The following is a 46,017-nucleotide window of genomic DNA, read 5'->3' as shown; positions in this document are numbered from 1 at the left end:
CCCGCGGAGCGGGTATCACATCGCTGCGCGATGTGCAAGCGAACACCCGCGCTGCGCGCGGGTGTTGCGCTCACGCTCCGCGTGAGCGGAGCCCGGGACGCTGCGCGTCCCGGGCTCAATTCGAGTGCTGCTCACTCGAATTGACACTCCGTTCGCTGCGCTTCCGGAGTTGTGAGGGCTTCGCCCTCACAAGGTCTTCCGCTTCGCTTCAGACCCTATGGCGGATCCGCTGCGCTCCTCCGCCTTGCGGTCCTTCCGGCTGTCGCCTCCAGTCCCTTGAGGCCCGCTATCGCGGGCCTAGCCGGCTGTAAGAAGTAAGGGCTCGTTCGTGTCGGGTCTCTTGGTGCGCGCATGCATCAGTTGATGCTGCATGTACCATTGGAGAAAACGTGGGACACCCTCTGCCCTCCCCAGGGCCTTCCATGATTTCGAGAGGAACGGTCCTCGGATTGGCCGGTCACAAAGAACTACCGGGTAGGCCTGGGCTGGGCAACGATTCCGTGCGCAGGTGACGCAATATCAGACGGCTGGGGCGGACGATCTGGTGGCCGGGGTGCACAGTGCGGGGTGGTGGAGCTGATCAGCATGACGCCGGCGCTCGGTGTTCGAGGGCTGGCGGGGACGGAGGTGTGGCGGCCGTGTGGGGCTCTGGTGGGCATCGCCGATCAGAACTGGTCACGGCGTGGCGGTCCGTTGGCTGTAGTCGCTTGAACTGGCTGTACATGTCGTGGATTTGAGGCGGTGTGAGCATGCTGGGCTGGTGCGCTCGGAGCGGTACACCGGGGGGTGGTGCTGCCGCAACTGCGTGCAGCGCCTGGAGCGGCGGGTGTGCATCGCACGGACCGGGAGCTCTCGGCTGGGGGCGTGGTGGTCTGCTTGCGCGGGCTGAGCACTGCTACCTGGGCGACATGCGTCGTTGGTGGTACGGCGACTGGCGCCTTGTAGGCGCGGTGGTCTGGGATGCTTCTTCGGTCGCGTATTCGCGCCCTTGGGCGGTATTTGAGAAAGCAACGGGATGAGGCGTCGGGGCGAGGGAATGTCTGCGATTCAGCTGAGGGAACATCAGGTCGATCAGAAGGCGCGTTTCCGTAGGTGGGTGGGATTTCCTGCAAGATCGGCTGTGCCTCCTCAGGGGGCGCGGGGAACGATCGTGTCCGCGACGGGGTCGGGGAAGACGATCACCGCGGCGGCGTCTGCGCTGGAGTGCTTCCCGGGTGGCCGGATTCTCGTGACCGTTCCGACGCTGGACCTGCTGGTGCAGACTGCGCAGGTGTGGCGGCTGGTGGGTCACCGTTCCCCGATGGTCGCGGTGTGCTCGCTGGAGAGCGATGCGGTGCTGAACGAGCTCGGGGTGCGTGCCACCACGAATCCGATCCAGCTCGCTCTGTGGGCCGGGCGCGGGCCGGTGGTGGTGTTCGCCACGTATGCCTCGCTGGTGGACCGTGAAGACGTCGATGATCCGGTGGGCCGGGGCCGGGTTCGCGGGCCGCTGGAGGCTGCTCTGGCGGGTGGGGAGCGGCTCTACGGGCAGCGGATGGATGGTTTCGACCTCGCTGTCGTGGATGAGGCCCACTCGACTTCAGGTGATCTTGGGAGGCCGTGGGCGGCGATCCACGACAACCATCGGATCCCGGCGGACTTCCGGCTCTACCTCACCGCCACTCCGCGCATCCTGGCCTCTCCCCGGCCGCAGATGGGCCAGGAGCTGGAGATCGCGTCCATGGGCCAGGACTCCGAGACCTACGGGCCGTGGCTTGCCGAACTCGGGCTGAGCGAGGCGGTCGAGCGGGGCATCCTCGCCGGGTTCGAGATCGACGTGCTGGAGATCCGCGACCCCTCACCGGTCCTCGGGGAGTCGGAGGAGGCGCAGCGGGGCCGGCGTCTGGCCCTGCTGCAGACCGCGCTTGTGGAGCACGCGGCGAGGTGGAACCTGCGTACGGTCATGACGTTTCATCAGCGGGTGGAGGAGGCCGGGGCGTTCGCTACGGGGTTGCCGGAGACGGCTGCGGGGTTGTACGTCGGTGAGGCCTCCGCCGGTGACCTGGCGGCTGCGGGCCGGCTGCCGGAGTCGTCGATCGGTGCGGAGTTCTACGAGCTGGAGGCCGGCCGCCACGTTCCGCCTGACCGGGTGTGGTCGGCCTGGCTGTGCGGTGACCACCTGGTGGCGGAGCGGCGTGAGGTGCTGCGGCAGTTCGCGGGCGGGGTCGATGCGGCCGGGCGGCGGGTGCACCGGGCGTTCCTGGCGAGCGTGCGGGTGCTCGGGGAGGGCGTCGACATCACCGGCGAGCGGGGTGTTGAGGCGGTCTGCTTCGCCGACACCCGGGGCTCGCAGGTGGAGATCGTCCAGAACATCGGCCGCGCGCTGCGCCTGAACCGGGACGGCAGTACGAAGGTTGCCAGGATCATCGTGCCGGTCTTCCTGGAGCCCGGCGAGGACCCGAACGACATGGTCGCCTCAGCCAGTTTCCGTCCCCTGGTGGCCGTGCTTCAGGGGCTGCGTTCGCATGATGAGCGTCTGGTGGAGCAACTCGCTTCCCGTGCCCTGTCCCGGGGGACGTACGAACGGCGGCTGCATGTGAAGCGTGACGAGGGCGGCCGGATCATCGGCGTCGACGACGGTGGTGGTGGCGACGACGAGGGGCGGGAGGAGCCCGGCGGCGGCGGGTCGGTGCTGCTGCACTTCTCCGGTCCGCGGGACGCGGCGACGGTTGCGGCGTTCCTGCGTACGCGGGTGTACCGGCCGGAGTCGCTGGTGTGGCTCGAGGGCTACCAGGCCCTGCTGCGGTGGCGGGCGGAGAAGGGGATCGCGGGCCTGTACGCGGTGCCCTACGACGTGGTGACCGCGGTCGGGGTGACGGAGGCGTTTCCGCTGGGCAGGTGGGTGCATCAGCAGAGGAAAGCGCTGCGGGCCGGTGAGTTGGAGGAGCGGCGTAAGGGGCTGCTGGACGCACCCGAGGCGGGCATGGTGTGGGAGCCGGGCGAAGAGGGGTGGGAGGCCAAACTCGCCGTACTGCGGTCCTACCGGCGGGCGACCGGACACCTCGCGCCCCGTCAGGACGCGGTGTGGGGCGAAGGCGAGCGTACGGGTGGGGGTGGGGGGATGGTGCCCATCGGGCAGCACATGGCCAACCTCCGCCGGAAGGGAGCCAAGAACGGGCTGGGCAAGGATCCGGAGCGGGCCGCGGTGCGCGCCGGGCAGCTGGCGGCGATCGACCCGGACTGGGACTGCCCCTGGCCGCTGGACTGGCAGCGGCACTACCGGGTGCTCGCCGATCTCGTCGACGCCGACGTCAGCCTGCCGGCCATCGAGCCCGGTGTGCGGTTCGAGGGGGACGACCTGGGCAGATGGCTGGAGCAGCAACGGCGGCCGAGTGTCTGGGCGCAGCTGTCCACCGAGCAGCAGGAGCGGCTGGCCGGGCTGGGTGCCGAGCCCGTTGATACGCCCTCTCCCCCACCCGCTCCGTCTCCGGCTCCTGCGGCCGGGCGTACGGCGAAGACCCCCGGGCCAGGGCCGGGCAGGGCGCAGCAGGCGTTCCGGCGCGGTCTGACCGCCCTCGCCCAGTGGGTGGAACGGGAGGGTAGCCGGCCCGTACCACGCGGGCACCGTGAGGAGATCGCGGTCGAGGGCGAGGCAGAGTCGGTCACGGTCCGGCTCGGGGTGTGGGTCTCGAACACGAAAACCCGCCGCGACAAACTCACCCCCGAGCAACGCCACGCACTACGAGAACTCGGCGCGGAATGGGCCTGACGGCCATACCGTGGGCGGATGTTGAGTGGGTAGGACAGAGCAATGCACGCGCGTGGCTTCGGGACGTCATGGCAGAAAGATGGCCGGGGTCCGGTGCTGTCCGGCTGCCCCAGGGCTGTGAGTGCCGACCGGGCAACGCCTACGCCCTTCTCTCCGGCAGCGCCTGGCGCCGTTGCCGCCCTTCCGTGCGAAGGGCGGGCTCGAGTGAGGACGGCAAGCGGGACTCAGCCCGCCTACCGGCACCGCCACCGCCACCGTGGTCGGAGCCTTTCCTCGACCTCTCCGACACGGTCATCACGGTTCGTGAGCCTACGCCCGTCGAGCGTGGGCAACGCGCCCGTCGCTGGGAGGCACACATCGCCCGGGACGCGCGCCCGCGACACGGGCCGCGAAACAACCTCCCGCCAGCCGACGGACTTACACCCGGGCTCCCGGGCCCTGGCGGAGACCTGGTGAGGGCCATGTTGCCCGGGACACGCAAGCGTTCGGGGCAACTTGCGTGAACAGCAGCGACGAAGCTGCCGGGAAAGCTGTCAGACCGTGGGTGTTCGATTCGCCTACTCGGCGGCGTGGCGGTATTCGGCGTTGATGCGCTGGGCTTCTTCATTCGAGGATGATGATGCGGCTGGCCGCCTCGATGGGGGTGCCCTGGTCGACGAGTTCCCGGGCGCGGGCGGCGATGCGCAGCTGGTAGCGGGAGTAGCGGCGGTGGCCGCCCTCGGATCGGAGCGGGGTGATGAGGCGGGCTTCACCGATGGCGCGGAGGAAGCCCTGGGTGGTGCCGAGCATCTCGGCGGCCCGGCCCATGGTGTAGGCGGGGTAGTCGTCGTCGTCGTCGAGACGGCCGTAGGAGTCGTCTGCTGTCATTCGCGCCTCTCTGTGGAACGCGTTGAGGGGCCCTGGTGCCGTATGGCACCAGGGCCCCGAAGGAACTGCTACACCATCTGCCGGCCCTGGGAATGCGCCGGCCTTCTATTTCCGCTGACCCGACCGAGATGCTGTCGGGTGTGCGGGGATCGCGGTTGCTTGACCGGAGACCACCTCACTATCGATGTCCTGATGGCGCGGAGCTCCTCCGTTCTTCCCTCGGTGATCAACTACTTCCAAACGGGTACTGCGTACTGCTGGTGATGCGAACTGCTCAGCGGCCGACGAAAGCGCCACTCTTCGGCAGCCAGCCCCGTCGCCCGTCCTGCGTCTACTCTGGCTCAGAACCCCACCGCCGAACTTCCCGGTACGCGCGCCCGCAGCCGACGCCTTCACCGAGGTGCTGCTCACTGACTTCGCTGCTGGGTACTGCGAAGTTCACCTACGTACTGCCATTGCGTGTACTGCGGTACTACTCACGGCGGCCCCTGATCACTGCGGGCCACCCGGTCCGGCCGTCAGTCCCGTCACCGCCCTGCAACCGCTCTAGCTCCGGAACTCCACCACCGCACCGTCCTGCGAACTACAACTGCGTACTGCTGCCGGCAGTTCGTCTCTGCCAGGCCCTGTTGTCTCTCTCGGCTACGAGAGAAACCATTACCACGCCACCACCCAATGTCTACTCCGGCCGACATAGATTTCCGGCCTTCGACGGTGAGGTATCGACCCTTGCCGGTTCAGAGGTGCCGGGCGCGGGGCATATGGGGCGGCGTAGGCATGACCGGGCATAGACGAGCCAGAGACCCGGGGGACCCTGATGGACACGATGTGCGTCGACGCCACGACCAGCCACTCCGCCACCACCGCGGCCGGCGCACGCGAGACCACAGTCCCGGCCGACGCGCGCAGTGAGGCGTTCCAGCGTCGATACGGCCGACGAGCGTGCCGCCAGCCCCGCGGCCGGTGCGCCTGGCTCCCGAAGGCCCACGGGAGTCAGGCAGCCCACGGGAGTCAGGCAGTGGGTGCGGTGAGCAGCGAGTCGCCTTCCGTGCGAGTGCCGCCTTGCTCGGGCGCGCTTGGTCCACGGGTGCCCCGAAGCTTGCGTTCTACGAGCGGGACCACGACATCGGAGTAGGAACGGCGACCGAGGCGAAGAGCGCTGGAGGCTGCAGGTCCCTGCATGAACGCCATCCGCCCCGGCCTCCCCATCACCTTCCCCCGAATCGGAGCCCTATCGGCCCACTTTGGGGATAACCGTGAAAATCGGCCCCTGGGGTTTCAGAAACGAACGCGGGGGCGGCCCCAGAGAAACTCTGGGGCCGCCCCATCCGCACGTCGAGTTGGTCTACCAACGGTACCAACGGCCCCGGCGGCCACCGGCCCCAGCGGAGCGCATCACGAACCCGAGCAGCCAGACCACCAGCACGATGACGGCAATCCACCACAGCGCCTTAACAGCGAATCCGGCGCCGAACAGCAGCAGAGCGAGAAGAAGAACGAGAAGCAGGGGAACCATAGTTATCAACCTCCGAGACATCGTGTGCCCGGGCGGAATCCCGTCATGCAGAAAATGTCTGTGCGTTTATATGTACAGAGCGCGGGAATCCGTGTTCGTTGCGCAGGGGGTGCTCACTGCGAACTTGGCGACGCCTGCGCATGGCGCGCGGCTGACGTCGTCAGCCTCTGTTCGGCTCGTCCGAACAAGCCCGCGCCAACTGACCCGGTAGACCACCTCCCGACGAGCGTGGACGGGAGGAACCCCGGCGCAGCTGACGCGTCGGGGCTCCCTGATCACAACCGTGAAGTCACTTCACGAGGGCCGCATCTGGCGTCAGCGACGGAGGAGGTAGCTCGTCAGCCGTGAGCGGGCTTTGTCTGGACTGAGCCCGAGCGCGGTCCCGATTGTCTCCGGCGACAGTTCGTCGGCCTCCGCGGCATAGGCGGCCTCGCGGCCGACGCGGCGGGTGAGCCGGTCCAGGGTCGCGACGGCTTTCAGTGCGGCGAGCGGTGCCTGGTCGGCGAGCGTGGTCAGCTGTGTCTCCAGCTGGTCCAGGAGTTCGGTGAGCGCGGTCGGCAGAGGGACGGTCTGCTGTTCGACGGTACGGATGTGCTCGGTCCAGTCCTCGTGCGCGGCGGAGGTGCCCAGATTCTCCAACCGGTCGTCTTCCAGCTGGGTCCAGTCGATCGGGCAGGTAGGGCCGCGCCAGCCGCACGCGCACGCGCCGCGCACGCCAGCGGCCTTGGGTCGGCGTAGCTGCCCGGTGTAGGCCCACCACTCACTGGTCCAGAGCACGGAGTCGGCCCCGCTGCAGAAGTCGAGGTAAACGGGTTTCGGTTCGCTGCAGTCCTCGAGGACTGCGCCCGCGGTGCCTTCGTGGGACTCGCCGAACGCCTCGGTCCTCCACCCCATCGGTTCTCCCATTGTTCTCGTCCCGAGGGCCAGGCGGCACTTTCGGTGCGTCGGACGTACCCGGCGTGGCCAGCCCGCGAACGGCTGGTGGGCAATGTGGACTGGGTTCCTGACCGGCCGCATCCCCACCCGACGCGAGCCTCGCGCACTTCGAGGTGGTCTTGGTATTGGTCCTGGTCGGCGCTGGGCACAGGACCGACAGTCCGGAGTAGTCGGGCAGACTGGGCCTCGCGTGCTGCAAATGACTCCGCCTAGGCGTCGGACACTCGCAGACGCAGAGCGCCGTCTCCGTCGCCTCAGGAACGGCGGTTGGCCTGCAGAGTTCGGCCGGGCAAGGCGATCCCGTCGGCTTCCGCGGTGTTTCCCGGCCGCAGTGTCCATGGCTTGGCCACGGTCTCAATCAGCCATTCGTTCACCAAGAGGCGGTACACGATGAAGGTGCGCAGGCAGTGGGGGACGTCCCAGCCCAGGCCGGTGCACAGCTGACGGTAGGAAGGACCGTGGCCGTGTTGGGCGCGGAAGTCGACGGTGAACCGCGCGGCCAGCGAACCGCGGTCTGGATGCTGGTCCTTCCATGCACCGTAGGTCTGTTTCACGTACCGCTGGGTTGGGAGGGGATATCGAGTCGTGGTGAAGGCTGCCGCGACCTGGTCGAGCGGTTCCGCTCATGGACGCCGCGGACGAGATCATCGGCCAGGGTGGCGATGCGTTCGTGGCTGTTCTGGAGTGTGGTGAAGTCCGTGTCCTGCTGTGCGGAGAGGCGGCGGGGGCTGTGCAGTGTCAACCGGACTGTTCTGGGCATTGCCGCGGGCACTGAGGTGGGCCGGGTGGGCATGCGGCGCGAGCGACGTGCGGTTCGGAGGCGGTCGGCCAGGACTGTGCTGGCCACCTGTGCGCGTTCGTAGGGTGACTTGGTCCGGTGCCTGGTGATGGTTCTCAGTGTGGCGGCGTCGGCTTCGGGCCCCGGGGGGTAGAGAGCGGTGAAGTCTGCGGTCCATGACTTGCCCAGGCGCGTGGTGTGTTGGGCAAGTGCGGTGTCCACGATCTGTTCGTCGAGGCCGGGTTGGTGACGATGGCCGCGGAGGGTCTGAGCGAGATGGCGGCGGGCTTCGGCCAGTAGGTGCCTGCGGCTGAAGCTGCCGCGCATCACGTAGACGGTGGCCACGACATCTATGGCTGCGAGGGCGACGTCGATGGCCGGTCGAACCCGGGACCGGATTGCCGCGGCAGCGGCTTGGGCCGTTTCTAGGAGGCCGTCGATGAGTCTGGCTCCGAACCGGCGGATGGCCGATGCTCGCCAATGCTGGCGCAGTGTGGTCAGCGGTAGGGGTGTCTTCTTCTGCGGGCGCGTCTCTTCTGCTGCTCTCCGTCTTAGCCTGTAGCGGGCGCGCTCCCCTGGCGGGTGCCCGTGCTTGGTCACGTAGTCGGCCGCGAGGTCCTTGTAGGCGTCTTGGATTCGTGTGCTGCGAGTGGCCTGCCACTCGATCAGTTCGTGTGGGATTCCGGCGATCTCCATGACAGGGCGGCGTCCGGCAGTCGCCTCGCGGGGTTCCCACGCAAGCCCGAGACGTTCGGAGATCTCTTCGGTCAGTAGCAGCGTGTAGAGGGTGCCAGCTGCCACCACACTCTCGAAGAGGTCCGTCGTGGCGAGGTTGCCCCACTGTCCGTCCGGGCGGCGGACCTTGACTGACACCAGGGCGTGATCGTGGAGGAGCGGTGAGCCGTCCCGGTTGTCGTAGTGCCGGAAGACGGCGACGGTCAGGCCATCGGTTGGCCCCCGGTGGCGGCCACCACTCCCCCACCGCACCTGGGCGACGGCTTCTTCCACCCACGCCAGTGTTCGCTCACGCGCGACGTCCTGACACTCCTCGAGGACGAGCCGGGTGTGGTCGTCGGCCAGGGCCCACAGCACATGCACCGTCGGCGGCGGCCGGAACACCAGATCCAGGGCGAGCAGCGGCTTGCGGATGTCGCCAATGGGACGGCCAAGCACGGTTGCCCGTCGCACCGCGACTGAGGATTCGTTGTGTGTGAGGAGGTCGCGCTCGATTCGATCGCTGTCCGGGTGCAGGCCCTGACCGAACAGCAACTCCGCTTGCCGCTCGGTCACCACCTCGTCCGGGACCACTCCCAGCGCCGCCAGGCCGCGGCCCGTCCACCTCCCAGGTGGGACACCGGCGTACGCCTGCGCGTTGTGCAGGGGTTCGTCGAGAGAGCGCAGGCCGTCGCCGACCATGACGCTGCGGAAGTAGTAGCGCCACCCTGCTCCTGGGGTGACTTTCGCGATGCTCAGCATCCGCTCAGGAGAAACCGTCGAAGGCTTGTGGCAAGGCACGGACAGGAGTGCCTCCCGCCTGGCGGGAGAGGTTCGCCCGATTCTTTCCGCGCATCCCCGGTGGCGGGCTGCCGCGCTACGAGGAGCGTGTAAATGCTGCGAGGCACCTGGCCATCCGTGGGTCGGGGGCCTGGTGAGTGCGGCAGGGGGCTGGTCTTGAGGCGTCGTGTGTCTCAGTCGGGGTCAGGGTGGAGTCTTCGGTGAGTGCCGGAGCGGCCGATGTCCAGGTCGAGGAACGAGGTCAGGGCGGTGCCGCTGTTCCAGAATCCGAGCAGGTTGACATCGATCAGGCAGAGTTCGTGGCGGGCGGCGAAGTCCCGTGCTGGCTTGGTGAAGACGCATGATGCGACGAAGACTGGGACGTCGGCGCCGTGCTCGGCACGTGCGGTGCCATTGAAGGTCTGGATGTCGCGGCTGCCGACGGTGCGGTGCTTGGCGAAACGCTTGCACTGGATGACGAAGCGTCGGCCGTCGGGCAGTCGTCCTGTCACGTCTGCGCCCAGGTCACCGGCTCCGCCGACGCGTTTCACTTCGGTGCAGGCGTCTCGGCGGCATAGTTCGGCGACGTACTCCTCGAAGGCGCGGTCGTCCATGGCCCAGACCGCGTCGAGCGAGCGGCGTGCTTGCAGCTGTGCCTCTTCGGCTAATCGTGCTTGCTCCGCCAGGGCTTCGCGTCGTCCTGCGCGTACCAGGCCGACGGTGACCGCCCCGATGGCGAGGGCGGCTAACAGAACCAGTACCACTGTTCCCACTTGCGTTTCCCTCCCGGTCCGGTGGTCTGCCGCTGTGTTGCTCCCCATCGAGCGGGGTGTCTACCCGGTTGGAGGTGGGGGCTGAGTGTGGATGCCGGCTGGTCACCTGGTGCGTGGGTGGATGGGTGGGCGGTGTGTGCTGGGGGTCAGCGGTGTGGGTGCACGCGGTGCCTTCGAGGTCGAATTACGGGGGTGTGCTTGCTGCGAGTGCTCGGGTGGGTGGTGGGCTTTCTTGGGGTGCGTGTGGTCCGAACGAGCTTGCTTGGCAGTCTGGTTGGGTCCAGGAGGGGGCAGAAGGGATGATTTTCGCTTTCCGTGGCGCCACGTCATGGGCCAGAACAGTGTCGACGCTAGTAAGGTTGCTCCATGAGTGAATTTGACGTAGGGGGTGACCGGGAGAAGGTAGTTTCCAAGCTCCCGCCCGGTCTCCGGCAGCAGTTGAAGGTGCGTGCCGCCGAGCACGGCGTCGACATCAAGGACGCGGTCGCCGCGGGCATCACGAAGTGGCTGGAGCTGAGCCAACCGCTCGGGGTGGTGGACACCTCCGGATCGGAGAATTGGGCCACGTATCTGCCTGAGGGCATGTACGCGAAGCTCAAGGAGGCGGCTACCGGCTTCAGCATCCCGTACGTTCAGGCGATGGCTCAGGCAGTGTCGTTGTGGCTGGAGCTCAATCCGTCGCCCCGGCATCTCTCACACGTCGGTGAGGTTCCACAGCGCAAGATTGTGGTCAACCAGAAGGGCGGCGTGGGGAAGACAGCCGTGAGTGCCGGCCTGGCCCAGGCGCTCGCCGAAGACGGGCTGCGCGTGCTGGTCGTGGACTACGACCCGCAGGGGCACTTGACGGTGCAGTTGGGCATCCCCACGATCCCTGTCGGGTCGGACAGCCTCCTCAAGCACATGGTGGGCGAGGCAACAGACCGGAAGGTCGAGGACCTGCTCGTCCCGGTGGAGGGTGAGCGGTTCGGGGGGCGGCTCATGGTGCTCCCTGCGTGTTCCGATGCGTTCCTACTGGACGTTCGGCTGGCCAGTCTTCGTGCGTCCGAACGGGCTTTGGAGCGCGCTCTGAAGCCTCTTGAGGACCGCTTCGACGTTTTCGTCATCGATGGGCCGCCTAGCCTTGGGCTGGGAGTTGATGCGGCTCTCTACTTCAGTCGCCGCCGGCCTAATGAGCGTCCTGGTGTGTCCGGCGTGATCATTCCGGTAGAAGCTGAAGACTCCTCTGCGGATGCGTTCTCGATGCTCACATCGCAGATTGCTTCGTTGCAGGACGACTTCGGGGCCACCGTGGAGTACCTCGGGCTGGTAGTCAACAAGTACGACCCCCGGCGAGGCTATGTCGCCACTTCATCACTGGAACACTGGCAGGCGTTGGGAGATCCCCCTGTCATCGGCGTTGTGCCGGACCGGAAGGAGCAGCGCGAGTCGGTGCGAGTCAAGCGGCCGCTGCTGGAGTACGCGCCCCACTGCGAGCAAGCACAGATCCTGCGTGATATCGCCAGGGAGGTTTCATGAGGGCTTCGGAGCGTCTGGGCAAGGCCTCTTCCTTCGGGCAGCTCAGCGAACGGCGCCAGCTGATCAACCAGGTCACTGGGCGGACTTCTGCTGCGTCGGCGTCTTCGGTGCCCGTCCAGGACCTGGCTCACAATCCCTTCAACCCGCGTGAGGAGCTCAGCGGCCTTGATGAGACGGCCGCCTCCCTGGCCGAGAAGGGTCAGCTCACCGCGCTCACTGTCGTCACCTCTGATGCGTTCCTGGCCGCTCATCCGGACCAAGCAGGACCCATCGGGGAGGCGTCCTGGGTCGTTCTCGACGGCAACAGGCGACTGGCAGCAGCTGTTCAAGCGGGCCTGGAATCGTTGCGCGTTGATGTCAATGACGCCCTGGCTCCCGACGCTGCAACGCTGCTGGAGAACGCGCTCGTAGCGAACCTCCACCGGGTGGACGTGCCACCGCTGGACGAGGCCAAAGCCATTCGTGATCTGGTGAAGATCCACGGCTCGCAGAACACTGTGGCCAAGCGCCTCAGCAAGTCCGGGGCGTGGGTTTCGCAACGACTGGCGTTGCTCGAGCTTGCTCCTGATCTCCAGGACAAACTGGAGGCTGGAGAGCTGAAGGTCGAGGCGGCCAGGCGTATCGGTCGTATGCCGAAGGAAGAACAGCCAGCGGCAGTCGAAGAAGCTGTTCAGACCCCGAAGCCTCCGCGGCAGCGCTCCACTCGCTCGGCCGCGGGAGAGAGGGAGACCGCAGCCTCCGCAGAACCTGTAGCGGAGTTGTCCGAGCAGCAGGCCACTCCCCCGCCTGTTAACGCCGTTAATCCTGCACCGACTCCCGGCCATGGGGTGGAGCTGCACGGCAGCACCCCCGAAACGATTGTCGAGGCCCTGGCTACCCAGCTCTCACGAGACGACCTCAAGGCTGTCGTCCGACTCTTGCTGGACCACCTCGACGACGGTGGCAAGGGGGACGTCTCCGAGTCCAAGGGCACCCGCTCGTCGGCCAGGGCGGCAAGCTAGGCGTTAACGCCGTTAATGCTTGAGCGTATGGTCCGGGATCACGCAGAGCCGAGAAGGGCCGGACTTCACCAGTGAAGTCCGGCCCTTGAACATAGTCCAACTCAGTCGCGAATCAGTCAGCCGCCGTCATACAGCCGACCACGCTGACGAGGCGAGCGTGAGGCCGCTTCTATGTCAGGCGCTTGCTGGTGTGCGTGGGGGAGTGGGGTGTCTATCAGGCTTGCTGGCTGTATCGGTCTCCGTGACCAGTCGGCAACCTGAGAGGTCCATCTGTGTGGTGGATGACGTTGACCTCTAGGTTGAGCCAGGGCAGGGCCTCCGGTAGGCGTCGAGGTGCTCGAGCGAGGGTGGCGGGCCTGCGGGAGTTGTGGGATGAGTGCGACTCGCGAGCTGGAATGGCGCAGTGGACGGAGCGCTCAACCGGGTGTCCAGTCTCAACGAAGTCGGTCGTCTGCACGTCGCCGACCTTCGTGGACTGGCTTGGGTTAAGAACCAACGAGGTGGCTCGGGGTGGACGGCTGCTCACAGGCCGTGTCGGGCTCAGCCTCCTGGGCGACGGACAGGCTCCCCGTATGGGCGTCCGCTTAGACATCGTGAGGGAAGCAAGTCAGCAACTCATTCACACCTTCGGCCGTTGTTACCTCAGCTGTCCTCGATGCCAAAGCCCCTTGGCCATGGTGTGGTCGAGCGGATGCTGACGTGTGATGCCAACACGGTGCTCGTGGTCCGGACGTCCGAGACGATCGTCGGAACCCTGACTCTGGTGCTGCTGCTGTGCCGTCTGGGTTGCTAGCCCGCATCAAAGACGTGGTCGTTGACGGTGCGACGCGAGGCCAGGGGGTGCCTGCCTGCTTACCAAGGAGGCATTGCGGATTGCCCGGGAGGCGGACGCACGGACGGTAGATCTCACTTCCCGCCGGGTCCTGCCGTACCGACTCTGCGAGCGTCTCGACTTTCCAGCCAGGCAGTTGACTGTCTATAGCTTCTCGCTTGACGGGTGAAGGACCGACACTTGCGGGCGTTTGGCCGCGATCAAGGCTCAGTGCGATCGCTACTCACCAGCGCGACTGGGTTGCTGCGGCTGAAGTCCGGACGACTCGGGGACTCGACTGAGTGAGCGAGACCAGGACGATGCCCGGCGCGAAGGGAAGTGACGTCATGGCCCACCTGTTAACGCCCTTAATACCCGGCTTCCGCCCATCGGGTGGAGCTGAGGGCAGTACCTCTTGAGTCATAGGGTCCTGGCTGGCTGCTCTCCCACGCCAGACCTCGAGGTTGTCGTCCGCCTCATTGTTCGGGGGTCAAGAAGCACGGGACGGGGACGTCGCCCCGAGGTCACCGCTCTTCGAGGAGCGCGGGGAGCCCGCCCGTTAACGCCGCAAAATCGTGGCTCAGTGATCGGTCGGCCAGGCGCTGTCTAGGCGGCGCCGGTTTCGGCGGGCATTGGGGGAGGAGTCTCGGGGACGCACGTCGGCCCGTGTGCGGACATCGAACTCCTTTTCGCGCCCTGTAGGACGGGGCCCTCCTCTCCGCGGCACATCTTCGGGAGATGCGGAAGCTGAACGAAGCCGGATACTGACTGGGCGTGATGGGCGGCGGAGATGTCTGCCCGGCCGCGCCCGGCGACCGTGTGTGGGGGAACATGGGCAACGGCTTCGGTTACCGCTCCCAGTCCTGGAGCTCACCGGACGGCCGTCGCCAGGTCACCTTCGGCTGGACCATGACGGTCCCGGGTGTCGTCGGGCCGCCCGAGGTGGAGAAAGCCGTTCAGGAATTCCTGGTGGCCGCCCTCGGCGCCACATGTGAGGCAGAGCGGGAACGCTGACTGCCCTGCGCGTGGGGCGTCGGATGTCCGTCGAGGACTCCGATACGGCAGGGGGGCCGCCCCAGTGGCCTCCTGCCGGGTGACGTGCCGTTAGGGCGCCGGCTGGCTCAGTGTTCACTGCCCGGAGAACAGTGCCGCAGCGGCTGCAAGTGCCCTCTTTGTTTCCGCGGCGTGCTCGAGCGGGAGGTCTCCGGGGGTCAGCTTTCGGAGGGCGCGGACTGTTGCTCCGAGGTATCGGTCGAGACTCAGTTGCTGCGTAGGTGTCTCGCAGTCTTCGAGTACGGCTTCGATCTGGTCCAGCCAGTAGTCGGCCTCGTCAGCGCTGGCGAGGTTGTTGCGTTGGGCGAGGAGTGATCGAGCGATGGCTTGCACGAGGTGGTGGCGACGTTGTGCGGCTTCGATCCGGCGTCGCTCTTGGGCTGCAGCTTCCGCGAGTCGTCGTTGTGCTTCGTTGGCGGCTGCTGGGGTTCTCCGGATGGTGGTGTCGGTGATCGTGACGGTCTGGAGACGCTTGGCCTTGTTGTAGGCGGCCGTTCCGGTGTTGACCGCAAGTGGTGCAGCTAGAGCGGCCCATTCCACGCCGGATTCCCGGGCATCGTTCACGGCATTGAGCTGATGCAGGTCGGTCTGCTCGCGGAGGTACTCCCATAGTTTGGCGCGTGTGCATGCGGCGTGAGCCCGGTCCTTGTCTTTGAGCTTGTTCGCGTGAGTTTCGGCGTAGCGGAGGGCTCCGTAGAGTTCGTCGTCACCGGGCATGCGTTCTACGTCGGGGTCTTCTGCTTGTTCGTGCAGTTCTCGGAGTTCGCTGATGAAGGCTGGTGCGTCGAGTTTCCCGATTCGTGTACGCGCTCTGACGAGGGGTTTTTTGGGGTCGAAGCGTGGTCGACTCTTCCTCTGCGCCATGATCGTCTTCCTGGGATTCGGTCGATTCACATTGTGTGAATCTCGATCATGCCGCGTTGAGCGGTCTTACGTGAGCTGTTGGCCCGGGGTGTGGCCCTGGGGTCTGGCCAGTGTCGCCGAGGGTCGAGGTCACGCTGGCATCTGACGGGCACGTGGCTCCTGCTCGGGTCGGAAATTGTCCGTTGGTGCAACGCATTCGGTCCCAGACTGCCTCTCATTGAACTCCTCGCCCTGTCTTGGCGCAGATCGGCTCAGAGGCGTTGCTCATGGCCCCTGCTCTGCTGGGGACTCTTGCCATCCGTGCTGGCGCTCCCACGCCGGTGAAGGCGGGGCGAGGAGCTCCGTTCCAGTCCCGCGTCTACGTGGTCGACGTTTGATCCTTATCAGCGGTCTGGGCCAGCGAACGGTCGGGGATTGGACCAACGGTCGTCTGCAATGGCTGGCCTGTGTCCTGATCGCCTTGGGAAGGGTGCTGACGACCGCGGTCATCGCGGGTGTCGCGCGCGCCCTGTGGAAGAACTAGTTGGCGTCGGGCGGACCTCGCTCGCCCCCCGCTGCCCAAGAGCGTCTGGTTCCCGGGCCGGGGGAGTGGTGAAGCTGTTGGGGTGTGCCTGAGGGACTCCTCTGCGGGGGTTCGTGATTGACGAACCGAGGGGCCTGTGTCCTAAGCAGGCCAGTGGAGAGTGCTGCAAGCAGCAGCGATGTTCATGCTGAGCGGTGTGGACGGATGCCGAGGCGTTCATAGATCGCCATGGCATCGTCGAAGCTGGCGTCAGCGGCGGCTTGTTGACCGTTGAGCCGCAGGATGTGTGCTGCGCTTTCACGAGCTTCGGCTTCGTGCAGGGGGCTGCTGGCTTGGCGGGCATGCATTATCGCCTGTTGGTGAGTCGCCAGGGCTTCGGTGTGTCGGCCAGATTCGGTCAGCACTGCTCCCAGGCTGTTCAGTGCTTCTGCTTGGCCGTCAGCGTCGCCGAATTCCTCGAACAGTGTCCGTGCCTGTTGGAGGAGTTCGGTGGCCGATGGCTGGTCTCCGGCGAGGTGCCTGGCTTGGCCCAAGGCCATCAGGGCATTGGCTTCGCCGTGCCTGAAGCTCATGGCGCGGTACAGGTCCAGCGCCTCCTGTGCAAGGTTGGCCGCTGTGTGGGGCTCCTGAGTCTTGCGGTGCACTAGGGCAAGCGCTTGCAGTGCTTCGGCCTGGCCGTGAGAATCGTTGATTGTCCGATACAGATCAAGCGATTGCTGAGCCAATGTGGCAGCCGGACCGAGATCTCCTGCCGCGCTGCGGACGCGGCTCAGAGAGTTCAGGGCGCTCGCCTGGCCATGTCGATCACCCAGTTCCTGGTGCAACATCAACGCCTGCTCTGCTGCTTCAGTTGCTGCCCGGTAGTCGCCCGCCATACGTCGTGTAACGCACAGACCTGAGAGAACGTGAGCTTCGCCTCGGCGATCCCCAACGGCCCGGTAGAGCGTCAACGCCTGTTCAGCCAAGTCAGACGCCGCCTCGGGGTCCTGGCTCACCACACGGTGGATCCAGCTGACCGCCGGGCCCTGGCTTCACCGTGGCGGTCCCCCAGCACGCGGTACTGGCCCAGGGCCTGTTGCGCGATGCTGGCCGCTGCAGCGTAGTCACCAGTCAGCCGCCGGGCTTGGCCAAGGTTGTGCAGGGCATCGGCGACACCTGATTCGTCTGCCAAAGCACGGTAGAGCCCGAGAGCTTGTTCCACCGCGCCTGCTGCTGCGGCGTAGTCGCCGGTCGCGCAGTGTGCACCGAAGAGTCGTTGCAGCGCATGGGCTTCCTCGGACTGGTCGCGGATGGACCGCGCAGCGGCGACTGCCGCGGCGTGCAGGGAGGTTGCTCTTCGATCTCCCTCCTGGCGAAGGAAGACCCGGAGGGCTGCAGAGAATTGGAGGGCCTGCTCAGGGCGTCCGTGATTGGCGGTGTGCTGGTCGTATGCGAGGAGGTTGGTCTTCTCGGTACGCAACCAGGCGAGGGCATCCTGGGCGCTGTTGATTTCGGGTGTCGATGTGGTGAGGGCCGTAGTTACGGCGGGCTGTGTGCCGGAGTTGCGGAGCTGTCGGTCGGCTGCTTCGGCGGTGTGGAGATAGTGGTCGAGGATGCGTTGGAGGGACTGGTCCTGGGCGTCGGCTGGACTCTGGGCGATGGTGCGGGCGTATGCGCGCACGAGGTCGTGGAAGCGGTAGCGCCCGGGGCTGAGCTCGTCGAGCAGATGGTCCATGTACAGCGCCTCGAGCTGACGCCGTGCGCGTGTGATGGGTATGTCGTCCAGAGCGGCGGCCGCGTGTGCGTCGATGTCGGCGCCGGCGTGCAGGCCGAGGTGTCGGAAGAATCGCTGGCGATCGGCGGGCAGTTCGCGATACGACAGGTCGAAGGCTGCTGCCACGGCACGGCTGCCGATAGCCAGCTCACCGAGTCGGTCCCGGGCTTGTACGAAGTCCCTGGTGAACTCCGACACGGGCCAGGTGAGGTGATGGGAAAGGCGAGCAGCGAGAAGGGAGATGGCAAGTGGCAGGTAGCCGCAGGTTCGGACTGCCTCAGTCACCTCTTGGTTCTCGAGTTCGGTGGGTGCGCGTTTCGCCAGGCGCTTGAACAGCTGTGTGGCTTCCTGGGGTGGCAGGGTGTTGAGCGTGATGGGTTCGGTGCCCTCCAGGGCGATGATCCTGTGCCTGCTGGTGACCAGGACGAGGGAACTGCCTGAGGCTGGAAGTAGGGGCTCCACTTGGGTGTGTTCGGCTGCGTCATCGAGGACGAGCAGGGTGCGTTTCCCGAGCAGGCGGTTGCGCCATAGGCCGCTGCGTGCGTCAAGGGTGTCAGGGATGTGCTGTGATGGGACTCCGATGCCGGGGAGCAGGTCTGCCAGGATCTGAGCAGGGTCTGCACGGCGCTGTCCGGGCGTGTGGGCGTGGAGTGGCACGAAGATCTGCCCGTCGCTGTATCGGTTGGCCAGCAGATGGGCTGCATGGATGGCGAGCGCGGTCTTGCCTACGCCTGGCATGCCGTTGATGACGAGGATTGGCACTGCTGAGTCCGCGCAATGCTCGGCTGCTTGGACGATCCGTTCCAGGTCGCTGTTGCGGCCGGTGAATGACGCGGTATCCCGGGGCAGGGTGCGTAATGGGTTTGTGGGCGGGGTGGGGGCGGCGAAGGTGTTGAAGTGGAGGTCTCGGCCGGCCATGTAGAGCCGGGATTGTCCCTCCGCTTGCCCGTCCATGTGGACTGGTGGCTCGCTGTCGGCTCCGCTGGTCGCGGTGGTCACGCGTCGTTGATGTGTTGGTCGCGTCCAGCCATGAAGACGCGTGCGTTGTCACGGGCTTGTGCGCTCATGACGGTGGTTTGTGTCCGGGCCTGTTCATGGTGGGGCAGTACCGGCAGCAGCTCGTGATCAAGGAGTCGTTGAAGTTCGCTGGCAAGTGCCGGATCGTGCTCGAGAATTCGTTGGAACCTCAGGCTCCAGGTGCCGTACAGGGCGTTCTCGGTGTCGTCGTCGGCTTCCTCGCGGGCGGTCAGGATGCGAGCGCGCAGTAGATCCAGGTCGGTGGCGATGTCCTCGGTGTCTTCGCCGTGGCGGCGGCGCCACCAATCGAGGACGGCACTACGAGCTTGCTGCCAGCCGTCGGTGGCCATTGCACTGACCAGTGCGCTTCCGGCCGCTAAGACGATCGGGTCCATCCGTTCCCCTTGAGGAAGGCTCAACGTCAACACTCTAGGTGGGGCTGGACATCCAGGCACCAGGTTGGATGCGCTTCGAGACGAGCATCCTCGCTGGCTCAGAAGCCACCGGGCCGCTTGGTCGGCGTCGGCCGGGGGAGTGCGGTCGCTCCGACAGCCCACGTTCCGAGACCTCCGTCGGCAGCTTTCCCGGTGAGGTGTGAAGACGGATGGGCCACCGGCTGCCTCGCGACGGGGGGCGGGCAGCCGGGGCCGGTGGGCCGTTGGCGGATCGACGTGTGCCGTCAACGGCCCGGTCTATGGCGCACGTCGTGTCGGCGGGCCGCGATGCGGTGGAGAGCGGTCATTGTCTCGGTCACTCGGGGTGCTGATGCGCGCAGTGTGGGCAGGCTTCGTAGTTCCATCCGGGGCCGGTTGCGGCGGGGAGGTGAACGCAGACGAGGTTGTCGACGGGGTGCCGGCACGCAGGGCAGTTCATCGGGACGGGTCGGTGTGTTCCTGCTTGTGTCGCGTGAGCAGCACGGTGCAGTCGGAGACCTTGCTGAGGTCGCCGCTCTGCCGGGCCGCTTCGCGGTCGTGTCGGAGCTGGTTGCACTCGGTGCAGTGCTGAGCGGTGGTCTTTCCACCTGCCTTGTTGGTCATCGTTGGGCCTTCGGGTGTTTGCCGCTGGCGGTGCGGCGAGCGTGGTCGGGCTGCGGGTGTCTTACTGGTGGCGGGTTGACTCGGTACGGGTGCCTCCAGGGGTGCGGGGTTCCTCGGAGTAAAGGGGATTGCCCGGGGCAGGGTCGACGCGCAAGAAGCAGGTGATGAGGAACTCTCGGTGGCCGGTCCGTCCGGTGTGCTTCAGACACCAGTCTTCGCGGCTTTCCTGGGCGCTTCGACGGCTCCGGAGGACTGTTTGCAGGTGGCGCATTGTGCTTCGTAGGTGGGCTGGCGGGGTTCGCCGTCGGCCTCGTCAGGGCGGATCGTCCACTCGGCGTGCTCGATGATGCTGCGGATCGTCATCCGAAGGCCTCCGCGGGGAGTGTGCTGCCGGGGCCGAATGCGGCGCCCAGGGTGCCGGGGTTGGTGAGGTGGCCGCTGCCGTCTGGCGGGGTGAGCCAGGCGCGGCGGGCGAGGGGCCGGTCGGGGGGTGGGCAGGGGTCGGCAGGACGAGGCCGATGCGGCCTGGGCAGCCGCGGACCGCGCCATCCGGTCAGCGGAGGCATCCAGCGAGCCGCTGGATGTATGCGCCGGCACGTACAGGCTCGCCCAGGCCTTCGTCCGACTAAGGCGACTCGATCAGGCGAGCACTCGGCGCGCACCGCCGCACTGGTGCTGGAACGCCACATTCATGGCCGGGAGGCTACTCCCAAGAACTATCGGTGCTTGGGTCCCTCATCTGGTGCTGGCACTCATCTACGCCCGTGCCAACAAGCGGCCGGAGGCGAAGAAGGAGATCGAAGAGGCGCGAACGGTGGCCCGCGGCCTCGGTGGGGACCGCAATGACTTCAATCTCGAGTTCGGTCCTACGAACGTCGAGATCCAGGCCGTATCCACGGCTGTCGAGCTCGGCGATGCCGGTGAGGCAGTTGAGATCGGTCAAGGCATCGATGCAGGCGGCCTTTCTGCAGAACGTCGGGCTCGGCTGCTCGTGGATCTGGGACGCGCCTATGTCCAGCGTCGCCATCCGGGCGAAGCCTTGGACTGCCTGCTTCAGGCGGAGGAGCTGGCACCGGAGACCATCCGCTCCCACATCGCAGCTCGAGCCGCCATCAACGAACTTGTGCTGATCAGCGGCGGTGCCGCTTCCCCAGAGCTGCTCGGCCTCGCGGAGCGAGCCGATGCGCGGGAGTAGCGGAGGACTTCTGTTCAGATCAACTCACTTGAACTACTGATGACACGCCATCAAGAAGGAGCTATTGGGTGCCGTTGAGATGTAGTCTTCGGTGTAGCTTTCATATGGATCTTGTCACGTCGGGGAGGTAACCGATGTCGGAGCGGTTGCACGCAGTCAGGGCGCTCCTGACGCGTCCTGCCGATCTGCCGTCTCCTGCCGTACGGGCCAAGCTGCGCCGAGCGGAAGGTCTGACCCAGCAGGAAGTCGCGGACGCGATCGGGGTCGGCCGCGTCCAGGTGAATCGGTGGGAGAAGGGCCTAGCCGCGCCGCGCCAGCCGCATCGAGACGTGTACGCCGAACTGTTGAAGGGGCTCGCCGAGAAACACCCGACCAAGGCGGCCTCCGACGCTGAGCCCTCAGACATGGAGGGAACGAGTTCGTGATCACTTGACCGGAAACGCTGAAGCCGCCCCTGTCGGCAAACAGGAACGGCTTCATTGCGATCGACTCGCCGAGCCTGCACAGCTACGAGTCGTGAGCAGCGCGGTGACCGCGCCGGGTGCTCCCCGTGGACCTTGGTCCGCGTGGTCACCTGACACCAGAATACGGCAGCCTTCTATCAGAAGCCCAGCAAGGGCTTGACCAGGCCGACATCTGACTGGTTACACCGCTCCTCGCGGCTCCCCTACCCAGGGGAGAACTATCGATGTACCCGCGTCCTCCTCGCCTCCGAGCGAGCACGAGGCTTGACTCACTCTCGCCAACTCGCGTTGCCACTCGTTCGGCCGACGTTATCGGCGTTCAGCGAACCGCACTGAGGTGTGGCCGACGGCTCCGTCGGGGGACGGCATTGACTTCCGACCCGGAGTTCGGGTGCGGACAGCCCTCCGCCGAGGGGGTTGAAATGTTCTAGGTCATCAGGGCGGCGACCGCACGGTCTTCTGGCCGCCCGGGCCCCCGACTTCCGGTGACTCCCAATCACCCGAGCCGGGGCCCATCTCCTCTCCGCTTCTGGCCTGCCAGGGCCTCGCGGAGGTTCTGACCGCCCCGGTGCCAGCCGGCTGCGATCAGTTCGAACTCGGTTCGCCAGAACCAGCCCCACCCAGAGCCGGGGTTTTTGTGTGCCCCGAGAGAGGGCGAGAGTCATCATGCAGCAGAGTGCTGCCTCCTGTCAGCCTGAGCAGGCTCCGATCGACCGAAATGCACCGTTGGCGTGTCCACATTCGGCCATGCATTCGGCTAGCGCCATCTTCGGTGACCGCTCGCGTCACGGGTCGTCGACATGGTGAGCCAGGCGAAGCGTCCCCCCGTGCGCACCCAGCGGGCTCGGGTACCGATGCGGTTGGTCACGTCGTCCTGCTACGCGGATGTGGCGCTGTCGGTGTATGTGAAGACCGGAGCTCTCGCGGCGCGGCGGGAGGGGTGTGAGGCGCGGACAGAGACGATCGCGACCTACCTCGGGCTGTCGGGTGCATCTGTGGAGCGTGGGCTGACGCAGTTGTCGCGGCCGGGGCCGGACGGTGTGGTCGAGCTGGTCACGACGCGTCGGACGCTGCCCGGGGGCCGTGGACTGTCGGCGGTGCGCCGGACTCGTGCGATGAGTCCGGCGGAGGCGTTCGTGTGGCTGCCGGTGACGGCTGCGGAGGACCTCACGCCGCGTCAGCTGCGCGCGTACGCGTTGATCACCTACGCCCAGGCCCGGGGCATCCCGCTGACATTGGGGGAGCTCGCGGGCGGATTGCTGCATCACTCCGGCCAGCGTGCCGGGCAGCCGATCACGGCGGCGGCGGCCGCGCGGGTCGTCGACGGCCTGGAGGCCGCGGGCTGGGTGAGCGTGCAGCGCAGGGCGGGGGAGCGGGGCCGGCACCACTTCATCGCGCACGACCTCCCGGCGCCGGCCGCCCGGGCCTCGGCCGAGTCGACGGGCACCCCGGACGCTGTGGAGAACACGGGGTCCTCCGCGGGCTGTTCGGCCGCGAGTCCTCATCTTGGTGAGGGATCGGGTGCTGAGGCTGGTGAGGGATCCCTCGCGAATGAGGAATCACGTACGACTGACTCACCTGATGACGCATGCCCGACGCCTGGCTGTTCCGCCGTAGGCGACCTACCGGTAGTAGTTGCCGAGCCTGTGGAAAACCCCGGATCGCCTGACGGCCCACAGCGACCCTCTGCGCCGACGAGGGCGGGCGCGCTCCGCGCGGAGAAGCCACAACTCACCTGTCTCTCCCTCGAATTGGCCCGATGCGTACCGCGCACCACTGCACTGCTCAGCGACGTGGTCGGTGAAATCAGCAGCTACCAGAGATGGCGCCTGGACCGGATGATCTTCGGCCTGCTGGTCGACGGCGAGGACGACGCGATGATCTACGCACGGCTGCAGCAACGCCTCACCCCGCTGCACACCGATGACCCGGCCCGCCCGTACGCGTTCCGGCGGGACGGACTGTCCTGGGCGCTCAGCATCGGCCTGCCCTACCGACACGGAGGCATGACCCAGGTCCCCTGCGCCACACCGTGGTGCTCGAACCTGGTCCTCAGCCGCGCGACCGACGACGTCCAGTGCGACACGTGCCAGCACGCCACCGACCGCGCAGCCCACACCGAACCGCCGCCGCCCACCGCGGTCCTCCTGGACCTGATCAACCGGCCACACTCCCCGGCCCCCCTCGACGAGCCCACGGTCCCGACGCCCCAGCGCCCTGTCGAGGAGCGGCCAGTGGAACTGCCCGCAACGGTGCGCGAACAGCTCGATGTCATCGCCACCGTCGACCCCGCCGCAGCCGATCGGGCCCGACAGGCGGCCCTCACCCTCCACGACCTGGAGAACAGCACCCCGGCAGGTGACGCTCACCGAGACCGCGTCTCGGCCGCGATGACGATCTACTCCCAGATCACCGAACGCCACGCCGACCTGCTCGCCCGCCACTACGCCGCATGATCACCCGCGCCTGCAGCGCGTCCGAGACATAGCAGCACTCACGCGTTCTGTCGGGTGGCTGACTCACCGCCGTGTCACCGGTGGAGTGTGCACGCAATGCGCAGAGGTGTGGACCCGCTGCTAACGACCCTCGTCAACGCCCCCGGCAGGCTGATCGGTGACAGATCCCCGGACATACAGGCGGGGGACACACCACAAGCCTCATTGCCCCGGGGTCAGATGCACTGCCAAGGAAGGTGCTCATTTCATGAAGCGCGCGATCGCTGTTGCCGTTGCGGGGCTCTCCCTGGCCGTCGGTTCTGTGGCCATGGCCTCCCCCGCCGAGGCCAGCTCCTCACAATGCCAGAAGTACCTCAAGCTGAAGGGTTATGTAGTCGGCCCGGCGGTCAAGGCCCATTGCAAGACGGGCGCGGCAGGCGGTGCCCTGAATCGATTCGCCTGCACCGTACGTCTCATCGGCATTGATGTGAAGAATACGCACGCCGGCACAGCCTGTCAGTTGGCTGACGACTGAGCCTGGGGTCAACGGCAGGCAATGCGCTGACAGTTAATCCAGCAACGGACGGCCCCGATTCCGCCGCGTCGGTCGGGGCCGTCACGCACACAGTCGTTGAACCACAGGAGCCCCAGCGGCGCGACGTGGCTCTGCGGGACGGCGACACTGCCTACCGCGGCGCATCGCGCTCACCGGCCGAAACGAACCGCTGGATTCTCCCCGGCCTGTACTTGCGCGACATGTTCGCCGAAGGCCGCCACCGCGCCCACCTGACCGCCGATGAACTCGGCGGATGCCCGTGGTGAATCTACGTAACTTCCTATGAGCCCCGGCTGCCTGAAGACTGCGTGGCTTTGTTCATGAGAAGGAGCAGCAATTCGACGTCGGTTGGGGAGGCGCACTCGGCCAGGGAGTGCGTCGCAGTGTTCACGAGAACTGACGGCGCCGGGGCCTTCCTCCCCGCATGGCCGTCAGTGGAGCGTGATGGGCTCCATGATCTTGATCTTCGCGCGGCGCCATGATCGTCACAAGAGTCGGCACTCGGTAATCTTGGGCAAGATCGTTTTGGAGGACTGGCCGGCCGTTCACTCGTGGGCGTGCCTCCCGGAGGTGTGCCGCTATCAGTCCTGGGGGCCGAACACGGAGGTCCAGACGCAGGACTTCGTGGACTCCGCGGTCAAGGCCTGGTCGGGCACCCCTCAGCGCCGCTTCCCCTACGTCGCCCGCGTCGGGCGGGATGTGGTGGGCATGGGTGAGCTGCACGTCCGCAGCGATAAGCAGCGCCAGGGCGAGATCTCGTACATCGTGCACCCCCGGGTGTGGGGGCAGGGTATCGGCACGGATCGGTCGGCAGCTGCTCGCGCACGGGTTCGGCGAGCTGGGGCTCCATCGGATCCATGCCACCTGTGACCCGCGGAATCTGGGCTCCTCCCAAGTGCTGTCCAAGATCGGTATGACGTATGAGGGGCGCCTGCGCGACACCGCGCTGCTCCACGACGGCTGGCGAGACTCCATGATCTTCAGCAGCCTCGAAGATGAATGGCGCTCCACTGCGTAGCCCCCGGCTGCGGGGTGCTGTCGTTTCTCGTGAACATCGACCTCGGCGCCGACCGGGCGCCTTCCAAACCCGTGAACAACTGACTTCGCAACGCATGAACAAAGCCAACTGCGGGAGCCCTGCCCCTCTGCGACCACGGACAAGGGTGCCGCTCCTGGGCGACTCCGAGGGCGAAGGCGTCCACCTCTTTCCGGGGTGCTACCCGTCGATGCGCTGGGCTTGGTGGCGGTACTCTTGGGTGGCATGCCGTAGGCGGTGCGGAAGGCTCGGGTGAAGTCGGATGCGTGTGGGAAGCCGTAGCGGGCGCCGATGGCATGGATGGGGGTGGCGCGCAGCTTGGGATCGACGAGGTCGCGTCGTGCACGTTCCATGCGCTGCGTGCGGATCCAGGCAGCGACCGTTTCGTCTTCCTGCTGGAAGAGGCGGTGCAGGTAGCTGGTGGAGATGTGATGCGCGGCGGCGATGGTGCGCGGGGTCAAGTGCGGGTCGTGCAGGTGCTGCTGGACGAAGGCCCGGATGCGTAAGACGAGCTCCTGCCGCCGGGTTTCCGGTGGGAGCGCGTTGCCGGCGTCGAGCGCATGGGCGAACAGTGCAGAAAGCAGGTCCACCGCGACCATGCCCAGACGAGGTCCGTCCTCGGGCCGGTAGGAGCCGGAGTCCCGGGACATCTGGGTCAGGAACTGGGCGAGTAACGCCCGATACCCTCACGCGCCGATAATCGCCGCATGATCAGTGAGTCGATCGCGTTCTCCGGCAGTGGCAGCAGTTTCCGGGGGATGAAGAGCCCCGTTCCCCGGACCGTGTCCTCACCGCCGGTGGTGACCGCCCGTATGAGGTGGGGCCGTGAGGTGTCGTGGAGAACCAGGTCGGACCGCTCGTACTCGGCCTCGTGACCGGAGCTGGCCAGCCCCATCGTCCCCCGCAGGTTGAGCGAGAAATGGTAAAGCTCGGGGTCGGACTGCTGGATCAACTTCCGCGTTCGCCGCAGCGTCACCGGTGAGTGTTCCATCGTCCACAGCTTTACGGATCCGAGCGCCAGGACACGCTCGGACACCGTGGCGTTCGCTGTGCCGTCACCTTCGACGTCCATCGGCACGTGTGACTGGGAGATGTGCTCGCGCCAGGAGGAGAACTTGTCAGGCGCGAGCACATCCCGTGTGCAGAAAGCCGTCTCGATCAGCATTCTTCTCCTCACGAGTCCTTGATCGGCGTGCTTCGCGTCGGCCAGTACAGGAACCGCACTTTCTAGTCTCATCCTGGCCCAACCCACAGGGCCGGCGGCAGAGCGCCATGGGCCCAGCATCGGCCGGTCGTACGCGTGACGAGGCCCGAGCGGCGACGGGCAGGCCCTCAGGCTGCGGCGGCGAGAGCCACCGCGACCGGCAGCAGCGCACACTGGACGACGAGGAGAGCCGTACGCACTGGGCGGCCCACCGCGCGGGCGGGCAGGAGCAGTACGGCGAGGCCGAGCACTCCCGAGCAGACCAACATCCAGAAACTGATGTCGTACAGCACTGACGGGCCCACGCTCCCGCTGAGAGCCTCATCAATGACCAGGAAGAAGCACACCAGGTACAGGAGAGGCAGCAGAACGAGTGCAACCGCGGAGGCGATGCGCAGCCTGCTCTCGCCGCGTGCGCGCGGGAGTCCGGGCAGGAGAGCGAGGGCGGGTCACCCTCCTCGGGCCCTCGTCGTTCGTCGTCACAACGAAGAGTCCAACACCGCGTCGAACGGACCCGACATCCATACACCTACTCACCAAGCCAGCCAACGTACTCATCCCTCGCTGCGATACGAGGCCCAGAAGAGGCTGTCCTGGTCGAGCCGCCGCGCACTCCCCGTGCGGCCCTGTGCGGCCGTATGTCAGGAGATCGCAGTCGGGTCGATCGGATCGATCCCGGTACGTGCGTACAGGCTCGGCCGGAGCGAGACCACCACGCGCCCACGCGGCCACTCGGCCGACGGCCGGGCCAGATGGACCGCATGAGTGATCCGCCAGTCGACGCCATCGCCGACGAGTGTTCCGACGTCGAGGGAAGCGGTCAGGTCGAGCGTCTCCACCTCCAGGCCCGGCAGGCTCGCGACGTGCTCACCCACCGCCCGCCGCTCGGCGACCGCGGCCGCGAGCGACAACGCCGGCACCTGCCCGACGCCGCGCCCCTCGGCCGCAGCCACAACGAGCCCGGATAGCTGACGGTGGCCGGCACCAAGAGCAAGCAGCGCCGTGTGATCTAAGACAAAGGGGATCACGCAGCGGCACCCCCGGCCGCTGCCGTGCGGGCTTCCATCGCCTTCAGCAGCCGGTCACCGGCCGCCACATCGTCGTCCGTGACGTCCACGCCGACGTGGTCGCGAAGGTACGCGCGAGCGAGCTCGCCACGCGCCTTGAGCTCGTCCTGGGTCGGCGTCGCCTCGGCGAGCTCCTCCACCAGGCCGCGGATCGTGGTGCCCCGCTCGTCCGCCAGGACGCCCAGACGGGCCCGGACAGTCTTCGAGACTTTGATGCTGGTGTCCTCGCCGTCCATGACAGAAGACTCTACCGCCAGTAGAGCCCTGTTCGTGCTCACCTGTCACAGAAGGGCGATCCCGTCGGTTCACGCACCAGCGCCGCCAGCAGGATGCCCGGCCGGGACACTCGGCGCCCACGTCTGATCCGATTCCACAGCGAGTTGGAACCCCGCCCGGAGAACCAGGAATCGCGTAGCCGCCCCGTACGCGGAGGCGGCCAGAAGCAGCCCGCGCCCCTCTCGACGCGTTGCACAAAGCGGAGTTGGTGGTCTCCCCAAGCCCGGTTCGGCCCTGATCACATACCGTGTTGCCGGTCAGGAACGGCTCACCGGAGCCTGCCCTAACCGCGGTCGGAGTCGTAGCCCCAGCGGGCCCTGCCGTCCTTACCCATGAAGCACTTGGCCGGACGCCCGTCCTCGGCAGTCCCCAGCGCGCCAGCGGGGGAGCAGGCGTACCCGAACTGGACTCTCGTCTGATGGCCACCGGGGCCCTTGGGCTGAGGTTCCGGAGTCTCCGGCTCCGCCGACCCGTCGCCGGTCTCGGTCACCATCGTGGTTGGGTGAGGCGAAGGTTCGGACGGCGAATCGTGAGCAGCCCGGAGGCTCGAGCCGAACCAGATGACAAGGCCAATCAGGACGACGACGCCTATGCAGCAGCCCCGTGAGCCGGTTGTTTCACTCATGCCTGCTCCTGCGCTCTCGTGTAGATGCAGACGGCCCCGGTCATGGCATACCCCGGCGGCAGGTCCCGGTCACCTCGGCGTCCCGGAACGCCCTTCGTGCTTGGCCACTCGGTCGCCAGGCCGTTGCTGGCGTCGACGAGCCGGTCGAGCAGAGACAGCAGATTGCCGACGTCCGCCATGTGCAGGCCGGCGGTCGGCTCGTCGAAGACGTAGACGCTGTCCTTCTCCTGCAGCCGGCGGGCGAGCTTGATGCGCTGCCGCTCACCGCCGGAGAGCATGGACAGCGGCCGCCCCAACGTCAGATAGCCCAGACCGACCCTATCCAGCGGGGCCAGGCGCCGCGCAACGCTCCGTTCGGCGAAAACCCCAGCGCGTCCGCGACAGTCAAGCCCAGGATGTCGACGACATTCAGGCTCTCGAGCTCGAAGCCCAGGACCTCATCCCGGTACCGGCACCGGCACCGGCCGCAGACCTCGCAGATCGTGGTGACCGGGTCCAGGAAGGCCAGGTCGGTGGTGATGGTGCCGCGCCCCTTGCACTCGGGGCACACGCCCTGGGCGTTGAAGTTGAACAGACCCGGATCCACGCCATGTTGTTGGGCGAGCAGCTTCCGCATGGTGTCCCAGATCCTCGTGTAAGTCGCCGGTGCGGAGCGGGGGTTGATGCCCACCGCCGACTGGCCCAGCACGATCGCCTCAGGGTGACGGGCGGCGAACACCCCGGAGATCAGCGTGGACTTGCGAGCCGGCCACCCCGGTCACCGTGGTGAGAACCCCGGCCGGGACGTCAACGTCGACCTCCCGCAGGTTGTGCTGGCTGGCGCCGCGCACCGGCATCACACCCGTCGCCTCCCGACAGGCCTCCTTGAGGCCGGACGCGTTGCCGAGTCGGCCGGTCACGGTCCCGCTGGCCCGCAGGCGACGCCCTCGTAGTCGTTGATCGCCACGTTGCCCAAGTCGTCGGGGCGGATCGTCTGGAAGCCCTCCCCGTCCATCAGGAGGTCCATCTCCTCCCGCGAATTCCGGCCCCGGGTGGCGCGGCGTAAAGGTCAATCTCCTCGACTCTCATGGAACCTGGCGACGACCAGGTCGACGTCGAGTGGGCCTCTATTGCCACTCGTTGAGCAGTACTCGCTCCTGGATCCAGTGTTCACGCTGGCTCTCGTCTTGAACCACCCGCCGAGCGCTGGGGATGTTGCGGGGAGGCCCGGGAGAGGTCATGCGCTCGTTCCTACCGCGAACCCTGGCAGCGATCTCCTCGCTGCGCAGACGACGCTCTTCTGCCCTTTCGATGGCTTCGCAGGGATAGATCCAATGCTGTCGGGGCGTGCCGCCGTGTCTGGCCGGTCTGGGCCGCGGCCGGCACGCGCGAACGTCCTCTTCGGGACCGGCACCCGGCTGGTGTCCGGAGAGCTGGCCTTGACGGCGACATGGGTGTCGCGGGTGAGAGATCCGACTGAGTTGGGTACTGCCGTGCCGTTGCGGAGGCCCTTGCTGTTGATGAGGAGCGCCAGACCACCCCGGAGAACTTCGTCGACGTCCTTGGGGGAGAGCTGGGCCAGCAGAGTCGCCAGGGCGCTCTGGTTGGCGCCGACCTGATCGGCCTGGCCCTCTTGGGAGCCGTAGTTGGGTGAGGGCGCTGCGCGAGGTGCCACGGGCGGTGGGGAGGACGCCAGGGTGCGCTCCCATGCCCTTCGCCACTCGGGCATGGCCCGGCTGGTGATGCCGCAGCCGCGGAGGAAGGCTTCGACCTGCTGGAGATTGGTCGGTTGTCCCCGGCGTTTGACGATCCGCCATGCCGTGCTCACCGGCAAGATCGGCGGTGCTCCCGAGAGCATGGTCTGCTCCTGGGCCGCAGGGTCGTCCGCCGGTGCGCCGGTGTAGCCGGCCCGTTGCTGCAGCGTGCGCAGCGGTGGCGCGCCGGCGAGCTCGTAGGCGGCCGCGAGCGCGGCGGTCATGTCGGCATCGGTGCGGATGTTGGCGGGGGAGGGGGCGTGGAGTCCCTCCAGTTTGCCCCGCTCCTCGATCTTGGCCTTTCGCCACAGTCCCAGCGCCTCGCGCATGACGTTGCCCCCGGCCGCGTCGTACTGCTGGGCCCCCTGCTCGATCTCTGAGCCGACGCACGCGATGACGAACGCGGACACGGTCGGCTCTTTGGGAACCGAGCTCCTGGTGCCGGCGGCACGCTTGAGCGTGGACGGCGACAGCTCCCGGCCGCCCAACTTGAGCCGGTCTGCCATCTCCTCGTAGGTCAGTTCGGCCCCACGGCGCAGCTCTGTCAGGAAGCCAGCGAGCTTGGCCCGGTGCGGACGGGGTTCGTGGTTCGCTCGATGTGTCACGGCCGCCCCCTACTTGCCGGTGGTGGCGCGAAGGACGATCTCGGCGAGGACGGCGGCGATGCGCTTGCCGCCGCCGGCTGCGGTGAACGTCGCGGCGCCGATGGCTCCGCAGCCGCCGAGCAGAGCGAAGACGTCGCCCATGGGGAATCCCGCATAGAGCAGGGCGGCGCCCATCAGGGGGAAGGAAACCAGGCCGGCCACCTGGGCCGCACCCGGTCCGCGGCTCGGGCGGGTGGTGATCGGCTCGGGGGAAGCAGGAGAAAGAGTGCTGCTCGATGACATGCTTGTGCCTTTCGAAAGTCGGGGTGCCCTTGAGAGGAGGTCACCCGACTCCACGTCGGGTGACGATCCGTCTGCTACTGGCCGCAATTCCCGTGTATTCCCGCAGCAGTTGACGCTGCTGGCGGGCGGGATCCAGTGCGCTGAAGCATGCCACGGGGTCGACCTTCACCGCTCGTCCGGAAAGGCGTCAATGCACCCTATGTGCGATTCCCGGTCCACCAGTGTTCCAGCCGGCAGCTACGCACTGTCCCCAACGGCACACCGTCCATCTGGCCGCTCACCTGCCGTTTTCCCGGCGACAGGCGAGCTTCAGCTTTCCCAGAATTCAGGGCACAGGGTCACCGGCGTTCACGCCAGGCTTGCCGATTCGCCGTCTATGAGGTGAAGGTGTGTCACGAACCTGCTGCCGGTTGCTGATCGGCGTCGGGCCCCTTGAACGCTACTGGCCGCAAACCAAAGCCGTGACAGGGGAAGAAACTGAACAGGTCACGTTGACGCGTGCCTGTCCGCCGAGCCGGCACCCAGGCGGTGCCGGCTCTTGGCGTATGCGCACGGGCTCTGGTCCCGCGGGCGGTGGTTGTCCTTCAGGCGGTCGCCGCGACACGAGCCGCGGCGACAACACTCCGCCCCGCGACACCGGGTTCACTTCCGCCGGGGCGAGGCAAGCAGGTAGGCCCTCTCCCGCCGCCCTCCATGCTCGGTGGCCTGCCAGCCTGCGCTCGCCAAGGCAGCCGCCCAAGTAGTAACGGGGTCGCGCCGAGGTTCGGGACGAATCGTTCTCCATCGCGCCCGACGGAGCTCGTACGGCAACGGCTTCAAGCTGCTCGGTGGGAGTGACCTGGTACCCGTCGACGGCCGTGCGGCCGGAGTCTTCGAGCACGGCCGGTAGGCAGCCGGCGCCTTCGAGCGCGAGCGCGGCCGCGGTCACCAGATGTTCCCGCTCCCAACGGCAGGGCCGGTCCAGCGCACCGTCAGGGTTGGTGAGACGTCGCATCTCCAGAAGGCCGAGCCACGCCTCCCGTGCTTCCCGCGCTCGCGTCCGACCGTACGGTTCCGTCTCGAATCCCGTCCGCGCACGGAACACTCCGGCCTCGGTGACAGGTCTGGTGGCCTCGGTGGGCGGGGCCGGTGCGGTGAGCCGACCGCGCTCCGCTTGTCCTGCCGCCGTCAGGTAGTAGAGGTGCGGCGGCCGCGGGTGCCGAAGGGCGAGGCCGTCGTCAACCAGAGCGGACAGGATGCGCTCAGGCCGGTTCGCCGGCACCAGCCCGGTGCCCGGGTCGGCATCGAGGAGCGCCATCCCGGCGCTCCTTCGCCGTGAGTCGTTTGCCCACCCCGCCTCCCTCCTCACCACTACCTGCCATCCGATGACTTCTCGCCCACGGCGGTCAAGAGGCGTTGCCTAGAGGCTTCGCCAGATCGTCCGCAGACTCGAGTGTCAGACGGTAGAACCCTGGAGGGCGAACGCGCTCTTCAGACGGCCATCCACCACGTGTCTCAGGCCGTGAGGTTCTCCTCGGCGGTTGCGCCAGGTGAGTCGTACCAGGAGATCGCCGGGTATCGGCGCGTCGAATCGCAGGGCGCGGAGTCCACGTGCATGGACTTTGCGCCGCGGCCGCTGAGAGCAAAACAGCCCCTGTGCCCGAGACCGGCGGCCCCCCAATTCGTGTGGGCAGCGAACGCAGGAAGGCCACCGCTTGAAAGAAGGCCAGAAGGCACCCCGGGGAATCGCGCCATCACCCACCGTGCGTCCGCTAGCCGACACGCATGGTTCCTGGCCGCGGCCACCCGTCACGAGGGATACTGGGGGAGTGACAAGTTCGACCACCGAATGGGGCTCCCGCACCGCACATCTGCGAGAGCGGCTCCCCGAGCACCTGGACGAGCTCACTGGCCCCATCACCGGAACGGTCGAGCTCCCCGTACACCTGGCTTGGTCGGGACTCCGAGCCTTTGACCTCGACGAGCCCAAGCTGCTGCTCGGCATGTACCGCATCGTCATCGGGTCCGGCCTGCACGAGGACATCACCACGTACCTCAGCGCAGGACTCCTCCGACAGCACTGGCCGGTACTCCGCCGGATGCTGAGCAAGGCTGTACGGGCCGTTTGGGAAGAGCACTTCCCCGAACTGCGCCCGGCCGCCGCAGCGTGAAGCTCTCCCCGTTCCACGAGAGTCTCCTCCGCGATGCCCTGCACGCTGGTGCCTCCTATGGTCTCGTCCTGGCCGGCGGGAACGCCGTGCGCGCGCACGGCGACTGTAACGGCAAGCGACCCAGCGACTCTGGTGCCGAGGGCGCCCTGGGAAGAACCTGCACGTCACCGCCCTGAAGACGGCCAGGCAGCGACTGAAGCGACCCAACTCCTAGGTATATGAGGACCTTCGTGTATGCGCGTGTGCGCAATATATAGAGAGCTTCAGTCGCTTCAGTCGCTGTTACCGATAGCCAGCCTCCTCTGAGCTGGGCTGATACCCCCTTGCCTCAGCGCTCCTGATGGTCGTTCGGTCGCTGGACTCTGGCTTCAGTCGCTCTCGAGACTCATGCTGGTCGCATCATCGACACAGCGCGCGTTGTTGCGCATGTGCTCCACGGCCTCACCAAGGGCGTTCGCTAGTGTGTGTCCGTCATTGAGTCGCTTCGGTCGCTGATAGGGGATGCGGATGCCTGCTGAGCTGCGTCTTTCGCACAGCGACTCGCCGACGCCTACCCCTAATCCTTCAGTCGCTGAGCCCTCGACCGAGCTGTCCTTGGCTTCTGCACGCTGGTGCGCTCGCCGCGGCTGGCCCGTGCATCCGCTCGCTCCGGGAAGCAAAACCCCGACCGCCAACTGCAGAGACTGCAGGGAACAACGCCACTCGCCGAAGACATGCCCCTGCATTTCCGAAGGCCGCTGGTGCCACGGATTCCATGCCGCAACACTCGATCAGAACCGCATCCAACAATGCTGGGGCTCCCAACCCGAGTTGGGCATCGGAGTGTCCTGTGGCCCAGCAGGACTGGTCGTCCTCGACATCGACGCACACCGGGCCGAACTACCGGAGCGAGACCGGATCCTGCCCGGCATCCCGATCGCCGACCACATCGACCTGGACGGCCTAGCAAACGGCTTTCACACCCTTGCCGTCCTGGCTGCTCTACGCGGACACCCAAGCCCAGCCGACGACGAATCCACGCTGCGCGTCCGCACCCCATCCGGCGGCCTACACGTCTGGTTCCGAGCAGCGGACAACCGTCGCTGGCAGTCATCAGTCGGTTCCACCCCAGGCCGCGCCCTGGCCTGGCAAGTCGACGTACGCGCCCACGGCAGCTACATCGTCGCCCCCGGCACCACCACACGCATGGGCACCTACACCCCCGTGGGGGACACCCTCGAGCCCGCTGCGCTCCCGCTCTGGCTCGCCCAGGAGCTCGAGCGCACCAATCACCTCCCGGCCCCCAGCATCCCCGCCCCGCGGCCCGTCCCGCCCCGGGCACGGCAAGCCGTCCTCGCCGCGAACAGTGGCAGCACCCGAATCCAGCGCACCCTCGCCACCGTCCTGGCACCGGTAGATGCCTGCGGCCAAGTCACCGAGGGCGCAGGTTTCTCCGACACCCTCAACCGCGCTGCCTACAGCATCGGCGGACTGATCGCCGGCGGATCCCTCCCCCAGGAAGAGGCTGAACGGGCGCTCACCGAGGCAGCCATCGCGGCCCGGCCTGGACAGCAGCGACGCATCGAGCAGATCATCCGCAGCGGCCTCGCCGCAGGCCTCAAAAGGCCCCTCTACACAAGCGGGGGGCGCTCGTGACGTCGCCCGGCCCCGAAACACTCTTCGAGTTCGACCCCGAAGCCGTCGCCACCCAGATTCGCAACCAGGGCAGGGTCCCACCCCTTCCGAGCCAGGCCGATGCCGAGCGGCGCCCGGCAAGCGAAGCGAGGGCCAATGGCTTGCTGCCTGACACTCTCTCCGACCGCGGCAACGCCAAGCTGTTCGTCAGGCTCTACTCAAACGACTACCGGCACGTTCCCGGAATCGGCTGGTACCGGTGGGACACCACCCGCTGGCAAATCGACGAAGACGACACCGTCCTGTGGGCCGCAGGCGACCTCGCGGAAAACATCGCTACACACGACCCCCGCGGCCTGTTCACCACCAATGCCCTGCAACAGCACCGACGCCGCGCCCTGTCCACCACCGGCATCAACGCCATGCTCACCCAGGCCAAGTCCGCCCCCGGCATGGTGCTGAACGCCGCACTCCTGGACGCCGACGCCTACGCACTCTGCACACCGGACGGAATCGTCGATCTGCGCACGGGACTGGTGAAGACCCCTGATCCGAACAAGGACTTCCACTCCCGCTCCACCACGGTCGGCCCCCAGCATGTGCCCACCGTCCGCTGGCAGCGATTCCTGACTGACACCTTCGGCGACGACGCCGAAGGCCGGGAAATGATCGACTATCTCCAGCTGCTGCTCGGATACTCCGTCACCGGAGATGTGGGCGGCCAGATCCTGCCCTTCCTCTTCGGCTCCGGCAAGAACGGCAAGTCCGTCCTGCTGGACGTGCTGATGAAACTGCTCGGTGACTACGCCGACGCCGCCCCGCCCGGCTTCCTCATGGCCCGCCCCTACGAAGGCCACCCCACCGACCTCGCCGAGCTGCACGGCCGCCGCGTGATCGTCTGCTCCGAGGTCAAACCCGGCGACAAGTTCGACGAGGCCCGCGTCAAACTCCTGACCGGCGGCGACCGCATCAAAGCCCGGCGCATGCGGCAGGACTTCTTCAGCTTCGAACCCACCCACAAACTATGGCTCCTGGGCAACCACCGCCCCGAAGTCGGCACCGGCGGCTTCGCATTCTGGCGCCGCATGCGCCTGATCCCCTTCGAACGCGTCGTACCCGACCACCGCAAGATCGACAACCTCGCCGACATCCTCGTCACCGAAGAAGGCCCAGGCATCCTCGGCTGGCTCATCGACGGCGCCCGCCGCTACCTCGCCGGAAACCGCGACCTCACCGGCCCCGAACGCGTGCGCATCGCCACCACCGCCTACGCCGAAACCGAAGACCACACCGGCCGCTTCTACGAAGAGTGCTGCGTCCTCGGACCGGACCTGCGAGCTGAACAAACGGCGCTCTACGCCGTCTACAAGGCGTGGTGTCAGAATGAAGGAGCTCCGGTCATGTCCTCGAGGGCATTCGCCTCCCGCACCCGGGAACTCGTAGGACTGGCCTCGCCCAAGGAGATGATCCTGTCCAACCAGCGCAAGCACTACCCGGGTATCGGACTGCTCACCGACCAGGAGAGAGACGCATGAGCTCCCTGATCACCGAGGACGAGATCAGCCACGAAACCGAGATCGTGTGGCTGGAGGACATCGAGAAACTCGACTACGTCCGTCAGAGCCTGGACCGCCTCCCCAACCGCAAGAGCCGACCCGCCTACCACCGCGACGGCCGCATGGTCGGCTACGCCCTCCTCGGCCCCACCGCAAAGCCATCCCGCGCATCGGGGACCTTCCGCCGCCGCGTCTTCTGGCTGCTGCCCCACGACCGAGACAGCGAGCCCGATGGGCTGTACGCCAAGAGCGCGCCCGCTGAAGCGATTGACCCGCGAACGCTGGAGCCACGGGTCAAGGGCTACAAGACAGAACGCTCCGAAGGCGCACCCCCCTCTACCGCCATGCAGGAACTCGGGATAACTCGCTCGGCCTCCTGAGAGGCGCAGTCTGGGGCGTGGTCACAGCTGCGGAGTGCGTGCGCTTACAGGAGCGAATCCCGGGATACACCATGCTCTTCCCGGCTTTGGCTGTAAGGAAGCTCTGCAGTACGTAGCTAGCTGAGGCCGAGTCAGCAACTAAGGGTGCCAGCGCCCAAGTTCCTACTTCGCTCCCATGACTCAACTGCAGACGAGGTTCTTTGCCCGGCGCGGGGTTGGCAAGATGTGCCCGAACTGACGTGTCAGAGCCGTACGTTCACGCACTATCGCTGCACCGAGGAGCCAACATGGAGCGCACGCCCGCGTATCGTCTCGACCCCTCTGGCCGCGACATACGGAGCGAGGTGGCACACCTGCGGTCCCTCGGGGATCTCGTCCTGGTCGAGTTGCCCGGTGACATTCAGGCCTGGTACCCCACGCGGCAGGCGACCCTCGAACGACTTGTCACCGATAACAGGGTGAGCAGGAACCCCCGGCACTGGCCGTTATGGCCCGAGGTGATCCTTGCCAATCCCGGCGCACACTGGATCCTGCCGTACGTCGGTCTTACCCACATGATCACCGCAGAAGGGGAGGACCACCGGCGTCTGCGCAACCTGGTGGCGCCCGCCTTTTCCGCCCGGCGTACCACCTTGATGAAGCCCGTCGTCGAGCGCATCACCAAGGACCTGCTCGACGCAATGGCCAACCGTCCCGCCGACGAGCCGGTCGACCTGCGCGAGGCCTTCGCTCACCCACTGCCGATGCGCGTCATCTGCGAACTCTTCGGCCTCAACGATGACGAGCGACAGCGGGTCGCCGCGTTCATCGAGGCCATCATGAACACTTCCGGCTCCAGCCCTGCCGGGGAGGAGATCCTCGCCGATGTCCGCAGCACCCTGGGCGGCCTCGTCGAGCGCAAGCGAGCCGCTCCGGGCGACGACATGACCACCGATCTGATCGACGCCCGCGACAACGAGAGCCGCCTGAGCGAGGAAGAACTCATCGGACAACTCCTGCTCATCCTCGGCGCCGGCCACGAGACCACGGTGAACCTCATCGCCAACGCCGTCGTTGCGCTTCTCGACCACCCCGACCAATTCACGTCGGTCCTCCGCGGCGAGGTGCCGTGGAGCAACGTGGTGGAGGAGACCCTGCGCTGGGCCGGCTCGATCGCGTCCATGCCCCTGCGGTTCGCCACCGCAGACCTCGAGATCGGAGAGAACCACATCGCCAGGGGCGAGGCCATCCTCGCTTCGTGGGCCACCGCAGGATGGGACCCTCACGCCCACGGCCCGGAAGCCGAACGGTTCGACATCGCCCGGAGACCGGGCAAGCACCTCGCGTTCGGCCACGGCGTGCACCGCTGCCTGGGAACCACCCTGGCGCGCACCGAAGCACTCATCGCCCTCCCCGCCCTCTTCGAGCGCTTCCCCCACCTGCGCCTCGCCGTCCCGGGCACTCAGCTCGACCGCTTCCCCTCCTTCGTCGCCTTCGGCTACCGCTCCCCGCGGGTGCACCTCACGCCCTGCACCCCAAGCACACTTCAACCTCGCTGAAAGGGTCCTCGACCCCCGGGATCTGGAGGCTTCAGTCGGCCCAGGTGACACACGCGACATGTGTGCCGCGATGCTGTACCCCGCTGGTAGCCTCCCAGGTCGGGAACGCACGGCTCGGCACGAGGAAGGGCGAGCGAGTACCGCATGCATGGCATAGGAACCGGCCGAGCAAGAACGCTCTTCCTGCCTTCCCATGGGCAGATGAGAACGGCTGAACGACCATGACCCAGCTCCGCCCCCAACGGCCCGACTCGTCGGGTCGACGTCCCGGGAAGCCTCGCGGCTTCATATCGGCGGCTAGGAACTCCCTGGCAATGTCCAGGGAGCGCAAAGATGCGCGCCAAAAGCTCGCTGGGCTGGATTTGCCGAAGGGCTACCGGCTGAAGGACATCGTGAATGCCGTGGCGCGTGAACGGTCCCGGGACATAGTGATTCACCCGCTGAAGCTCGACGGAGAGATCAGCGGTCTGTGCGTCGTGGGTGACCATCGCGATTTCATCTTCGTTGACAACACTGCGAGCCCGTTCTTCCGGACGCACATCACCCTCCATGAGCTTGCGCACCTGCTGGAGGGAGACGGCGTCACGAGCGGTACTTGTGTCTCCGTCAATCGGTCAGCGCTGAGTATCCGCCGTACACAAGCCCCTCTCTCTGCCCTTCCCAAGAGCCTGGTGGAGGAGGTTCGCGGCCGTCCGGTGAAACTCCGGGCCGACTACACGAGCCTTGAAGAACGCCGCGCCGAAATCTTCGCAACCTGTGCGCTGATGTCGCTGCCCCGGCCAGAAGTCGAAACCCTCGCCCCGATCTACTCCGCTTTCGGTGGCAAGGGCACGCGTCTGTGATGCTCGAGCCGGTACTCACGGCCATTGACCTGGCCATCTCGTCATTCCTGCTGTCCCTGGCCGCTACGAAGTGGGTGTCCGTGCGACGGGACTCGGACCCTTCGCTGAAGTACACCGTCGTGGTGCTAGCGACGGCCGCGATGGCTTACCTGGTTGTCGCGCCGGCGGTCTACCGCGCGATCGGTTCTGCGATCGGCTCTCCGAGCGCTCCCTCACTGCTCTTCTACACGGGCCACCTGTCGTGTATTGCCCTCGCGCACCTGCTGAGCATGTTGTGGCACCCCAACCGCACCCAAGAGGAGCGCGCCCGCAAGCGCCTGTTGTGGCTGCCCACCTATGTTGGCGCGATCACCGTGATGGTGGTTGCGTTCATGATCACTGACCCGGCCGGCCCGGCCCATCCGGTGCGCTTTCCCGTCGCGTACGCCGACCTTGCTGGCGTGGTCGTCCTGCAGGTCGTCTACCTGATCACGCTCAGCGTCGGCATCGTGGCGACGATCCGGCAGTTCCGAGGCCCGGACGGACTGATCGCGCTTCTCCCCGAGGACTCCCCGCTGGCCCAGGGCATGCGAGCCTTCGCTCTTTCTGTCGTCCTCAGCTTCCTATACGCCGTGTGCCTGATGACCGCCGTCCTGACGGCCTCACTTGGACATCACCGCAGCGACGTGCTAATGGACATCGGGACTGTCCTGATCAGCATCAGCGGGTTCGTTGTCGGCTACGGCATGGCCAAGCCGGCTTTGTCATCCTGGCTCGCCGACCTCCGGGATTTCTGGACGCTGACGCCTCTTTGGAAGGCAGCAGTCTCCGGAGTCGAGGAGGAACAGGTCCTCGATGCCAGCGGTTGGATGTTGGGGGACCTGCGGTTCCGCCTCTCCCGACGGTTGATCGAGATCCTCGACGGCATACGACACCTGCGGCCCTTGATGCGATCGGCCCCGTCCGAGACAGTCAGGGCCTTGGCCCTGACAAGGCCAGAGCTGGAAATCGATCTTCAAGCCGCGCAAGCTGCAGCGACCATCCGTGACGCAGAACGCCGGCTCGAGGAGCCGTCGAGCACTGGCGACACACTGCGCTTCAACGAGCACTCATTTGATCTGCCTGGGGGAGACGAGCCGCTGGACGAGCAGCGTCGGCACATGGTTCGGGTAGCCGAGTACTTGAATCACCCGATCGTCGTGGAGGCCCTGAGAGCCCACGACCCTAGTAGCATCACGCCAGTAGATACCCAGGCCAACCCGTAGCCGTTCACGGTGGACGAGGCGGTTGGCCGTCGGCCAAGCAGTGCTGCCTGTTCGAACTCTCCGGTGCCGCCCTATTCCTGGTGCTCGGGTGTGGCAGGTACGTCCAACTGCGCCAGCTTGGCCTCGAGTTCAGGCAAGGCCCGGAACACTGCTCTCGAGACCTGGTCCGGGGAGGTGGTCGAGCTGCGAGTGGCAATCTCGTAGAAGCCCATCCTCTTCATCCAAGCTTCGACAGCGAGAGTCTGAGCCTCGTCGCGGATCTTCTCCAACCGAAGCGCGACCGCCGCGCGGTTGGTCATGCCCAGGCTCCCGGGGCCCACGCCGAAGAACTCCTCGAGCGAGGTGCATGCCTCGGCGTTCGCCTTACGCTCGCCGGTCAGGATGTGGCCCACCATGGCACGTTTGACAGCTGAGCCGTTGGCGATGTCGTCGTAAAGGTACTTCGTCTTGGCGACAGGGTCCTTCAGTCGCGTTTCATGCAGGAACTTCAGCCGCTGGTGCACCCTCTCGGGATGAGGGCTCTCTTCGGGATCCTCGCCCCTCAGTAGGGCTTGGACGGTCCCGAGTTCGACGGCTGTGGCGTAGGAGATCTCCTCAGGGACAACGATCGTACTGAGGGGCTTGCCCAGACGGTCGGCCACCGTCTGCAGGTCATCGAGAAGCGACGCTAGGTCGGGCACCGACGTCTCGTGGTCGCTCTTCACCAATGGCTCCATAGGGCGGGACGCAAACAGTCCTTCAGGAGGCTACCGCGCCCTCGTGCACGTGCAAGTGGCGCGTTCAACAATCGTAGACGCCGTATCCGATCCCCACCGACCGAGATCTACAAATGCAGACTACAAATGTTGACGTGAGGAGTGCGGTGCACCAGGATCGGCATATGGCCGAGCCCCCCAGGGCTTGGGCGATACAAGCGTGCGTACTCCGTCGCAGACAACGTTGACTCCAACGGGGACGCGGCACGGTAAGCACGCGATCGGCTCACTGGCTCCGACTACACACAGCGCGCCCTCGGTCTCGCCACCCACGGTGGGCGAAGCACCAGCCGCGGCCGCGCACCCCAAGCCGACGAGGCACACGCAACAAGGGAAGGGGTGTCATGGCTGAATGACCCTGAAGAACAGGCTGAACACCCCCAACTGGAGCGGCATGCACTCTCCACCAAGTTGGTGCCGCAAAAGCCAGCCGTACGCCGGCCCTCTCGCTGACCAGCCCATAGCTTCCAGACCGCGGGATCGTTCAGGAGGCTGCCGATGGATCCTCACAGTCACACCGTCACCCACGGCGATGCCGATACCGCACGCCTTCTCGCGACCGCTCTACGGAACGTGGGCTTTGCTGTCTCGGTCGCGCCACCACGCTCGGCCCGGCCAACCAAGCCCCAAGACGCCAGCCCGCAGCATGAGTTCTCTACCCTTGTCACTTGCTTCGCACGAGCGACCGACACTGAGCACGCTGTCACCGACGAGGTCCTCACGGCCCTGGTCACGAATGGGCTGTGGTTGAACACCGGGCCCCTTCCCGTCGAACGCGTCGACGCCCTCGTCCAACGCGCTGCCCATGCCAATGTCGGGTTTCTCCACGCCCCGTTCATCGGGTTCCCGCCCCTGTCCAGCTACCGCATGATCATGGCGTACGGGTCCCCCGCCGACGTCGGCTCCGAGGCCTTCGTCCCCCTTCTCTCCGCGCTCGCGCATCACCACGCCTGGGCTGCCCTCCCCGCGCCCGTGCCTGGCACGGGCCCCTGTGCTCTGCCCGGCCGACTGGTCGCTCTGCCCCTTGTATCGAACCAAACGCCACGTACAGCCCGGAGCTGCAGGCCAGTGCGGAGAAACCGCCGTGCTTGAACGGAAGCCGTCAGCGGTCGACCGCACCATCGATTGGCCCACATCGCTCCGCCCGCCTCATGCTCGTCAACGCCATCCATGCCATCCGAAGCAAACGTCGGCCCCTCCGGATACCCGTGGAGGAGAGCCTCTACGGTTCGTTGTGGCGCTGGTCAGGCACCGGACTGGGCGCGCTCGTCACCACGGCCGCCGCAGCCGCGTACGGAAAAGGGCGGGGAGCGGTGCGCCCGGGGCCCGTGAAGAGCGCAGCGGCCGCCCTGGGCGACAGGACGGCCACATGAAGACCGCGACCCATCCACCAGAGTGAGCCGCAGTCAGCGCGGTAACGCCGGACCACACAGGGATCGGGCATGAGCCCCGGATTGGTCCCGGTCACAGATTACCGCTCCGCGGAAGCGGTGCCTAGCGCCAACTGGTCACCCCCGCCTGACACCTGTGCGGCCCACGCTTGTCGTGAAGGCCAGACCGTGAACACACCCGCACCGATATCCCGAGCCGCCGGTACTGCGGCCGGCCGCGAGCCGCTTTCCCCCTCCGGGTTGAGGGTGGATCATGAACGGCTATAGCACCATCAAGCGCGGCCCGATGGCCGCCGACCGCTTCACCCAGATCGCCAACGACCTGTTCCGCGACCCGCGAGTGACCCTCAAGGCGAAAGGCCTATTCGGGTTGATCTCCACGCATCGCGACGGGTACGGCGTGACGCCCAAGTCCCTGTCCAGGGACACCAAGGACAGCGTCGACGCGATCAAGACCGGCCTCCAGGAACTGGAGCGGCACGGCTACCTCTACCGCGCACGCGAGCGCCTGGCCAACGGGCGGCTCGGCACCTCGACGTACTTCATCACCGACCAGCCCACCCAGCAGCCGCCACCGGAAGAACCCGTCCGCCAGGCACCACATCCGGTGCCGCCGCCAGCGACCACGGCCCTGCCGAACCACGGTGGAAACAGCAGGTCACAGCCAGAGTGGGATTTTCCCTCTCTGGAAAAACCAGCGCTGGAAAATCCACCCCCTAAGAACACCAACCTCAAGAACACCAACTCTCAGAACACGAACGGGGCGCCTTCGGCGCGTAGCGCCGGTGAACGCCGGAGGCTCTCTACCGGTAGTAGCGCGCGCAAGCCTGAAAGCTGCGCGCCGAACAACCACGTCACTCAACTGCCCCGGAAGGCAGCTTGGCAGGGAGCACCACGGCGTCTGCCGGTCACGCTGACCGCCGACCAGGCGATGGTCTTCGCCGCCTTCCCAGTCGTGCTGCGCGAGGCGATGCGTAGGACCACCGGCCGCGAGGTCCCCAAGACCCTCCTGGACACCATCACCATCCAGTTGCGAGATCGCACCGCGCTCCAGCTGCGCGACCGAGTTGTGCGCCGGTGGGAATCCCAGGGCTACCGCACCAAATTCGAAGCCGGGGCCCTCAACCGTCCGGTCGGCGCGGCCGTCACCATGCTGCGACACGGTCGGTGCCCAGACCTCTCCTGCGAGGACGGCGCCCAGATTGACACTGGTGCCCCGTGCCGTGCGTGTGTAGAGCGCCGCGCTACCCGACCCGGTCGCCCGAAGTCCGAGGCCGGCTCAGGGCCTTGTCCGGCCTGCACCCATGACCGCGGCACCAGCGGCGCCCTGTGCGAGGCATGCCGTGCTCCCTTCCAGCGGCGCGTGACCGACGCCGTCAACCGCGCCGAGCAAGCAGCCCACACACGGCATGCCCTGGACGCCGACCGAGCCGTGCACGCCGCCCGGGCACGGGGCGAAGTCCTGCGTGCTGCCGAGGAGGCTCGCGCCACGGCTCGCTCCCAAGGCGCGGAGGAACTCGGAGTTCTCCTAGCCGCGCAGTGGGCTGCAGAACAGGCGGCCGATGCCTTCGCTCGGACGAGCGGGGGCGTGATGCTGGGCCAGGCCCTTCAGTAGGAGCGTCCAGTGGCCACTGGCTTCTGTCACTCCTATGTGGGCTGGGATTGGGGACAGGTCCGAATCCTGTAGATCGGGGCAAGTACGGCTCGAAGATCCATCTGATCACCGAGCGAGCCGGTCTGCCCCTGTCGGAATCTCGGAGCGAACTTGCACCACAGCCAGGCCCTGATTCCTCTGGTGAAGGGCATACAGCCGATCCGTTCCCGCCGCGGACGCCGGCGACGCAGGCCGGGCAAGCTCCACGCCGACAAGGGCTAACGACTACTCCCACCTGCGGCGATGGTTACGCCAGCGGGGCATCACCCACCGCATCGCCCGCAAGGGCATCGAGAGCTCCCAGCGGCTGGGCCGTCACCGCTGGACCATCGAACGCACCATGGCCTGGCTCGCCGGCTCCCGCCGCCTCCACCGACGCTACGAACGCAAGGCCGAGCACTTCCTCGCCTTCACCAGCATCGTCTGCACCCTCATCTGCTACCGAAGACTCTCCAAATGAGATGACTTCTAAGGCAATACCGGGTGGTAGCTCGCGGTTGACACCCCGAAGCGCTGAGCGCCACTTTGAGCCCCTTAGGGCCCCGGACCGTATATGGGGAGTCGGGTGATGCCGGTTCAGGGTGGCACGTACGGACTCAGGCACCGGCAAACCCCCATCACTGTCGCCGCTACCGGTAGACTGCAAGCCAATCTCGCCCCACTTGTGGGTCGCAGCGAGCACCGCTGACTAACGCTGAACGACGCAGCCGCTCCGGCCACCGCCGGGTGCTTGGCTATTCCTGTCCAGAAAGGGCGCTTCGTGGCCGATTCCGGCAACCCCAACGAGAACCTTCCCTCCACCGTCGCTGGCGAGAACGGCAAGGTCGCAGCCTCGTACGACGCCAGCACGATTCGTGTGCTTGAGGGGCTGGACGCGGTTCGCAAGCGCCCCGGTATGTACATCGGCTCGACCGGTGAGCGCGGACTGCATCACCTTGTGCAGGAGGTCGTGAGTAATTCCATCGACGAGGCGCTCGCCGGGCACGCGGACACGATCGAGGTGACGATCCTTGCCGACGGGGGCTTGCGCGTCATCGACAACGGCCGTGGCATCCCCGTCGACATGCACCCGGTGGAGAAGAAGCCTGCGGTGGAGGTCGTCCTGACGGTCCTGCACGCGGGCGGCAAGTTCGGGGGCGGCGGCTACGCGGTCTCCGGTGGTCTGCACGGCGTCGGTGTCTCCGTCGTGAACGCGCTGTCCATCAAGCTTGCGGTCGAGATCAAGCGCGACGGGTTCCGCTGGACGCAGGACTACAACCTGGGTGTGCCGACGGCCCCGCTGGCCCGGCAGGAAGCGGTCGAGGACTCGGGCACCATGGTCACCTTCTGGGCCGACCCGGACGTCTTCGAGACCACCGAGTACTCCTTCGAGACGCTGTCGCGGCGCTTCCAGGAGATGGCGTTCCTCAACAAGGGCTTGCGGATCAACCTCACCGACGAGCGCGAGTCGGCGAAGGCCACCGTCGGCGCGGACGAGGCGGGCGAGGACGAGGCGCACGAGGTCAGGACCGTCTCGTACCACTACGAGGGCGGCCTCGTCGACTTCGTGAAGTACCTCAACTCCCGCAAGGGCGAGGTGATCCATCCGACCGTCATCGACGTCGAGGCCGAGGACAAGGAGCGGATGCTCTCGGTCGAGGTCGCGATGCAGTGGAACTCGCAGTACAGCGAGGGTGTCTACAGCTTCGCCAACACCATCCACACTCACGAGGGCGGTACGCACGAAGAG

The 46,017-nt window shown here is 66.7% G+C and carries 41 protein-coding genes and 4 pseudogenes; 21 read left to right on the top strand and 24 right to left on the bottom strand.

The window, feature by feature from the left end:
- The first annotated feature begins 1,036 nt into the window (after window positions 1-1,036).
- A complete protein-coding gene (locus tag ACGFNH_RS32255; RefSeq protein WP_393659881.1) occupies window positions 1,037-3,748 on the top strand; it encodes a Helicase associated domain protein in 2,712 nt (903 codons plus the stop codon).
- 557 nt (window positions 3,749-4,305) lie between these two features.
- Here the strand turns inward: ACGFNH_RS32255 and ACGFNH_RS32250 are convergent.
- The 6 genes and pseudogenes from ACGFNH_RS32250 to ACGFNH_RS32225 form a co-directional block, all read right to left on the bottom strand.
- Window positions 4,306-4,615, bottom strand: a pseudogene (locus tag ACGFNH_RS32250) (MerR family transcriptional regulator).
- A gap of 1,345 nt (window positions 4,616-5,960) precedes the next feature.
- Window positions 5,961-6,131, bottom strand: coding sequence for a hydrophobic protein (locus ACGFNH_RS32245; RefSeq protein ID WP_393659879.1), 171 nt, complete (start codon window positions 6,129-6,131; stop codon window positions 5,961-5,963).
- A 315-nt stretch (window positions 6,132-6,446) separates the two neighbouring features.
- Window positions 6,447-7,025 carry a hypothetical protein gene (locus tag ACGFNH_RS32240; protein WP_393659877.1) on the bottom strand — a complete coding sequence of 193 codons (579 nt, stop codon included), beginning with the start codon at window positions 7,023-7,025 and terminating at the stop codon, window positions 6,447-6,449.
- Between the two features lie 296 nt (window positions 7,026-7,321).
- Window positions 7,322-7,621: a hypothetical protein gene (locus tag ACGFNH_RS32235; RefSeq protein WP_393659875.1), complete on the bottom strand. Its 300-nt coding sequence runs from the start codon at window positions 7,619-7,621 to the stop codon at window positions 7,322-7,324.
- Window positions 7,618-9,321, bottom strand: coding sequence for a MobF family relaxase (gene mobF, locus ACGFNH_RS32230; RefSeq protein WP_393659873.1), 1,704 nt, complete (start codon window positions 9,319-9,321; stop codon window positions 7,618-7,620). The genes ACGFNH_RS32235 and mobF overlap by 4 nt, the downstream gene beginning before the upstream one ends.
- 212 nt (window positions 9,322-9,533) lie before the next feature.
- Window positions 9,534-10,112: a restriction endonuclease gene (locus ACGFNH_RS32225; RefSeq protein ID WP_393659871.1), complete on the bottom strand. Its 579-nt coding sequence runs from the start codon at window positions 10,110-10,112 to the stop codon at window positions 9,534-9,536.
- A gap of 366 nt (window positions 10,113-10,478) precedes the next feature.
- Between ACGFNH_RS32225 and ACGFNH_RS32220 the strand changes: the two genes are divergently transcribed.
- The 4 genes from ACGFNH_RS32220 (at window position 10,479) to ACGFNH_RS32205 (ending at window position 14,453) form a co-directional block, all read left to right on the top strand.
- Window positions 10,479-11,627 (top strand): ParA family protein, encoded by a 1,149-nt coding sequence (locus ACGFNH_RS32220; RefSeq protein ID WP_393659869.1) that lies wholly within the window; start codon window positions 10,479-10,481, stop codon window positions 11,625-11,627.
- A complete protein-coding gene (locus tag ACGFNH_RS32215) occupies window positions 11,624-12,628 on the top strand; it encodes a ParB/RepB/Spo0J family partition protein (protein ID WP_393659867.1) in 1,005 nt (334 codons plus the stop codon). The genes ACGFNH_RS32220 and ACGFNH_RS32215 overlap by 4 nt, the downstream gene beginning before the upstream one ends.
- A gap of 655 nt (window positions 12,629-13,283) precedes the next feature.
- Complete coding sequence (locus ACGFNH_RS32210; RefSeq protein ID WP_393659865.1) at window positions 13,284-13,421, top strand: hypothetical protein; 138 nt, start codon at window positions 13,284-13,286, stop codon at window positions 13,419-13,421.
- 795 nt (window positions 13,422-14,216) lie between these two features.
- Window positions 14,217-14,453: a hypothetical protein gene (locus ACGFNH_RS32205; RefSeq protein ID WP_393659863.1), complete on the top strand. Its 237-nt coding sequence runs from the start codon at window positions 14,217-14,219 to the stop codon at window positions 14,451-14,453.
- A gap of 114 nt (window positions 14,454-14,567) precedes the next feature.
- On the opposite strand, the gene ACGFNH_RS32200 is transcribed toward ACGFNH_RS32205, so the two are convergent.
- Complete coding sequence (locus ACGFNH_RS32200) at window positions 14,568-15,356, bottom strand: hypothetical protein (protein WP_393659861.1); 789 nt, start codon at window positions 15,354-15,356, stop codon at window positions 14,568-14,570.
- A 373-nt stretch (window positions 15,357-15,729) separates the two neighbouring features.
- On the opposite strand from ACGFNH_RS32200, the gene ACGFNH_RS32195 reads away from it, so the two are divergent.
- A complete protein-coding gene (locus ACGFNH_RS32195; RefSeq protein ID WP_393659860.1) occupies window positions 15,730-15,879 on the top strand; it encodes a hypothetical protein in 150 nt (49 codons plus the stop codon).
- A gap of 182 nt (window positions 15,880-16,061) precedes the next feature.
- Here the strand turns inward: ACGFNH_RS32195 and ACGFNH_RS32190 are convergent, their stop codons facing one another.
- From ACGFNH_RS32190 to ACGFNH_RS32170, 5 genes are all read right to left on the bottom strand, one after another.
- A complete protein-coding gene (locus tag ACGFNH_RS32190) occupies window positions 16,062-16,874 on the bottom strand; it encodes a tetratricopeptide repeat protein (protein ID WP_393659885.1) in 813 nt (270 codons plus the stop codon).
- Window positions 16,871-18,631: an NB-ARC domain-containing protein gene (locus ACGFNH_RS32185; RefSeq protein WP_393659858.1), complete on the bottom strand. Its 1,761-nt coding sequence runs from the start codon at window positions 18,629-18,631 to the stop codon at window positions 16,871-16,873. Before ACGFNH_RS32185 ends, ACGFNH_RS32190 begins: the two co-directional genes overlap by 4 nt.
- Entirely contained in the window at window positions 18,628-19,044 is a 417-nt protein-coding gene (locus ACGFNH_RS32180; protein WP_393659856.1) for a hypothetical protein, read from the bottom strand. Before ACGFNH_RS32180 ends, ACGFNH_RS32185 begins: the two co-directional genes overlap by 4 nt.
- Before the next feature lie 474 nt (window positions 19,045-19,518).
- Window positions 19,519-19,686 (bottom strand): hypothetical protein, encoded by a 168-nt coding sequence (locus tag ACGFNH_RS32175; protein ID WP_393659854.1) that lies wholly within the window; start codon window positions 19,684-19,686, stop codon window positions 19,519-19,521.
- A 201-nt stretch (window positions 19,687-19,887) separates the two neighbouring features.
- Window positions 19,888-20,049 carry a hypothetical protein gene (locus ACGFNH_RS32170; protein ID WP_393659853.1) on the bottom strand — a complete coding sequence of 54 codons (162 nt, stop codon included), beginning with the start codon at window positions 20,047-20,049 and terminating at the stop codon, window positions 19,888-19,890.
- Between the two features lie 379 nt (window positions 20,050-20,428).
- Here ACGFNH_RS32170 and ACGFNH_RS32165 point away from each other — a divergent pair, with 379 nt between their 5' ends.
- Both ACGFNH_RS32165 and ACGFNH_RS32160 read left to right on the top strand, forming a co-directional pair.
- On the top strand, window positions 20,429-20,881 hold the full coding sequence (locus tag ACGFNH_RS32165; RefSeq protein WP_393659851.1) for a hypothetical protein: 453 nt from the start codon (window positions 20,429-20,431) through the stop codon (window positions 20,879-20,881).
- A gap of 134 nt (window positions 20,882-21,015) precedes the next feature.
- Window positions 21,016-21,306 carry a helix-turn-helix domain-containing protein gene (locus tag ACGFNH_RS32160; protein ID WP_393659849.1) on the top strand — a complete coding sequence of 97 codons (291 nt, stop codon included), beginning with the start codon at window positions 21,016-21,018 and terminating at the stop codon, window positions 21,304-21,306.
- 1,303 nt (window positions 21,307-22,609) lie between these two features.
- Here the strand turns inward: ACGFNH_RS32160 and ACGFNH_RS32155 are convergent.
- Window positions 22,610-22,813: a hypothetical protein gene (locus tag ACGFNH_RS32155; RefSeq protein WP_393659847.1), complete on the bottom strand. Its 204-nt coding sequence runs from the start codon at window positions 22,811-22,813 to the stop codon at window positions 22,610-22,612.
- Window positions 22,814-23,138: 325 nt separating this feature from the next.
- Between ACGFNH_RS32155 and ACGFNH_RS32150 the strand changes: the two genes are divergently transcribed.
- From ACGFNH_RS32150 to ACGFNH_RS32140, 3 genes and pseudogenes are all read left to right on the top strand, one after another.
- Complete coding sequence (locus ACGFNH_RS32150; RefSeq protein ID WP_393659845.1) at window positions 23,139-23,801, top strand: hypothetical protein; 663 nt, start codon at window positions 23,139-23,141, stop codon at window positions 23,799-23,801.
- A gap of 247 nt (window positions 23,802-24,048) precedes the next feature.
- Window positions 24,049-24,315 (top strand): hypothetical protein, encoded by a 267-nt coding sequence (locus ACGFNH_RS32145; protein ID WP_393659843.1) that lies wholly within the window; start codon window positions 24,049-24,051, stop codon window positions 24,313-24,315.
- A gap of 465 nt (window positions 24,316-24,780) precedes the next feature.
- Window positions 24,781-25,195: pseudogene (locus ACGFNH_RS32140) on the top strand (GNAT family N-acetyltransferase); the annotation flags it as partial.
- 446 nt (window positions 25,196-25,641) lie between these two features.
- Here the strand turns inward: ACGFNH_RS32140 and ACGFNH_RS32135 are convergent.
- From ACGFNH_RS32135 to ACGFNH_RS32090, 10 genes and pseudogenes are all read right to left on the bottom strand, one after another.
- Window positions 25,642-25,971: pseudogene (locus tag ACGFNH_RS32135) on the bottom strand (helix-turn-helix domain-containing protein); the annotation flags it as partial.
- Between the two features lie 56 nt (window positions 25,972-26,027).
- On the bottom strand, window positions 26,028-26,537 hold the full coding sequence (locus tag ACGFNH_RS32130; RefSeq protein WP_393659841.1) for a hypothetical protein: 510 nt from the start codon (window positions 26,535-26,537) through the stop codon (window positions 26,028-26,030).
- 167 nt (window positions 26,538-26,704) lie between these two features.
- Complete coding sequence (locus ACGFNH_RS32125) at window positions 26,705-26,881, bottom strand: hypothetical protein (protein ID WP_393659839.1); 177 nt, start codon at window positions 26,879-26,881, stop codon at window positions 26,705-26,707.
- Window positions 26,882-27,217: 336 nt separating this feature from the next.
- Window positions 27,218-27,604 carry a hypothetical protein gene (locus ACGFNH_RS32120; protein ID WP_393659837.1) on the bottom strand — a complete coding sequence of 129 codons (387 nt, stop codon included), beginning with the start codon at window positions 27,602-27,604 and terminating at the stop codon, window positions 27,218-27,220.
- Complete coding sequence (locus ACGFNH_RS32115) at window positions 27,601-27,879, bottom strand: hypothetical protein (protein WP_393659835.1); 279 nt, start codon at window positions 27,877-27,879, stop codon at window positions 27,601-27,603. The genes ACGFNH_RS32120 and ACGFNH_RS32115 overlap by 4 nt, the downstream gene beginning before the upstream one ends.
- Before the next feature lie 323 nt (window positions 27,880-28,202).
- The gene (locus tag ACGFNH_RS32110; protein WP_393659833.1) at window positions 28,203-28,412 is read right to left on the bottom strand and encodes a hypothetical protein; all 210 of its coding nucleotides are present in this window, start codon (window positions 28,410-28,412) and stop codon (window positions 28,203-28,205) included.
- Window positions 28,413-28,540: 128 nt separating this feature from the next.
- On the bottom strand, window positions 28,541-28,840 hold the full coding sequence (locus tag ACGFNH_RS32105) for an ATP-binding cassette domain-containing protein (protein WP_393659831.1): 300 nt from the start codon (window positions 28,838-28,840) through the stop codon (window positions 28,541-28,543).
- A 2-nt stretch (window positions 28,841-28,842) separates the two neighbouring features.
- Window positions 28,843-29,262: a hypothetical protein gene (locus ACGFNH_RS32100; protein WP_393659829.1), complete on the bottom strand. Its 420-nt coding sequence runs from the start codon at window positions 29,260-29,262 to the stop codon at window positions 28,843-28,845.
- 498 nt (window positions 29,263-29,760) lie between these two features.
- Window positions 29,761-30,882: a hypothetical protein gene (locus ACGFNH_RS32095; protein ID WP_393659828.1), complete on the bottom strand. Its 1,122-nt coding sequence runs from the start codon at window positions 30,880-30,882 to the stop codon at window positions 29,761-29,763.
- A gap of 9 nt (window positions 30,883-30,891) precedes the next feature.
- Window positions 30,892-31,164, bottom strand: coding sequence for a hypothetical protein (locus tag ACGFNH_RS32090; protein WP_393659826.1), 273 nt, complete (start codon window positions 31,162-31,164; stop codon window positions 30,892-30,894).
- Window positions 31,165-32,972: 1,808 nt separating this feature from the next.
- Here ACGFNH_RS32090 and ACGFNH_RS32085 point away from each other — a divergent pair.
- From ACGFNH_RS32085 to ACGFNH_RS32055, 7 genes are all read left to right on the top strand, one after another.
- The gene (locus tag ACGFNH_RS32085) at window positions 32,973-33,314 is read left to right on the top strand and encodes a hypothetical protein (protein WP_393659824.1); all 342 of its coding nucleotides are present in this window, start codon (window positions 32,973-32,975) and stop codon (window positions 33,312-33,314) included.
- 507 nt (window positions 33,315-33,821) lie between these two features.
- Window positions 33,822-34,949, top strand: a complete 1,128-nt coding sequence (locus tag ACGFNH_RS32080; RefSeq protein ID WP_393659822.1) for a bifunctional DNA primase/polymerase — start codon at window positions 33,822-33,824, stop codon at window positions 34,947-34,949.
- A complete protein-coding gene (locus ACGFNH_RS32075) occupies window positions 34,946-36,463 on the top strand; it encodes a phage/plasmid primase, P4 family (protein ID WP_393659820.1) in 1,518 nt (505 codons plus the stop codon). The genes ACGFNH_RS32080 and ACGFNH_RS32075 overlap by 4 nt, the downstream gene beginning before the upstream one ends.
- Window positions 36,460-36,864, top strand: a complete 405-nt coding sequence (locus ACGFNH_RS32070) for a DUF6009 family protein (protein WP_393659818.1) — start codon at window positions 36,460-36,462, stop codon at window positions 36,862-36,864. Before ACGFNH_RS32075 ends, ACGFNH_RS32070 begins: the two co-directional genes overlap by 4 nt.
- Before the next feature lie 287 nt (window positions 36,865-37,151).
- Window positions 37,152-38,402, top strand: a complete 1,251-nt coding sequence (locus tag ACGFNH_RS32065) for a cytochrome P450 (RefSeq protein ID WP_393659816.1) — start codon at window positions 37,152-37,154, stop codon at window positions 38,400-38,402.
- A 314-nt stretch (window positions 38,403-38,716) separates the two neighbouring features.
- Complete coding sequence (locus ACGFNH_RS32060) at window positions 38,717-39,244, top strand: hypothetical protein (RefSeq protein WP_393659815.1); 528 nt, start codon at window positions 38,717-38,719, stop codon at window positions 39,242-39,244.
- Window positions 39,244-40,488 (top strand): MAB_1171c family putative transporter, encoded by a 1,245-nt coding sequence (locus ACGFNH_RS32055; protein WP_393659813.1) that lies wholly within the window; start codon window positions 39,244-39,246, stop codon window positions 40,486-40,488. The genes ACGFNH_RS32060 and ACGFNH_RS32055 overlap by 1 nt, the downstream gene beginning before the upstream one ends.
- Before the next feature lie 71 nt (window positions 40,489-40,559).
- On the opposite strand, the gene ACGFNH_RS32050 is transcribed toward ACGFNH_RS32055, so the two are convergent.
- Window positions 40,560-41,192, bottom strand: a complete 633-nt coding sequence (locus ACGFNH_RS32050; protein WP_393659811.1) for a hypothetical protein — start codon at window positions 41,190-41,192, stop codon at window positions 40,560-40,562.
- Between the two features lie 1,695 nt (window positions 41,193-42,887).
- Between ACGFNH_RS32050 and ACGFNH_RS32045 the strand changes: the two genes are divergently transcribed.
- The 3 genes and pseudogenes from ACGFNH_RS32045 to ACGFNH_RS32035 form a co-directional block, all read left to right on the top strand.
- Entirely contained in the window at window positions 42,888-44,249 is a 1,362-nt protein-coding gene (locus tag ACGFNH_RS32045) for a hypothetical protein (protein WP_393659810.1), read from the top strand.
- Window positions 44,250-44,302: 53 nt separating this feature from the next.
- Window positions 44,303-44,748, top strand: a pseudogene (locus tag ACGFNH_RS32040) (IS5 family transposase); the annotation flags it as partial.
- Window positions 44,749-45,024: 276 nt separating this feature from the next.
- Window positions 45,025-46,017 (top strand): ATP-binding protein (locus tag ACGFNH_RS32035; RefSeq protein WP_393659883.1); only part of this gene is annotated, 993 nt, incomplete at its 3' end.

The sequence above is a fragment of the Streptomyces sp. NPDC048639 genome, assembly GCF_043199075.1.
Lineage (GTDB): Bacteria > Actinomycetota > Actinomycetes > Streptomycetales > Streptomycetaceae > Streptomyces.
The sequence above is the reverse complement of the archived record's forward strand: the minus strand, read 5'-3'. Positions and strand labels throughout refer to the sequence as shown.

Bases quoted from the DNA above. Each gene is read 5' to 3' on its own strand.
- ACGFNH_RS32070 (WP_393659818.1), top strand. From the start codon at position 36,460: ATGAGCTCCCTGATCACCGAGGACGAGATCAGCCACGAAACCGAGATC.
- ACGFNH_RS32180 (WP_393659856.1), bottom strand. From the start codon at position 19,044: ATGGACCCGATCGTCTTAGCGGCCGGAAGCGCACTGGTCAGTGCAATG.
- ACGFNH_RS32080 (WP_393659822.1), top strand. From the start codon at position 33,822: ATGCCTGCTGAGCTGCGTCTTTCGCACAGCGACTCGCCGACGCCTACC.
- ACGFNH_RS32065 (WP_393659816.1), top strand. From the start codon at position 37,152: ATGGAGCGCACGCCCGCGTATCGTCTCGACCCCTCTGGCCGCGACATA.
- ACGFNH_RS32045 (WP_393659810.1), top strand. From the start codon at position 42,888: ATGAACGGCTATAGCACCATCAAGCGCGGCCCGATGGCCGCCGACCGC.
- ACGFNH_RS32215 (WP_393659867.1), top strand. From the start codon at position 11,624: ATGAGGGCTTCGGAGCGTCTGGGCAAGGCCTCTTCCTTCGGGCAGCTC.
- ACGFNH_RS32205 (WP_393659863.1), top strand. From the start codon at position 14,217: ATGGGCGGCGGAGATGTCTGCCCGGCCGCGCCCGGCGACCGTGTGTGG.
- ACGFNH_RS32175 (WP_393659854.1), bottom strand. From the start codon at position 19,686: ATGACCAACAAGGCAGGTGGAAAGACCACCGCTCAGCACTGCACCGAG.
- ACGFNH_RS32160 (WP_393659849.1), top strand. From the start codon at position 21,016: ATGTCGGAGCGGTTGCACGCAGTCAGGGCGCTCCTGACGCGTCCTGCC.
- ACGFNH_RS32200 (WP_393659861.1), bottom strand. From the start codon at position 15,356: ATGGCGCAGAGGAAGAGTCGACCACGCTTCGACCCCAAAAAACCCCTC.
- ACGFNH_RS32245 (WP_393659879.1), bottom strand. From the start codon at position 6,131: ATGGTTCCCCTGCTTCTCGTTCTTCTTCTCGCTCTGCTGCTGTTCGGC.
- ACGFNH_RS32130 (WP_393659841.1), bottom strand. From the start codon at position 26,537: ATGCTGATCGAGACGGCTTTCTGCACACGGGATGTGCTCGCGCCTGAC.
- ACGFNH_RS32240 (WP_393659877.1), bottom strand. From the start codon at position 7,025: ATGGGGTGGAGGACCGAGGCGTTCGGCGAGTCCCACGAAGGCACCGCG.
- ACGFNH_RS32220 (WP_393659869.1), top strand. From the start codon at position 10,479: ATGAGTGAATTTGACGTAGGGGGTGACCGGGAGAAGGTAGTTTCCAAG.
- ACGFNH_RS32115 (WP_393659835.1), bottom strand. From the start codon at position 27,879: ATGGACGGCGAGGACACCAGCATCAAAGTCTCGAAGACTGTCCGGGCC.
- ACGFNH_RS32060 (WP_393659815.1), top strand. From the start codon at position 38,717: ATGTCCAGGGAGCGCAAAGATGCGCGCCAAAAGCTCGCTGGGCTGGAT.
- ACGFNH_RS32255 (WP_393659881.1), top strand. From the start codon at position 1,037: ATGTCTGCGATTCAGCTGAGGGAACATCAGGTCGATCAGAAGGCGCGT.
- ACGFNH_RS32055 (WP_393659813.1), top strand. From the start codon at position 39,244: ATGCTCGAGCCGGTACTCACGGCCATTGACCTGGCCATCTCGTCATTC.
- mobF (WP_393659873.1), bottom strand. From the start codon at position 9,321: ATGCTGAGCATCGCGAAAGTCACCCCAGGAGCAGGGTGGCGCTACTAC.
- ACGFNH_RS32145 (WP_393659843.1), top strand. From the start codon at position 24,049: ATGAAGCGCGCGATCGCTGTTGCCGTTGCGGGGCTCTCCCTGGCCGTC.
- ACGFNH_RS32090 (WP_393659826.1), bottom strand. From the start codon at position 31,164: ATGTCATCGAGCAGCACTCTTTCTCCTGCTTCCCCCGAGCCGATCACC.
- ACGFNH_RS32170 (WP_393659853.1), bottom strand. From the start codon at position 20,049: ATGACGATCCGCAGCATCATCGAGCACGCCGAGTGGACGATCCGCCCT.
- ACGFNH_RS32210 (WP_393659865.1), top strand. From the start codon at position 13,284: ATGCCAAAGCCCCTTGGCCATGGTGTGGTCGAGCGGATGCTGACGTGT.
- ACGFNH_RS32110 (WP_393659833.1), bottom strand. From the start codon at position 28,412: ATGGTGACCGAGACCGGCGACGGGTCGGCGGAGCCGGAGACTCCGGAA.